Here is a 45,479-nt window from a genome sequence, read left to right as displayed (position 1 = left end):
GCAACAAGCAGGCTTCTATCTATCTCGGCTGAAWGCGCTGGCCTACCAACGCAGTTCGCGCACTTTCCGCACGATTCGGCTTGCGGATCATCCAGCGCGTGCGCAAGGAACTGCATCAAGCAACCTCGATTCGATGCGTACGCCTGAATTTCCTCCCACTCAGCTTCACGCTGGCCGAGCAAATGGGCTATGCGCTGTCTATCCATGCGGTAATCGTGGGTTGTCCGGAGCCAGTGACCATCCACACGAATCAAAGGAGGCTGCGGCTCCACCGCCAGAAGCTTCAGGACTTTCTCGATCTGCGAACGCCGAATGTTGATAAGGCGCTCGATCTGAGCGATCTTCAACCCATTTTCCGACTGCTCCAGTGCGGCGAGAACTCCGCGCACCTCCGCTTCCGCTGGAAATGCAGCTTCCCTGAAATAAGCATTGATCCTCCCGTCTTCTTCGCCGGCCATCAATACGCCATACGCGGATGGAATGGCACGCCCTGCACGCCCTACCTGTTGGTAATAGGCGACTACGTTTCCCGGCGACTGAAAGTGTAGGACGAAGGTGAGATCGGGTTTGTCATACCCCATGCCGAGTGCCGTCGTTGCAACGAGGCACTTGATCTGGTTGTTGAGAAGGCKACGTTCCAGATCCTGGCGATCTTCATCCGAGCGATCGGCATGATAGGCGTGCGCATCCACCCCGTTGGTCTGCAACCAAATGGCGACGCGCTCGGCGTCACGGCGAGTGAGCGCGTAGATAATGCCGCTTCCGGCGAGGCGAGGAACCGTGCCTGCGAGCCACGCTAGCCGCTCCGCCACGTCGTACGGAGGCAAATTCTGGAGGGTGAGGCTCTCCCGGACGAGCTCGCCTCTGAGCGTTACGACATCGCCGCGAAGTTGTGCCGCCACGTCTTCCTGGACCCGACGATTCGCCGTTGCGGTAGTCGCCAGTACGGCGATATTTTCCGGCAGACGGGCAAGGACTTGGCCAATGCGGCGATAATCAGGACGAAAGTCGTGCCCCCAATCGGAGATGCAATGTGCCTCATCGACAACCAGCAACGAGACCCGGCCGGCGATGGGCTGCAACGTGGAGACCACGAATTCGTCGTTTGCGAGTCGCTCAGGTGAGATAAGGAGCAGGTCTACCTCTCCTGCCAACAGCTGAGCTCGTACGTCGTCCCAAGCATCGCGATTGGTCGAGTTGACAGTCAACGCCTTCAGGCCGAGCAGATCTGCGGCCTCTATCTGATTACGCATCAGCGCGAGCAAGGGCGAGACAATGATCGTAACCCCTTGTCCTTGGTTACGTAGCAGTTTGGCTGCAAGAAAGTACACCATGCTCTTGCCCCAGCCCGTGCGTTGCACGCAAAGCACTCGCCGACGCCCGTTAACGATGCTATCGACGGCTTCCCACTGTCCCTCTCTGAACTCCGCGCGACCGTTGCCCATCGCGGTACGGAGAAGCTCTTGAGCTTCGTTTCTGTTGACCATCCTGCGTTCCCTGCGGTTGTCGTTAAGGAAAAACCTACTCGATATTCTGAACCTGCTCGCGCATCTGCTCGATCAGCACCTTCAGTTCGACGGCGGCATTGGTCGTACGCGAATCCACGGACTTCGAACCCAGCGTATTGGCCTCGCGGTTGAACTCCTGCATGAGGAAGTCCAGGCGGCGACCCACCGGCTCCTTCAGCGCCAGCACGCGGCGAGCTTCCGAGATATGGGTGGCCAGGCGATCGAGTTCTTCGTCCACATCGATACGGGTGATCTGAAGCACGAGCTCCTGCTCGAGGCGACCCGGCTCCACCGGCTGGCGCATATCGGCAAGGCGGCCTTCCAGGCGTGCGCGCAACGCGGCCTGGATCTCGGGCAGCCATCCACGTACATCGCCGACAATCTTCTCGATGCCGTTCAGGCGTTCGACCAGCAGCTCGCCCAGCTTGGTGCCTTCGCGGCCACGGGTGTCGTTGAGGGCGACCAGCGCCCGGTCGAGCACCTCGATCAGGGCGACCTGGAGGGCGTCGGCATCCGTTTCCGCCTGGCGCAGCACGCCGGGGAAACGGAGYAGGTCGGTGAAATCGATCGACATGCGCGGGAAGCGCTGCTCGAGGTCCAGCGCCAGCTCGGAGAGCCGCGTCAGCATCTGGGCATTGACCTGGAGGCCGTCGCTGGCCCCGGTTTCGCTGCGCAGGCGCACCGTGAGATCAACCTTGCCGCGCGACAGATGGGCACCGATCCGCTCGCGCAGGGCGCTTTCGAAGCTGCGCAGCTCCTCGGGCAGCCGGGGGCTGATCTCGAGGTAGCGGTGATTCACGGTGCGCAGTTCGCAGGTGAGGGTGCCGGAGGGGCCAGCGCTCTCGGCGGAGGCGTACGCGGTCATGCTGCGGATCATGGATGGCTCGCTTACGCGGCGGGGAAGACCGCAATGGTAAACTGACCCACCGTCCGCGCCCAAATCAGGTTATCCATGACTTTTTCCCGTCCGAGCGGCCGCGCCGCCGACCAGCTGCGCGCCGTCAGCATCGAACGTCACTACACCCGCCATGCGGAAGGGTCCGTTCTGGTGTCCTTCGGAGACACCAAGGTGCTGTGCACCGCCTCGGTCGAAGAGCGCGTCCCACCGTGGCTGCGCGGCAAGGGTGAGGGCTGGGTCACGGCCGAGTACGGCATGCTGCCCCGCGCCACCACCGACCGCACCCAGCGCGAAGCCGCCCGCGGTGGCCAGGGCGGCCGCACCATGGAGATCCAGCGCCTGATCGGCCGCTCCCTCCGTGCCTGCGTGGACCGCGCCGCCCTCGGCGAGCGGGTCATCACGCTCGATTGCGACGTGATCCAGGCCGATGGCGGCACCCGCACGGCAGCCATCACGGGCGCCTACGTGGCGCTCGTGGATGCCGTATCGACGCTGACCAAGCGCAACGCCATCAAGCGCAATCCCATCCTCGGTGCCATCGCGGCGGTCTCCGTCGGCATCTATAACGGCGTGCCGGTACTCGACCTCGACTATGCCGAGGATTCCAACTGCGATACCGACATGAACGTCGTCATGAACGACGGTGGTGGCTTCATCGAAGTGCAGGGCACGGCCGAAGGCCACGCCTTCCGTCGTGACGAGATGGACGCGCTGATGGACCTTGCCGCGAAGGGCATCAACGAACTGGTCATCGCCCAGCGTGCTGCACTGGAGAGCATGCCGTGACTGAGGTTCGCCCCGCCACGGCCGCCGATCTGGACGCCATCGTCGAGATCCATCGCGCCGCTTTCGGGCGCGATGCCGAGGCCGACCTCGTCCGCCGGCTGGTCGCGGCCGGTCGCGCCTCGATTTCACTGGTCGCCGTGGATGAGGAAGACACCGTGGTCGGCCACGTGCTGTTCTCCCCCGTGACGATCGAAGAAGGCGACGACGGCAAGTCGCTCGGCCTGGCGCCGGTCGCGGTGCATCCGGACCATCAGCGCCAGGGCATCGGCCATGACCTGGTGGAAGAAGGGATCGGGGCCTGCTTCGTGCAGGATGCGCGCGCGGTCTTCGTCCTCGGCTCGCCCGCTTATTACACCCAGTTCGGCTTCGCCAAGGCCTCCGCGCACGACCTGCGCGATGCCTACGAAGGCGGCAATGCCTTCCAGGTGCTGCCGCTTACGATCGATGGCCTGACCGGCTATCGCGGACGCGTGGACTACGCGCCTGAATTCGCGACCGAGGGGCTCTGAGCGATGCGCCTCGTACTGGCTTCAGGTAATGCGGGCAAGGTGGTCGAGCTGGAACAACTGCTCGCCGGCAGCGGCGTGCAGCTCGTGCCGCAGACGGCACTGGGCGTCAGCGATGCCGAGGAAACCGGCCTGACCTTCGTCGAGAACGCACTGATCAAGGCACGCCACGCGGCGCGCGTGACAGGCATGCCCGCGCTGGCCGACGACTCGGGCATCTGCGTGGATTTCCTGGGCGGCGCGCCCGGTCTCTATGCCGCTCGCTATGCGGGCAAGCACGGCGACAGCGCAGCGAACAATGCCAAACTGCTGCACGAGCTCGCCGGCGTGCCGACGGAAAAGCGCGGTGCGTATTTCATCGCCGTGCTGGTGGTGCTCCGCCACGCCGACGATCCGGCKCCGCTCATCGCCGAAGGACGCTGGCCCGGCCGCATCCTCGAAGCGCCGCGAGGCGAAGGCGGTTTCGGTTACGACCCGTTGTTCCTTCCCGCCGGTCACGACCTAGGCGCCGCCGAGCTGGATCCCGCCCTTAAAAATCGTCTGAGCCATCGCGGCCAGGCGCTCGAGGTGCTCAAGGCGCGCTTCGCCGAGCTGTCATGATTCTCGTCCCGCCGCCGATGTCGTTATACGTCCACATGCCTTGGTGCGTGCGCAAATGCCCGTACTGCGACTTCAACTCGCATGGTGTCCGCGGTACGCCCGCCTATGCCGAGTATGTGGACGTGTTGCTGGCGGATCTCGATGCCGACCTGCGCGATTTCGGCGAGGCCATCGGCGGGCGTCCGGTCGAGACCGTCTTCTTTGGTGGCGGCACGCCGAGCCTGTTCGCGCCCGAGCTGGTCGGCCGCTTTCTCGACGGCGCCCGGCGACGGCTGGCCTTCGCCACCCACGCGGAAATCACCCTGGAGACGAACCCCGGCACGGTCGAACACGGGCGTTTTGACGGCTATCTCGCCGCCGGCGTGAACCGCATTTCGTTCGGCGTGCAGAGCTTCGACAACGACAAACTGCATCGCCTGGGTCGTATCCATTCCGCCCACGAGGCGGAAGATGCCGTGCGACAGGCCAGGGACGCCGGCATCGACAACATCAATATCGACCTGATGTATGCCTTGCCGGAACAGACGCTCGAGGGCGCACTCGACGACGTGCGCCGGGCCATGGAGCTGGCGCCAACGCATATCTCGCATTACCAGCTCACGCTGGAACCGAACACGGCCTTCGCCGCGAATCCTCCCCCCCTGCCCGACGACGACGCGGCGTGGGCGATCCAGGAGGCGTGTGAAGCGAGCCTGGCCGAGGGCGGTTACGGCCAGTACGAAGTCTCAGCCTATGCCGCGCCCGGTCGCCGATGCGCGCACAACCTGAATTACTGGCGTTTCGGCGACTACCTCGGTATCGGCGCCGGAGCCCACGGCAAGATCACGGACGCCACCGGCGTCCGTCGCCGCTGGAAGACCCGCCTGCCTGCGGCTTACCTCGCCTCCTCCGGCCAACCCGACCGGATCGGGGGCGATAACCTCGTCGGCATGGACGACCTGCCTTTCGAGTACATGCTCAATGCCCTGCGCCTGATCGATGGCGTGCCCGCGGCGGACTTCACCGAGCGGACGGGCCTGTCCGCGGAGGCGATCGCTCCGGCCCGGGCCGCCTCCATCGCACGTGGCTGGYTGGTCGACGATCCGGCCGTGCTGCGGACCACGGCGCTGGGCCAACGCTTCCTCAACAACGTGATCGAAGCGTTCATGACCTGATTGCTGCCGTTTCCGCCCCTAGTCCATCCGCTCTAAGCCGTAAGCCGACCGGCATCCCGCTGGCGCCCATAGGGTTCGGACGCCTAAACTCGGCATCAGGCAGGGGAGAAACCAACTAGATGAGCACAGGAATGCAGCCCCCACACGGCAGAATGGGTCAGGCCCCCATTGCTTTGTCGCCACGCGCGGAGCGCGAGGCGCAGCAGGGTCTGTCGCTGTGCCTGACGTGGCTGGACATGCCCCTGCGTGAATCCCTACGCGATTTCAACCAGCGCCTGTTCGCCACGGCCGAGAACACCCGTAATCACCTCGAGCAGCAGGAATGTTTCGAAAGCCGGAACATCGTCGAGCGTGAGGGGCCGGCATTTCGCCAACGCTTTGCCGCGCACCTGTCCGAGCGCTTCCGTCATCTGGGCGAAAACGTCGACGGTAAATCCGCCACGGGCGAACACCTCGGCCTGGGCATGAACCTGAGCCTGGTGGATCCCGAAGAGCAGGAGCAGACGGATGCGCTGAGCAGCATGGCCGCACGCGGTGAAGCGCGTAGCGCCAGCAGCCTGTTCGAACTGGGTTACCGCATGGCCGTGCTTGCGGGTACCCCGCCGCTGGAAGGTGAGGCGTTGCCGGCTGGTCCGCGTGCGCTCACCGCTGCCCTGGAGGCGGCGGTCGCACCGTTGCCGTTGACCAGTGCGCATCGGTTATTGCTGTTCCACGCCGTCGACACCCATGTGCTCGGCCATAGCGAAGCGTTTTACGGCGCGCTCAACGAGCATTACCGGACGCGCGGCATCCTTCCCGGTTTCCGCGTCTATCCGAACGTTCGCGTCTCCGCGCCACCGGCGGCGGAGCGTCGCGGGCGGCCGGGAGACGCATCGGCGCCGGCGGCCACCACGGGCAGCAGTGTCCAGGGCGGCACGGGCGCGGGCGGCAGCAGTCACGAAGCCGCACCGGTCAGCGCCACCAGTGAAGGTCACATCGGCGTGCTCGAAAGCCTGCGCGACCTGCTGGCGAGCCGCGTGGCCACCCAGGGTCGCGGTGCCGGCTTCGCGCCCGACCGGCTAGTCTCCGAGGACGAGTTGCAGACCGCTCTCTTCGCCTTGCAGGGCCATGTCTCCGAAGTCGCCGACGCCGCACACAGGGAGATCCGCAGCGCCCAGGCGTTGCGCGACGAACTGCTCAGCCAGCTCAATCGTGGCCGGCCCGTCGGCTCGCCGCCCGCCGAACTCACCCTCGAGCAGGGCGATACGGTGGAACTCACGGCCATGTTGTTCCAGAACCTCGGCCAGCAACTCGGCACCGCCAGCCCGGGTCGCGCCGTGCTCGGCGGCCTCCAGTGGCCGATGCTCCGAGCGGCCGTGAACGACCGCGGCTTCTTCGACCGCCCTGAACATCCGGCACGCCAGCTGCTCGATACCGTCAGCGAGGCCGCTCACCACTGGCTCGATCCGGCCGAAGGCGAACCGGACGCGGCACTGATCGATCGGCTCGAACGCCTTGTAGTCGAGGCCAGCCACGCCCAGGTGATCGATCCCGCCTGGCGTTCGGAGATCGAGCAACAGATCACCCAGCTGTCGCGCAAGGCACACGTGGCCGAGCGCCGGCAGATCGAAGCGATGGAAGGTCGCGACCGCCTGGAGCGCGCGCGCCAGCGCGCCGCCGAGATCATGGGCGAGCGACTTGGCAGCGGTGCGGCGCCACGCGGTGTCCTGCGCATCCTGCTGGAACGGACCTGGGCGGACGTGCTCGCCCTGCATATTCTCCGTGGCGGCGAGACGGGCGAAGCCTTCCTGCACTGCCTGGGTGTGACCGACCAGCTCCTTGGACGCCGCCCTATCGCCGACGTGCAGAAGCTACGCGTGGAGGTGGAACGTGGTCTCGAACACCTGGGCATGCATCCTTCCGAAGCCGCCCAGGTGGCTGCCGGCCTGTTCGAAACCCCGGCCACGCAGACCGACGATGCACTCACCCCGACCGATGTCGCCCTGCGCCTGAAACAGCGCCCGAGGCTGGGCGAAGGCACGGCTCACGGCGAGCCGGTGAAGCCGGTCGAACCGACGCCGCTCGATTCCGCCGCGCGGGCCGTGTACGACGGCTTCGTTACGCTGCGCTTCGGCACCTGGTTCGAGTTCGTCCACGAAGACGGCAACCTCAGCCGGCGCAAACTGGCCTGGTTCTCACCCACCACGGGGCGTTGCCTGTTCGTCAACCAACGCGGTAGCCGCACCGACGATATCGACCTCACAAGGCTGGCCCGCCTTATCGCGACGGGCGAGGCTCGCGAATGGCGGGAACAGCGCATGTCCTTCATCGATCGCGCCTGGCAGGCCGTGGCGCGCAGCCTGCGCCGTGACGGGCTGCACGAAGCACGCATGGCAGGCCACGCATGACCCGCGAATTCGAACAACGCCGCGCGCCGCGCAAGCGGGTCACCTCGCCCATGCCCATCGTGGACGGCATGACCGAGCGGGTGATCGGCCAACTCGGCAATCTTTCCGCCACCGGCATGATGGTGCTGGCGACGCAGGCCCCGCGTAGCGGCGCCGTGCACCAGGTGAGCTTCACCCTGCCGGACGCCCAGCACCGCGAGCACCGGGTCGAGATCGGTATCCAGGAGCAGTGGCACGAACCCGCCGCTTCCGCCGGGCAATTCTGGGCTGGCTACCGCATCGTGGCCGCCAGCGACGACGACGTTCGCGCTATCGACGAATGGATCGGTCCGCCGCCGGACTGAACGGGAGGTCGCGACCATGCTTTACGACGCACCGCACAGGGGATCACCATCGCCCACCATGAGCGATGCCACAACTATTTTGGTCGACACCGACCTTGAACGCGACGACGCCGCGGCCGCCGCAACCGGCCTTTACCTGCGGCTGGTCGGCGACGGCACGATCTCGTCGGTCTACGAAGTGGAAAGCGAGCCGCGTTTTCGCGTGCTCGACGAACGCCTGACCGAGGAAACCGGCGTCTATGCCATCGGCCTGCATGCCAGCAGCCACCGCTGGYGGGACGATGAACACGGCGGTTCGCATCTGATCGAGGGCGGCCCGGAAAACGGCATCTTCTGCCGCTACGACGGCAGTTTCACCATCCGCTGCCCGGAATGCCGCCAGCCCCTGGCCCCGGGTGACGAGGGCAGCGAAGCGCTGGAAGAAGCCCTCGCGGTGTGGTGCGACGCACCCAACTCCGCCTACGTAGCCTGCCCCGGTTGCGCCGCCTGGACGCCGCTCACGCTGTGGCGCTCCCCCGCCCATGATTTCGCCGTGGGCCACTTCGCCATCACCCTGTACGGCGCGCATCTGCGCAGCCTGACCGACGGCAGCCACGACCACTTCGCCACCCTGCTGCGCCAGCGCCTGGGCGACGTGGCCGGCGATTTCGCCGTGGTCTACGCCAAGGCGTAGTGCCGCCGGGCCCCGGCACCGCCGCCAGGGGCCGTGGCGCCGCCGCTCGACCCCTGTAGGAGCCGATTCATCGGCGATCCCGCGGCAGCAGGCCAGGTCGCCGCGAGCACCCATCGCCGATGAATCGGCTCCTGCCAAGGCTTGGCTACCGGGTCGTCGAGGCGCACCATTGGCGTTTGCCCCATTCCCCTGCCCCCGGAGATCGACGATGAACGACGCGCTGGCCGCGCTCTACCCGCAGCACCTCGCCACCCTGCGTGAGCGCACCGATACGGCGCTGGCGCGCGGCGGTTTCGACCACCTCATCGTCCCGGCCGGCCGACCGATCACCAAGTTCCTGGACGACCAGGACTACCCCTTCATCGCCAATCCTCATTTCAGGCACTGGCTGCCGCTGGTCGACGCGCCGGGCAGCTGGCTGGTTTACACGCCGGGCGAGAAGCCCAAGCTGATCTTCCTGCAGCCGCGCGACTACTGGCACGTGGTGCCGGAAGCACCGTCGGGCTACTGGGTCGATCATTTCGACATCGTCGTCGTGCGCAAGCCGGCCGATGCGATCGCCGAACTGCCGCAGTCGCTCGCCCGCTCGGCGATCATCGGCGACCAGTACTGCGCGCTGGACGAGGTCTGCGCGAACAATCCTCCCGCGGTGATCGACCACCTGCATTACCACCGCGCGTTCAAGACGCCCTACGAAATCGAACTGATGCGCGAAGCCAGCCGCCGCGGCACGCGGGGTCACCGCGCGGCCGAGCAGGCGTTCCGCAACGGCGAGAGCGAACTCGGCATTCACTTCGCGTACCTGAAGGCCGTCGGCCAGATCGATGCGGAACTGCCGTATGCCAGCATCGTCGGACTCAACGAGCACGGTGCCGTGCTGCATTACACCAACTTCGATCGCAAGGCGCCGGCCGAAAGCCGCTCCTTCCTGATCGACGCGGGCGCGAGTGCCTCCGGCTACGCGAGCGACATCACGCGTACGTATGCCGGCAAGAACTTCGGTGAGTTCCAGGCGCTGATCGATTCGGTCGATGCGGCAGAGCAGTCGTTCGTGTCGAACGTGCGCGCAGGCCAGAGCTACCCCGAACTGCACGTGCATGCCCACCACGTGCTGGCCGGCGTGCTGCGCGAACATGGCTTCATTCGCATGAGCGCGGAAAGTGCCGTCGAGTCCGGCGTCTCCTCCGCGTTCTTCCCGCACGGCCTCGGCCACGGCATCGGCCTGCAGGTGCACGACGTGGCCGGCTTCGCCGCCGGCGAAACCGGTGGCACCATCGCCAAGCCGGAAGGCCATCCCTACCTGCGCCTCACGCGTAACCTCGAGGCCGGCATGGTGGTCACCATCGAGCCGGGCATCTACTTCATCGACATGCTGCTGGCCGAGCTGAAGAACAAGCCGTTCTCCAACGACATCGACTGGGCCAAGGTCGACGCGTTTCGCAAGTACGGCGGCATCCGCATCGAAGATGACGTGGTGTGCACCACTGGCGAGCCGGAAAACCTCACCCGCGATGCGTTTGAGTTGATCTGATTGGATGTGATTCTGTAGGAGCCGATTCATCGGCGAAAGGGTGCTCGCCACACCCTTTCCCGCTCTTGCGGGCACGCCCCACTCCTACAAAGCCAGGGACGACAATGTCTCGCTAGCGCGGCTGGCATCGAAGCCCCGGCGATCTGTCGAGCATGGTCAAGCCGCATAAGCGGCTTGCCAGGACACCGACATGAACCCGCTTCAAGCCCGCCTTTGCATGCGCGCGGTGCAGAAAGGATTGCTCGCTTCGGCGCTTACCGCCGCAGTTTGCTTCTCTGCCCCCGCCGTAGCGCAGGACCCGCCTCTGCCGGCAGCCGAGATGACCGAGCTTCAATGGCAACTGCTCGAAAAGCAGATAGACGATCGTGCGAACGAAATCGCGAACAGCCAAAAGTTCTTCGAGGAAGATCGGCGACCTATTGTCGTGCACGCGAGAATCGATCGACCATCAAACGCGGTCGTGCTAGCCATCGACACCAGCTTCAGCAGGGACGTCGGAGGACTTGAGCTTGAGGACTTCATGTCGCACATCAGAGTCGGAATGGAGGACCTGACGGCGGCCATTCCTGGGTTCAATACGACCAAGTGGCTTATCGGCGGCTACGACATGGACTACTGGTTCAACCAGATAGCCCCTGAGGCGGAACGTCCGGCCCTCCCGACGGGGCATGTTTCTGCTGCGCAGGCCGTACGACCGAAAGTGGTCGTCTCCGCCGGTCACGGCGCTTACTTCCATAAGAACTTCAAATGGATCACGCAGAGGGATTGGGTCAATGGCATCCTCGAGGATGAAATTACCACCGTCTTCGCAAGAGAGCTCTCCTTCTTTACCGAGCGGAATGGCGCAGACCCGATTCGAATCAGGGGAGCAGACGTCGGCCTTGTACACCAGCCAAGCGGCAAACCGTGGAACAGCTTGGCCGCCAGATACGTTCTTGAGAACTGGCAGCCAGGCAATCCCGAGATATGGAACAGTAAACCAGAGAGCACCGACCCGCGTCGAGAAATGCACCAAGACATCAGAAGCCGCCCCTTCTATGCAAATTTGATCGGGGCGGATGCGGTAGCACATATCCATACCAACGCCGACAAACCCGCCGCCACCGGAACACGCATCCTCGTGCACCCTGGACGGCCCGGGGATTTCCGGCTCGCACAACTTTCGCTGTGTGGCATGAGGGAAGCGATTCACTCAGACCCTCAGTTCGCCAACTTCACAGTCCCGCGAGATCCGTCTGTCGTTCAGGATAAGGGCGAGAACTCCTACGCAAAGGTCCCTTCCATGATCGTGGAAGTCGGCTTCCACACAAACTTGGCCGATGCAAAGCTCCTCCAAGACCCGACCTTTCAAAAGCTGTCAATGAGAGGTCTTGCCAAGGGCATGCGGCTCTTCCGTGAAGGAGCGATATGCGCACCCTTCATCGTGAAGCCAGCGGAGCCGATGACGGCCGTGGTGGGCAAGGACTTCCGCATGCCAATCGCGATTTCCGGGAATCCTGTCTACCCGGTACATCTCATTTCAACAAAGCTCGACTGCCCTGAGGGCAAAACGTGTAGCCCGACGATCCGATCCGTCTACAGCAAGAAGGAGGCAGACGCGTACCGATTCAGTCACTTGTGCTGGCGTGGTGACGAATCAAAGCCACCGGTCGAATTCCGCGTCGAAGCTAAAGACTTCGAGGGGCTGCGTACGGAACCTGTGACCTATCAGTTGAGGTGCGTGAAAGGCTGAGCTCGCCACCGGCGGCCTGGATCGCATCAGCGGTTATCCGGTGCGATCCAGCGCATCACCCGGTCAATCAGCCGCCGCTCTTACGGCCCCTCGTGCTTAGGCATCGGATCCCGCTTCAGCGTAGCCTCGTCATCCGAGTGCACCTCGTACCACATCGCGTTGAGGATGCCGAAGGCGGCGGCCAGGCCGAGGCCTAGTATCCAGGCGAAATACCACATGGCTCTATTGCTCCTTCAGTACATGCTGTGCGACTTGCGCACGTGTTCGAGGGTGACCCGGCCGCGCATGACGCGGTAGACCCAGCCGGTGTAGAGCAGGATCAGCGGAATGAAGACGACGGTGACACCGAGCATGATCAGCAGCGTGCCGAGGCTGGACGACGCATCCCATACCGTGAGGCTCGAGGTCGGGTCGGCTGCCGAGGGCATGAGGAAGGGGAACAGTGCGAACCCCGCGGAGAGAATGGTGCCGGCTACTGCAAGGCAACTGCAGAAGAAACCCATGAAGCCGCGCTTTCCGACGAATAGCTGCAAGCCGAGGGCGCCGATGAAGGCAACGACAGGACCTGCCCAGAAGTACGGATGCGTGAGGTAACTGGCGAACCAGGTCCCGCCCACGGCAACCTGCTTGTTCATCGGATTGGACATGGCGTCCGTCACCACCGGCCCGGAGACGGCGTAGCCCGGGATGCCGTAAGCCAGCCAGATGCCTGCGAGCACGAACAGCACGATGTACACCGCGGAAGCCATGCGCGAGACCTTCGCCGCGCGTTCCGCGATCACGTGATCAGCCTTCATCGCCGCCCAGCTCGCACCGTGCGCGAGCAGCATGCTGAGGCTCACCAGCCCGGAAAGCAGCGCGAACGGCCGGAACAACTGGAAGAAACTACCGTCCCATGTCATTCGCAAATCACCGTCGTAATGGAACGGCAAGCCAAGGAACAAKTTGCCGAAGGCCACACCACAAACCAGCATCACGATCACACCCGATGCGATCAGGCAGGTATCCCACACCGCCCTCCAGCGCGGATCGTCCACCTTCTCGCGAAAGTTGAAGCCGACCGGACGAATGATGAAGGCGACAAGCAGGACGAACATCGCCACGTACAGGCCGGAGAACGACGCCGCGTAGAGCAGCGGCCACGCGGCGAACACCGCACCGCCGCCAAGAATGAACCACACCTGGTTACCTTCCCAGGTGGGTTCGATCGTCTCCAGCAGAACGATTCGCTCGTGCTCGTCACGGCCAAGGATGCGCAGCAAGGCGGCCACCCCGAAGTCGAAGCCGTCCATGATCGCAAAGCCGATCAGCAGGATGCCGATGAGGGCCCACCAGATCACCCGCAGTGTTTCGTAATCGAACATGGCGTTCTCCTCAGACCGTCTGCGCGGTGACGGGAATAGCATCCGGTCGCTTCGGCCACATGCCGAGGCCGTCCGGTCCCTTGCGGGCGAACTTGAGCATCAGGTAGCCGTCAACAAACGCCAGCGCCGTGTAGAACAACACGAACCCGCCGAGCGAAATCCAGACCTGCCCCGCCGTCAGCGAAGAAGCACCCAGCGCCGTCGGCAGGACGCCTTCGATCGCCCACGGCTGCCGCCCGTACTCGGCGACAATCCATCCCAGTTCCGCAGCGACCCACGGCAGTGGCAGGCTCCATAGCGCCACCTTCAGGAAGCCGCGGCCATCGAGGCGCCGCTGGGTGGAACGCCAGAACGCATAGGCGAAAAGGAAAATGAAGTACATGCCGCAGGCCACCATGATGCGGAACGACCAGAACAGCACGGGCACATTCGGGATGGTGCTATCGGCCGCCTTCTGGATATCCGCTGGCGTGGCCTTTCGCGGATCGTCCATGAAGCGTTTCAGGAGAAGCGCGTAACCCATGTCCTTGTCATGCGCGGCGAGAATGGCCTTCGCCTGCTCGTCGCCCTTGTTCTCTCGCAACACGAGCATGGCGTCATAGGCCTTGATACCGTCCGCGATGCGGATCTTCGCGTCGTCGACCAGCGCGGCGATACCGGGGATCGGCTGATCGATGGATCGCGTGCCGATCAGACCCATCACCCAGGGCACGCGAATGGCAGCGTGCGTCTCTCGCGCCGTCGTATCCGGTATGCCGAAAAGGGTAAACGAGGCCGGCGCCGGCTCGGTCTCCCACATGGCCTCGATCGCGGCCATCTTCATCTTCTGGTTCTCGGAAACGGTGTAACCGGACTCGTCGCCCAGCACGACGACCGACAAGGAGGCGGCGAGACCGAAGCTGGCGGCCACCGTCATCGAGCGCTTTGCGAAATCCACATTACGGCCGCGCAACAGGTACCACGCACTGATCGACAGCACGAACATGGCACCCATCGTGTAACCCGCGCTCACCGTGTGCACGAACTTGGACTGTGCGACAGGGTTGAAGATCACCTCCTTGAACGAAGTGACTTCCATGCGCATGGTCTGTGGATTGAACGCGGCACCGACCGGGTTCTGCATCCATGCATTGGCGATGAGAATCCACAGCGCGGAGAGGCTAGTCGCCAACGCGAGGAACCAGGTCACCAGCATGTGCTTCAGCGGCGAGATGCGATCCCAGCCGAAGAAGAACAAGCCGACCAGCGTGCCCTCGAGGAAGAAGGCCATCATTCCTTCAATGGCCAGCGGCGCGCCGAAGATGTCACCGACGTAATGCGAGTAGTACGCCCAGTTCGTCCCGAACTGGAACTCCATGGTCACGCCCGTGGCCACGCCCATAGCGAAGTTGATGCCGAACAGCACGCCCCAGAACTGGGTCATGCGTTTCCATACTTCGCGGCGGGTCATCACATACACGCTCTCCATGATGGCGAGCATGAAAGCAAGGCCGAGCGTGAGCGGGACGAAGAGGAAGTGATACAGCGCCGTCAGTGCGAACTGCAGGCGCGACAGGCCGACGACATCGGGGTCGACGATCATGGCTGGGATCCCTGGGTAGAGGCGGAAGCGGGCGCGAGCATCCTTCCGACACCGGCGGGCGAGACGTCCGCGCGGGGTAACGGCCGGATGGCCACGTACCAGATGAGCATGAGCAGGGCGAGCTTGGCGACGACGATCAATGACAGCTCGAGGGCCAGCCTCGGCAGGGGCTTCTTGTCGCGCCAGCGGCGGCGCCCGGGTGCAACCTCCACAACCATCGGTGCGACTCCCTCGATTCCCTGACCATCTGCCGGACATCGTATGCCCGGGACGACGAGCGCGATCCATGGCCGATTGTCGCAACCGGCTGACCGCGTATCCTTCGGTTTCCTCTTCCAGCCTAAGCCTATCCCCGGGATGTCCTTGAATAAAGTGCGCTATGCCTCAGTCGATGTCATACGTGGAATGACGGTTGCGGCGATGCTTCTGGTCAACGATCCGGGCGATTGGGGCCATGTGTGGTGGCCTCTGGAGCACGCCGAGTGGAACGGCTGCACGCCGACCGACCTCGTTTTTCCCCTTTTTCTCTTCATCGTGGGTGTGTCGGTCTCGTTGGCCATCGTGCCACGCATCGAGGCCGGTGCGGAACGTGCACCGATTCGGCATGCGGCGTTGCGCCGCGCTGCGCGCATCGTCGGATTGGGCCTGGTGTTGAACCTCATGGCGTGGGCTGCGATCCCGGAGGCGCATCTGCGGATTCCAGGCGTGCTCCAACGGATCGGCATCTGTTTCGCCGCGGCGGCGTTGCTCGCCGTGCATACGCGGCCGCGCACGCGGGACGCCATCGGCGTCGCGCTCCTGGTGGGGTACGGGGTGTTGCTGTTGGCCGGGGGCTCGCTCGAGCCCTGGATCAACGTCGTGAGCCGCGTCGATACGACCGTGTTCGGACACTTCGTCTACATCACCGACCCCGCCACGGGGCGCGGCCACGATCCCGAAGGCCTGTTGGCTACGCTACCCGCGCTGGCGACCACGCTGCTCGGCATGCGTGCAGGGGCGTGGCTTCGCGCAGGCGATACGCGTCGGCTGATTATCGCCGCCGTCATCTGCGCCGTGACGGGCTGGTTGCTGCAGCCGCTGTGGCCGTTCAACAAGAACCTGTGGACGCCGAGCTACGTGCTGTGGACAGGCGGGTGGTCCTTCGCGTTGCTGGCCCTTTTTCACGTACTGGTCGACCTGCGCGGCTGGAAACTTCCAGGACGCGCTTTCGGTGTCAATGCGATCGCCGCTTATGCGGGTTCCGGGCTGATGGTCTACCTGTTGATCGCGCTCGGGGTCACCGTGCCCCTGTACCAGTGGGCCTTCGCTTCCTGGATGACGCCACTCTTCGGCCCCTATGCGCCTTCGGCCGCCTGGGGCGTGGTCTTCGTCGCCATCTGGTGGCTGGTCGTCCGCTGGATGGACAAGCGAGGCATTTACCTCAAGGTGTGAGGGAACGGCATCCTTGGCCCGCTGCCGCGGGATCGCCGATGAATCGGCTCCCACAACGCGCAGTGCCCATGCCACAGGCGCCGTCGTCTAGCGTTCCAGGGCGTCGGGGGATTTGGGGACCATCGCGGTCAGCACGTCCGGTGCACCCTTGGTCACGGCCACGTCATCCTCGATGCGAATGCCGATGCCACGCCAGCGCTCGTCGACGGCCTTGTCGTTCGGCGGGACATAGATGCCGGGTTCGACGGTGACGACCATGCCTTCCTCGAGCACGCGCGGTTCGCCGTCAATGCGGTAATCACCCACGTCGTGTACGTCGAGACCGAGCCAGTGGCCGGTCTTGCTGGGAAAGTAGGTTTTGTAGCTTCCCTCGGCGATGGCCCGGTCGGCGCCGCCCTTGAGGATGCCGACGGCGCAGAGACCTTCGGCGATAACGCGGACAGCGGCGTCGTGTGCCGCGCCGAACGAGAGCCCCGGGCGCACCGCGTCGATCGCGGCGAGCTGCGCCTCGTGGACGATGTCGTAGAGCGCGCGCTGGGCCGGGGTGAAACGCCCACCGACCGGGAACGTACGCGTGATGTCCGAGGCATAGCAGTCCACCTCGGCGCCGGCATCGATCAGGAGCAGCTCGCCATCCTTGAGCGTGGCCCGATTCGCCTGGTAATGCATGATGCAGGCGTTGGCGCCACCGGCGACGGTCGGCGGGAACGCCGGCACCGCGCCCTGGCTGCGGATGCTGCGAAGGATCTCGCCTTCGATTTCATATTCGGCTGCCCCGGGGCGTGCCAACGCCATGGCGGCGATGTGGGCCGCGCCGGCGACTTCGCCAGCGCGTCGCATCAGGGCGAGTTCGTCGCGCGACTTGAACAGGCGCAGGTCGTGCAGCAAATGCCCCAGCGCGACCAGATCTTTCGGCACGACGCCGCCGCCACGCGCGGTACGCAGCCGGCGGATCCACCCAAGCAGGCGGGCGTCGAAATCCGGCTCCTGGCCGAAGTGGCAGTACACCCGCGCCCTGCCCTCGATCATCCCGGGCAGGATGTCGTCGATGTCGTCGATGGGAAAGGCGTCATCGAGGCGAAGTTCGCGTGCGGCACGATCCGTGCCCATGCGCTCGCCGTCCCAGCGCTCGCGCTCGGCGTCGCGTTCCCGGCAGAACAGCACGGTTTCGCCATGGGCCCGGCCCGGCAACAGGGCAAGCACGGCTTCGGGTTCGCCGAAGCCGGTGAGGTAGTGAAAATCGGAGTCCTGCCGATACGGCCACGGGGCATCGGCGTTGCGCATGCGCTCGGGGGCGGCGGCGAGGATCAGTACCGAATCTTCGCCCGCCATGCGCATCAGCTCCCGGCGGCGCCGGGCGTACTCCGCGGGCGCGATCAATGCAGGGTGTCGCTGGCCGGTCGTGATACGCGACTGAATTCGGCGTGCAACAGCAGGGCACCGGTGCGGACGTACTCTTCGATTTCGGTCAGGTTTTCGTCGTTGACGTCATCGTCCTTGTCGAACTCGAACTCCGTCGTGGCGATACCCGCCATGTCGGTAAGCACTTCACGCGCTTCTTCGCTCATGCTCTTGTTGGTTTCGGGCGAACCGCCCAGGCCGAAACCGCCGAGGAAGCCCTCGGCCCACTCGCTCAGACCCTCCGCACGCTCGTGGATCGGCGCGTCGTCGTCGGGTAACCAGGGCGAAAAGGTCAGGTCGAGGTCGGCAAGCCATTCTTCGGTCTGGTGACGGAGCCGGGTGAGCATGGCCTGCTCTTCCGCCGTAGGTGCCTGGTCGGGCTCGAGTTCGAGCGCCGCCAGCACCGACCCGTGAGGGAAACGGCCACCGGCGCTGATGTAACCCACCAGGGCGCCATGGAATTCGCTCACCGACATGGCCAGCTTGCAGCGCCCGATGAGTTCGGCGATCTCTTCGGGATCGACGGTCTGATTGGCGGACATGGGGGTACTCCTCGATAACTTTGCTACGCAGTCTAATACAGGTGCCATCACCCCCTGCCGACAAGCGCGAACGTCCTGTTATAGTCCGCGCATGACGAACCCGGACGCCTTCAAGACCGAAGTGGAAGCCCTGAGCGCGACGCTCGACCGGCTCGTCGATACCGTTCGCCGCCTTAACGAGGAAAACCGCAGCCTGCGGCATAGCCAGGAACAGCTGGCCAACGAACGGGCGGGACTCATGGCGCGCAACGAACAGGCGCGCGGCCGCGTCGAAGCGATGATCCAGCGCCTCAAGGCGCTCGAGAACACGGGCTGATCTGTCACATGAATGCCACCGCCAGCGAACCGGTATCCCTCCGCCTCCTCGACCGCGAGTTCCATATCGCGTGCGCGCCGGAGGAACGGGCCGGTTTGATCGCCGCCGCCCAGTTTCTCGACGGCAAGATGCGCGAGCTCAAAGCCAATGCCAAGGCCCCCGGTTTCGACCGGATCGCCGTCCTGACGGCCGTCAGCATCGCCCACGAGCTGCTTTCGCTCAGAAAGGAGCACGAGTCGCAGGAACAGGTGCTGACCGACGGATTGGCTTCCCTTCGCAAGAAGCTTGATGGTCTGCTCGACGCACCGGTAAAATAGCGGCAGGCGTTCCCTGCGGTGTTCGCCAGCGCACTTTACATTTGCCTTGTTCCTACATACGACCCCGGGTCGGCTATTCGTGGCTGTTGTGCATGTCCGCCTTCGTGCGGAAAGCCTAAATGCTGCGTGGCTCTCCCACCTGATCCTTTGGATCAAGGTCGTTTGGTGCGCAGCGGCATCGCGGAGAACGCCTCTCCTTAATCAGCCGATCGGCCGCAGGGCCGGTCAGCGCCCCCGTCGCGGCACCGGCTGGGGCGGCTCGACGGCAACCTTCGACCGTGCCGTTCAGCTGAGTCCCCCATGTCAAAGCTTCCCGAGAGACGCGAACTTCGAGCCGACCTCGTCCAGCGCCGACGCCAGCTGAAGCCGGCCGAGCGCGTTGCGGCGGCCCAGGGCCTGCGCCACTCGCTGGAGCAGCTGCCCGAATTCCTCACCGACAAACACGTTGCGGGCTACTGGGCGACCGGTGGCGAGCTCCCGCTCAACATGGCCATTGCGCCGCTCGCCGAGCGCGGCCAGACCTTTTACCTGCCGATCGTGACCAAATCGGGTGGCAAACGCCGCCTGACCTTCGCCCCGTGGACCACGGGTGAGATTGTCGAATCCAACGACATGGGCATTCCCGAGCCGAAGGCCTCCGAGCGCATCGTCGAGGCGAACAAGCTGGACCTCGTGCTGGTACCCCTGCTGGGTTTCGATCGCAAGGGCAATCGCCTCGGCTTCGGTGGCGGCTACTACGACCGCAGCTTCGAGTTCCTGCACGGCCAGCAACGCCCGGCGCAGCCCCTGCTTGTCGGCGTCGGCTACCACTTCCAGGAACTGGATGCGATCACGACCGCCGAGTGGGATATCTCGCTCGACTACATCGCGACCGACAAAGAGCTGATCGACTGCACGGGCAACGCCCTATGAATTACTGGCTCATGAAATCCGAGCCGGATGCTTTTTCCATCGACGACCTGAAGCGTAAAGGCAGCGAACCCTGGGATGGCGTTCGCAACTATCAGGCGCGCAACTTCATGCGCGACGGCATGAAGGTCGGCGACAAAATTTTCTTCTACCACTCGAACACGGATGTCCCCGGCATCGTCGGCATAGCATCGGTCGCTTCACCGGCCTATCCGGACGAGAGCCAGTTCAACAAGAAATCGAAATATTACGACGAGAAAGCCACACGCGAGGAACCGCGGTGGATGCTTATCGACGTGAAGTTCGAGCGCAAGCTCGCACGCACGATTTCGCTCGAAGAACTGAAGAACCGCGACGAACTCGCCGACATGCCGCTGGTGCGCAAAGGCAACCGGCTGTCGGTCATGCCGGTCGCCAAGAGCGACTGGGATTTCATCCTTACGCTGGAAAAGCCATGAGCCAGGACAACGAGAAGCGCCTTGCCGCCGAGACCGCCGTGCATCGTTATGTCGAGAACGGCACGTTCAAGGGCGGCATCATCGGCGTAGGCACCGGCTCCACGGTGAACTTCTTCATCGATGCGCTCGCGCCCTTCCGCGACAAGATCAAGGCCGCAGTATCCAGCTCGGAAGCCTCCAGCGATCGCCTGCGCAAACTTGGCTTCGATGTCCTCGATCTCAATGCCGCTGGCCGCCTCGACCTCTATGTCGACGGGGCCGACGAGTGTGATCCGCAGAGGCGTCTGATCAAGGGCGGTGGTGCGGCACTCACTCGCGAGAAGATCGTGGCTGCCGCGTCCGACAAGTTCGTCTGCATCATCGACTCCACCAAACAGGTGGACGTCCTCGGCAAGTTTCCCCTGCCGGTCGAGGTGATTCCGATGGCGCGCAGCCTGGTGGCCCGCGAGATCGTCGCCCTCGGCGGCCAGCCGGTGTGGCGCGATGGCGTCGTCACCGATAACGGCAACTGGATCCTCGATGTGCACAACTGGCACATCACCCAGCCCGTGGAACTCGAGGCCACGCTGAACCAGATCGTCGGCGTCGTCGCCGTGGGCCTGTTCGCGAAGCGCCCGGCGGATGTCGTCATCGTGGGCAATCGCGAACTCTGAGACGCTCCGGCGCGAGACTGCCCTACCCTCTGTAGGGCCGATTCATCGGCGATCGCAGCCATGTGGGAGCCGCTTCAGCGGCGAAAAGCCAACGGAGCGGTTTAGCCGCAGCGCCCATCGCCGGCATAGCCGGCTCCCACACAAGCCGGTGTACCCTCTCGCCCCATGACGCTCGAAAGCATCCTCCTCATTGTCCTCCTGGTGCTGGCCATTGCCTGCATCGCCCTTCTTCTCGTCGTGCTTTCCCGCGGAAAACACGACGACGGCAACGCCGGCCGCCTCGACGCCCTGCGCGAAGACACCCGCCGGCTCGAAGGCGTGCTGCGCGACGAACAGCGTGCCGGCCGTGGCGAGCTCGGCGAGAGCTTCAACCAGTTCCGCGCGCACGTTCAGGAGCAGATGCAGCTGGCCGCCGAGCGGCAGCACGAGCGCATCGAAGGCTTCGGACGCCGCCTCGACCAGCTGACCGAGCGCACCGATACCGGCCTGCAGTCGCTGCGCCAGGGCCTGGCCGATGACTCACGCAAGACCCGCGAAGAATCCGCGCTCACGCTCAAGCACTTCGGCGAACTGCTCGACCAGCGTTTCACCGCCCTGACCACCGACAACGAGAAACGTCTCGGCGAGATCCGCGCCACCCTGGAGGCCCGCCTGGCGGCCATCCAGCAGGACAACGCGGCCAAGCTCGAACAGATGCGCGCCACCGTGGACGAGAAGCTGCAGTCCACCCTGGAAACCCGCCTGGGGCAGTCCTTCCAGCTCGTTTCCGAGCGCCTTGAAGCCGTCCAGCGTGGCCTCGGCGAGATGCAGGCCCTGGCCGMGGGCGTCGGCGACCTGAAGCGCGTGCTGACGAACGTGAAGACCCGCGGCACCTTCGGCGAAGTCCAGCTCGGCGCCCTGCTCGAACAGATCCTGGTGGCGGAGCAGTACGCCGCCAACGTCGCCACTGTTCCCGGCTCCGCCGACCGCGTGGAATATGCGATCCGCCTGCCCGGCACCGAAGACGGCACGCCGGTCTGGCTGCCCATCGACGCCAAGTACCCGATCGAGGACTACCAGCGCCTGCTCGACTTCCAGGACGCCGCGGATGCCGAAGGGGTTCTCGTCGCCGGCAAAGCGCTCGAACTGCGTGTGCGTGAAGAGGCCAAACGGATCCACACCAAATACGTGGCTCCGCCGCACACCACCGACTTCGCCATCCTGTTCCTGCCCACGGAAGGCCTCTATGCCGAGGTAATCCGTCGACCAGGGCTGTCCGATCAGTTACAGCGCGACTACCGGGTCACCATCGCCGGTCCCACCACGCTCACCGCCCTGCTCAACAGCCTGCAAATGGGCTTTCGTACCCTGGCGATCGAAAAGCGGTCGTCCGAGGTGTGGCAGGTGCTGGGCGCGGTCAAGAACGAGTTCAGCAAGTTCGGCACGGTGCTGGAAAAGACCCGCAAGCAGCTGGATACGGTGCGCAACAGCATCGACAGCGCCGGCACCCGGACACGCGCCATCGAGCGCAAGCTTCGCGGCGTCGAGTCGCTGACCGGCGACCAGTCACAAGCCTTACTGGAGCTGCCGGCCGATCTCGACGACACCGAGGCCGACGCCACGCCCGATCAGTCCGAGGACTGATGGCCGCGAGCACCCATCGCCGATGAATCGGCTCCTACATTCCTTATAATGAGCGTTTGCAGCCCAAGGAATCCCTCCCGATGAGCGACGACGCCAAGTCCCGTCCGGTCACCCGTGAACAGGCCGAAGAAGCGGTACGCACGCTCCTGATCTGGGCGGGTGAGGATCCCAAGCGCGAGGGCCTGCTGGATACGCCCAAGCGCGTGGTCAAGGCCTACTCGGACTGGTTCAAGGGTTACGACGAAGACCCCGCCGAATACCTGCGCCGCACCTTCAAGGAAGTCGAAGGCTACGACGAGATGATCGTCCTTCGCGATATCGAGTTCGAAAGCCACTGCGAACACCACATGGCCCCGATCATCGGTCGCGCCCACGTCGGCTACGTGCCGACCGACCGCGTCGTCGGCATCAGCAAGCTCGCCCGCGTCGTCGACGGCTTCGCCCGCCGCTTCCAGGTGCAGGAAAAGCTCACCGCGCAGATCGCCCACTGCATCGAAGACACCCTGCGCCCCCGCGGCGTCGGTGTGGTCATCGATGCCAGCCATGAGTGCATGACCACCCGTGGCGTGCACAAGCGTGGCGTCTCCATGGTGACCAGCCAGATGCTTGGCAGCTTCCGCGAAGATCCCCGCACACGAGGCGAGTTTCTTCGCTTCGTCGGCGTCGACCGTCGCTGACGTTGAGCGGACCGACCGACACCACCCTCCACGACGAACGCCTGCAGGATCTCTTCCGCGACGGCTTCGTCGCCGAGGACCTTCCTGCCGTCTTCCCGCTGTTGCGCGGGCGAGGCCTGCTGCGTGCGTTTTCCGCCCTGTTCCACGGCAGCGAGGCCCAGGTGCTGCTGCGCCTGCTGGTGTTGCGCACACTCGGCGCACGCTCGCATGCCTCGGAGTGGACGCCGCAGGAGATTCGCGACCATCTCGCCTTTGTCGACGCGGTGAAACTGGAAACGGTGGTCCAGCGACTGAAGGATCACGAGCTTCTCGTCTATGACGGTGAAACACAGCGCTATCGCGTCGGCCCCCTCGGTCGCAAGGCACTGGCGGCGCTCGCCGTCATGCTGGAGTTCGAGAACGACGATGACGACGGCCTCGGTTACCTCACGGCGCAGCTCGCCGCGGGTCAGGCCATCGGCCGTGTGTCGGTGGACGAGCTCGGTCACCTGTTGTCGCGCCTGAGCGAACTGAAGGAGGACTTCGATCGCGCCGTCCTCTCGGGTTCCGAACACCGGATCCGCCGCGCCGCCGAACGCCTGGATTCAGTCTGGACGTGGGTCGAGAAAGGCACCGAAGTCGTTGCCGGCATCACCGAGAAGGAAGAGCTGGAACCGGCGGCGCATCGGCTCGCCCAGGCCGTCGGTCGAGCGCAGAGTGCCCTGCTGCGCCAGGCCGGTATCTTCCAGCGCGAACTCAACAAGATCGACCAGCACCGCGTGCACCTCGGACGTACGGGCCTGTCCTCGTCCGACCTCGTCGGCTGGCTGCGCGCACTGGATGTCGACGCACTCGCCGCCTTCGAGGACGGTCAGCTGCTGATGCCCTTGCCGGCGTCCTTCATCCACGACCAGATCGCCCTGGACGTGGCGGAATTCGAACTGCTCGAGCGCGAACGCCTCGCCGCCGAAAGCACGGCACTCCCTGGCGCCGAACAACCACCGGACACCGCCGATCTGCCGATGGACGAGGAAGACCTGCGTTTCCTCGAAGACTGGCATGCCGAGCTCGCTGCCATCGTGAGCCCGCGCGAACTCGCCGATACGCTGATCGGCGACGACTATGCCTTGTCCGCGTATCGCCTTTCCTTGCTCGGCCTGCTCGGCGACCCCGAATCGGCGGCACTCGAAGGCGGCACGGCCGATCTTGCGCGCCTGCCCCTCGCGCTCGAGATCGAACCGATCCTGATCGAAACCGACCTGCCACAGATCGCGCTGGTGAGCGCAGGACGCCTGCGTCCGCGAACCGTCGCGAAGGACACCACCGATGCATGATGAAACCGCCACCCTGGTTACCCGGCTGCTCGCCCAGCGCTGGTTACCGCGCGACGACGTGCAGGCTCGCAAAGCCCTGCTTGACGAAGCCTTTCGCGAGGAACTCGACCGCCGGCTTGAGTCGGTCGGGCTCGAACTCCGCGAACATCCCTATGCCGCCTACATCGGCCTTGCCGTGACAAGGAAGAGCGAGCGCGCCGTCTTCGGTGGCAGCGACAGCTGGATATCCAACACCTTGCAGCTGGACCGCGACGGTGTCGCGCTGCTCGTCGTCATCTGGGCGTTGATCGTGTTGCCGAAGCGGCAGCGCCAGGTCGAGCGCCAGGATGTCGAAGCCGCCGCATCGCAGAGCCAGATGTTCGCCGAGCAGAAGCCTATTCCGCGAGACCCTACGGTGTCGCCGGTGATCGCCGAGCGCACCCTGCTCGCCGACTTCGGCGAGAAGCTCGGCGGCAAGACACGCGTCGGTTTCAACCTGGGTACGCTCAATCGACTCGGCTTCATCATCCGCCGCAAGGGTGAGGTCGCCGAAGGTCCGCTTCTCGACCTCGCCTTCGATTACGAGCGCACCGCACGGCGGATCCTCGATGGCGCTCTCGGCGACCTGCTGGCGGAAGCCGCATCGCGCCCGCCGTCCGCTCCGGTGCACGACCTGGACGACGACGAAGAGCCCATGGACGAAATCGAGGAAAACGCCGATGTTTGATTTCCGCAGCCTCGAGGTCGTCCACTGGGATTACTGGCAGCGCTTTGTCCTCCCGCTGGACACGAACATCGTCACCGTCGTCGGGCCGAATGGCTCCGGCAAGACGACCCTGCTCGATGCGTTGCGCACCCTGCTCACCATCGACTGCGCGGGCAATCGCGACTACAAGAGCTATCTGCGCCACAACGGCAAGCCCTTCGCCTGGCTGCGCGCCCGTGTCGGCAACACGCCGGGGCCGAGCGGCGAGCGCCCCTTCTTTCCGCTGATGGACCGTGAGGTCACGCTCGCCTGCCGCATTCAGAAGAAAGGTGGCGAGTGGACGCGACACTATGCCGTGGTCGGCGGCGATGTCAGCGTGGAGGAAATCGAGGCCCGCAACGACTTCCTGGGACTGCGCGAGTATCGCGTGCGTCTCGAAGGCGCCGGCTTGTCACAGGCCATCCGTCGCGTGCTCACCCTCGAACAGGGTGCGACGGACAAGCTCTGCCAGATGCCACCGAAAGCACTGTTGGACCTGGTCTTCGATGTCTTCGGCGACAAGGCCGTGCTCGACGACTACCAGCGTGCGCGCAACGAGCAGAACGAGGCCGACCGCGAACAGCACGGCCTCGAGCACCAGCTTTCCCTCATCGGCGTAAGCCTGCAGGAAGCCGAGGCCCGCGCGCGTTCGTTCCAGGAATGGAATGCACTCAAGAGCGAGCGCGTCGACCTGGTTGCCGACATCCTGCCGAGAACCGAGCTCGCCGAGCTTGGGGCCGGCATCCGTGGCGCGCGACCCCCGCTGACCGGCGTCAAGCGTCGTGTCGGCGAACTCGAAGCGCGCGATGCCGAACTCACGCGCCAGCTCGGCGAGTTCGATGCGGGTGGAGAGACCCTTCGCGGCGAGCAGCACGAGGCCGATCTCGCCCGGCAACAGACCCAGAAGAGCCTCGATGCCGCTCGCGCCGAGCTCGCCCAGAACGATCTTCTGATCAAGCAGGAGCTACGCCTGCGTGAGATGGTCGCCGCGCAAGGCGGCGCCGATCACGAGCGCCTGGCCGATGTGGCACGCGATGCCCGCGCACGTGTCAATGCGCTTCAAGGCGAAGAGACCACGCTTCGCCAGCAGCTGACCACGCTCACCAGCCAACTCTCGGCATGGCGTAGCGGCCGCCGCTACACGCCCGATTTCGAGGCCGACTTCCGCCGCGCACTCGAAGGCGCGGGCATCCGTCACAGCATGCTCAGCGAGATTGTCGAGATCGTCGAACCGCGCTGGCAGCCGGCCGTGGAAGCGGTGCTGGCGGGCTATCGCCATGTGGTCCTGCTCGACGATCCGCGCGACCGCGAGAAGGCCTGGAAGCTCGGTGAGCAGCATCGCTACAAGCACTTCGTCGTGGCCGATCGGGCACCCGCGGAGAAGGCCACGCGGGGCTCCCTTCTCGAGGTCGTCGAGTTCTCCGCCGCGGCGCCGGATTGGCTCCTGCGCAACCTCGATCGTATCCGTCGCGTAGAGGATATCGCCGACGGTTCGGCGTTCGGGCGCGAGCAGGACTGGATCACCCCGCAGGGTTACTTCCGCGAACGTCGCGGCGGCCGACACCTCGGCGTCGACGATATGTACTTCGGTGCCGGCGCGCGTGACCGACAGTTGCGCGATGGCGAGGCGAAGCTGCGCGAGATCGAAAGCCGCCTTCGCGACATCGCGAGCGAACGCAAGGAAACCCTGGCCCGCGCGACCGATGCCGAAGGCGTGCTTCGCGGTGCCAGTGCAAGCAGCCAGCTCGCCGACCGCGCCGACGAATTCAGCGAAGCGCATGAGCAGCAGATGCGCCTGCGAGAAGACGTTCAGCGCACGGCGGACAGCCATGTGGCTGCCGAGAACCACTACGAGGCCGTGCGCGACAGACGACTGAAAACGTCCAACGCACGTGACAACGCCGCCCGCGAACAGCGGGTCGTGCAGAACCAGCTTGCCGATGCCGTGCGCCAACACCATCAGCTGCGCAACGACCAGATCGATCGCCTCAAGGCCTTCCGTGCCAAACGCGCGCATGTCGGCCTCGCCCACCGCAGTCGCGCCGCCATGGCCGCGTTGCGCGAACGCTACGAATCGCCTTCTTCCGTGCGCCGCGAGATCGAACGCATCGAGCGTCGTCTCGAGGAAGGCCATTGGGAGCAGGATGCCAGTGTCGTCGCGCTGCGCGAGAAGCTGTGGACTGACCACGACGGTCTCAAGCTCGATCTCGAGAAGCGCCGCATCCACCTTGAGCGCGCCTCGCGTATCACGCACGAAGCACGTGGCGCGTACATCCAGGTCCTGCGCAACACGGTCCGGCGCTACGCAAAGAACCTCAAGGTACTCGCCGAACTGGCGGGCATCGGCGTGGACGTCGAGCTCCCGGAGTTGAGCAACGACGACCTCACGCTCGCGTCGGCGGCGTTGCATGTGCGCTTCGAGTTCGACAAGAAGGGCTGGATCGGCATGGACGACGGCGAAGCATCCGGCGGCCAGCAGGTGATGAAATCGCTGCTGTTGCTGGTGGCGCTGATGCGCGATGAAGATCGTCCCGGCGGCTTCGTCTTCATCGACGAACCCTTCGCGCATCTGGATATCTTCAACATCGACAAGGTGGGTGCATTCCTGAAATCCACGCGAGCCCAGTACATCCTGACCACGCCGGCCACGCATAACGTCAATGTGTTCCAGCCATCGGATCTGACGCTGGTGACGAGCAAGCGGCGGCCGGGGGCGACATGGGCGCAGCCGTTGGCCGTGTTGCGCAGGCGGCCTGCTGCGGCCGCCTGAATCCGGAAGCGACGGTCTCAGTACAGTCCCGTTTCGCCCGGCACGGGGTTGTCCTCGCCCGTGCCATCGAGTGCATCGCCGCTCGCGTTGGTGGGGCGGTAACGCGTGGGGTCGTGCTCGTCGTACTCGTCCTGCGTAAGTGCCTTCCGGCGGGCGAGCAACCATGCCGTGGCGAGCGCACTCACGCCAAGACCGACACCGATGGCGATGCCCAGTCTCATACGGTTCCTTCCGGCCCGGCCACTAATGGCCCGCGCTTTGGTCGTCGTCAACGCTTGGCTGGCCAGCGTGCCGGCACGTCCGGCGTAGTCACGCGCGTAACCCCGCGCCAGATCGTAAGCATCGCGGGGTGTGTAGTCTTGCGAGAGTTGCCGGGCTTGCGCGAGGAGCGCCTCGCTGATGGTCTTGCGGCGCAAAAAGGTCATGGGGGTCTCCTCTTCAATTCAGGCGACTACCGTGACGACCACGATGTGATGGCAATGCAGCGATCCCGTTCGGAGCGATTAACGGGACCGCCGCCGAGGCCGGGCGATCACCCGAGGCTTTCGAGCCATTCGGTGTCGGACCCTTCTTCCACGCCCTCGAACAGGAAGGTCGACAGGTAGCGCTCACCCGTGTCGGGAAGCATGGCGAGGATGACGCTGTCCTTTGCGGCGCTTTCGGCGAAGGCCAGGGCCGCAGCCACTGTCGCGCCCGCCGAGACGCCAACGAACAGGCCTTCCTCTTTCGCCAGCCGGCGCGCGGTGTCGCGGGCCACGACCTCGTCTACCGGGATATTGGTGTCGAAGACCTTCCGGTTGAGGACCTCGGGCACGAAGTCCGGCGTCCAGCCCTGGATCTTGTGTGGCGACCAGGGTTTGTCGGCAAGCAGCGGCGCGGCCGTTGGTTCGGAGACGACGATTTTCGTGTCGGGACGGGCCAGCTTGAGCATCTCGCCGACGCCGGTGAGCGTGCCGCCGGTGCCCCAGCCCGTGACGAAGGCATCGAGGCGACGGCCGGCGAAGTCCTGCAGGATCTCGGCCGCGGTGGTGCTGCGGTGGTATGCCGGATTGGCCGGGTTGGCGAACTGCCTCGGCAGGAACCAGCCGTGCTTCGCGGCAAGTTCCTCGGCCCGGCGGACCATCCCGCTACCCCGTTCTGCAGCGGGGGTCAGGATCACCCGGGCGCCATAGGCGCGCATCAGCTTGCGACGCTCGACGGAGAAGCTGTCCGCCATGGTTGCGACGAACTTGTAGCCCTTCGCCGCACAGACCATGGCCAGGGCGACGCCGGTGTTTCCCGAGGTAGCCTCGACGACCGTGTCGCCGGGTTTCAGCAGGCCTTTCTGTTCGGCATCGAGGATGACCGCGATGGCCAGGCGATCTTTGACCGAGCCACCCGGATTGAACGACTCGACCTTGGCGTAGAGCGTGACGTGCGAAGGCGCCAGGCGATGAAGGCGGACGATCGGCGTGCGGCCGATCGTGTCGAGAATGCTGTCGTAGATCATCGGCGTTCCCTTGGCTGGAGGGTAAGAAGCCAAAGGTACTCCCACGACGCATGGGGCGACAAACGCGGGGCGATCGCGCAGACTCCCGCCCCATGAATCGACGTCCATACGCCTTCGTGGCTTTCACGCTCTTCGCCAGCGCGGTATCCGCCCAGGACTATCCGCGCACTCCCGCTGAATACCTCCAGCGGATGGATGCGAACGGTGACGGCCGGGTCGACGAGGCGGAGTACGTTCGCTACATGAGCCAGGGCTTCCTGCGCATGGATGTGAACGGAGACGGCGTGATCGACGCGAACGACGGGCCCATGCGGCCCGGCGCCCGGCCGATCCATCTCGACGCGTTCCAGCGCAACCTGATCCACCAGTTCCACAAACTGGACCGGAACAAGGACGGCTATCTCAATGCGAAGGAACTCTCGCAGCCGCCGATGTGAAGGCGACGGCGGCGACCTACCTCAGGCTTTCAGCTTGCGACCGAGGAAGTCACGGATGTAACCGGCGATCTCGTTCGCATGGGTCTCCAGTGCGAAGTGCCCCGTGTCGAGGAAGTGCACCTCGGCCTCCGGCAGGTCACGCTTATAGGCCTCGGCGCCGGGCGGAATGAAAAACGGATCGTGCTTGCCCCACACGGCCAGTAGCGGCGGCTGGTGCGCGCGAAAATACGCCTGGAAATCCGGGTAGAGCGCGACGTTGCTGCGGTAGTCGAGGATCAGGTCGAGCTGGATCTCGTCGGCGCCGGGGCGGCCCATATAGGCGATATCCAGCGTGTAGCCATCCGGCGACAACCGGCTCAGATCGGTGCCCGTGCCGTACTGGATGTCGCGAATGGTTTCCGGCGCAAGCGCGTCGCGGGTGGCCTCCCGGTTTGCCGGCGTGGGCTCGCGCCAGTAACGCTGCCACGACTCCCAGCCCGCGCTGAAGCCGTCGAGGTACGCATTGCCGTTCTGCGTGATGATCGCGGTGACCCGCTCCGGGTGGGCGAGTGCCAGGCGCAGGCCGGTTGGCGCGCCGTAGTCGAAGATATAGAGCGCGTAGCTGGTCAGGCCGATCGCATCGACGAAGCCACCGACGACCTGCGCCAGGTTGTCGAACGTGTAGTCGAAGTCGCCCCGCTTCGGGGCCTTCGTCTGGCCGTAGCCCGGAAGGTCAGGGGCGATCACGCGGTAGCGGTCGGCCAGCAGCGGAATCAGGTCGCGGAACATGTGGCCGGAGGTCGGAAACCCGTGCAGGAGCAGGATCACCGGAGCGTCGGCCGGGCCGGCCTCCCGGTAGAAGACATCGACGTTGCCGACGGCCTGGCTGCGGTAGCGGACGGTCGGAAGGACGGGAGCGGGAGCATTCATGGCGGGTCTCCGGGGGGAATGAACTTCGAGGGCCGATCTGTTAAAATAGATCCGACCGGTCGGTAGCTTATGCGGAGGATTCGATGAAAGCAAGCCTGGGTTCGATCGTGCGTGAGGCACGGGAGCTGTTTCGACATCACGGCTACGACGGCGCTTCCATGCAGGACCTCGCCACGAAGGTCGGCCTGAAGAAGGCCAGCCTGTACACGCGCTTCCCGACCAAGGAAGCCCTGGTACCCGAAGTACTCACCCTGACCAATGACGAACTGTTCGTTGACCTGCCGGAAGCCGATCCTCTCGCCGCCTATGGCGTGGTGCTGGAACGGATCGCCCGTGGCTTGTCGGCGGAGACCCGCTGCGTCGGCTTGCATCTGGCCTATGGCGCATCGGGACCCGATACCCCGGACGCGGCGAACGCGGTGCGTGGGTTCTTCACCGGACAGCGCGACAGGCTGGCGGCATTGCTGGCACCGTCGGTGGGTGAGGCGCGTGCGCGCGAGCTGGCGGGGGATGCGATCGCGCGGCTGGAGGGGGCGACCGTGTGGACGGTGGTGGAGGGGGACGTCGAGCCGATGGCGCGGGCGTTGCGATTATCGTTGAGCGAGGCGGCGAGCAGCCATCGCCGATAAATCGGCGCCTGCCCGGCCGGCCACCGGTGAGCCGGGGTGGTGTTCGTAAGAGTGTGCGGTCCTGTACGCTCTGCCGGGGCTTGGGGAGAGCGAATGAGCACGACGGAACTGTTCTTGATCGCGATGACGATCATCCTTGGCGTGCCTTATCTGATCTGGCGCGTGTTTCGAACCGACTACTGGGCACCGCTGGTGGTGGTGCAGATCCTCACCGGCATTCTGCTCGGGCCCGGGGTGCTCGGAAAAATCTTTCCCGGCTACTACGCGACCGTGTTCGCGCCGCCGGTGATCGCGGCGCTCAACGGCATCGCCTGGTGGGCGGTGATGATCTTCGTCTGGATCGCCGGAATCGAGCTGGACCTGCGCGAGGTATGGAAGCAACGCCGAGAATGCGGCACGACGGCCGCGTTCGCCCTGGGTGCGCCACTGCTCACCGGCTGCCTTGCCGCCATCGGCATGCTGGCGTGGCGGGCAGGCTGGATGGGCGAGTCGGCGAGCACGTGGCAATTTGTCCTCGGCATCGGCATGGCCTGCGCGGTGACTGCCTTGCCCATTCTCATCCTGCTGATGGAGAAGATGGACATCCTGCGCGAGCCGCTTGGCCAGCGCGTACTGCGCTATGCGAGCCTCGACGACCTCGCTATCTGGGCCGTTCTCGCGATCATCCTGCTGGACTGGCAGCGCGTCGGTCACCAGCTCGCCTTCCTGGCCATCTTCGCCGTGGCGGCGTGGCTCTTCCGTCGCCTCATGGAACGCGTGACGGAGATGGACCGCTACTTCATCGGCCTCGTCTGGCTCGCTGCCTGTGGCTATGGCGCCGACTGGTGCGGCCTGCATTTCATGGTCGGTGCGTTCCTCGCCGGAGCCGTCATGGAGCGCGAGTGGTTCAGTCTCGAACGCCTCGACGGGCTTCGGCACAACGTATTACTCGTCGTCATGCCCGTCTATTTTCTTTCCACCGGCCTGCGCACGAACTGGCAGATCGGCGGCACCGCGGTTTTCGTCGCCGCGGCGTTGTTGCTGGTGGCTTCCGTGGTGGGCAAACTCGCGGGGGTGGGTGTGGCAGGAAAACTGCTCGGCTGGAAGCGCGGCGACGCATGGACCGTCGGGTGGCTGCTGCAGACGAAGGCATTGATCATGATTATCTTCGTCAACGTGCTGCTCGACCGCCACATCATCACCAGCGAAACCTTCACCGCCCTGCTGCTCATGGCGGTGGCGAGCACCATGCTGACCGTGCCCATCGTGGCTCCCCGGCTCAAGCGCGAGGATTTTCGGTCCGCAGCGGTTGAGCGAAACACCGGGCCGAACGCCGAATTGCCGAGCTAACCCCCGTGATTTCTCGTAGTATGGCGCACGTATTCGGCAGTTAACGCGACCGTTGGGGCGTGCGTTTGGACAACCAGGTCTGGGAAAGCAAGTATCACGAGGCCGTCGATCGGTTGAGCCGTGAAGAAGCACAGTGGCGGACCGCCGAGTCCCTGCTGCGCCAGCTCGTCGGTTGTCTCGGTCGCGCGGCGCACGGCGCCCATGACCAGGTCGATCCCCACATCGAACGTCTGTCCGGTGCCCTGCAGGGCCCGATGGACGCGATGACCCTCGAACCCCTTGTCAACGGCCTGACCGAGGCGATGAACAACCTGGGTGCCCGCCCGCGCGGCACGCTCGCTGAACGTTCGATCGCGATCACCCGCCCGACGCGCACGGAGCATGGTTCGTCGGTGCAGTCCGCGCTGAGTCGCCTGGTCGATCGCATCATCGTGCTGCCACGCCTGGCTGACCGTGCCAACGAACTGCGCCACGACGTGGCTGATGCGGGCGACCTGGTCGCCCTCGCCACCTGTGGCGATCGCCTTGCCGATCTCATCAACGAACAGCGCCTCGGCCTCCAGCGCGAGATCGATGCCCTGCAAGGCGTGCTTCGCCACGTCACCAGCCGGCTCGACGAACTCAGCCAGTACATGTCGCGTGAACTGGCTGACCAGTCCACCGGCGAAGCCAATGGCCAGGCGCTGGATGCGTCGGTCGCCCACGAGATGCGCCTGCTCAGCGAGGCCGCACTCGAATACGACGACGTGCACGACCTGCGCGAGCGGGTGAACAGCTGTCTGGAAACCATTGCGCAGTGCTTCAGCGAGTTCCGCGACCGCGAAGGGTCGCGTCTCACCGCGTACCGCGACCGCGCCGAACGCATGCGCCAGCGTATCGAGCAACTGGAAACCGAACGCAACACCTTGCAGCGGTCGCTGGAACGCGAGCACGAACTGGCGCAGACCGACACCATGATCGGCATGCCCAACCGCCTCGCTTACGAGAAGCGCATCGAGGCCGCTTTCGAAAGCTGGCAGACCACGACGCGTCCGCTAAGCATCGCGGCCATCGACATCGATCACTTCAAGAGCATCAACGATACCTACGGCCACACCGCCGGCGATGCCGTGCTGCGGATCATCGGCCAGGCGCTGCTCAAGCACGTGCGTCCCTGCGACTTCGTCGCGCGTTACGGTGGCGAGGAGTTCATCGTGCTGTTCGATGGTGCGGACGAGGCCGAATCCATGCAGGTGTGCGAACGCCTGCGCGGCAAGATCCAGCACCTCGCTTTCCACGCCAGCCGCCAGCCGGTGCGCGTGACGGCCTCCATCGGCCTGGCCCAGTTCCAGCCGGGCGACACGCCGCAGACCGTGTTCGATCGCGCCGACCTCGCTTTGTATACGGCGAAGAACGGTGGCCGTAACCGCTGCGTCTCGGGTTAAACCCGCTCAGACCGCCGCGTCGAAGAGTCGGCCGACCGCCGCCGACGAAGCCATCGCCAACGCACCCCAGAAGACGATACGCGCGACGCTGCGCGACAGGTTCGCGCCGCCGAGCCGCGCGGAGATGGCACCGAGAATCGCGAGTGCGAGAAGTGATACGCCGACCGTGATCAGTGCCACTCGCTCCCGCGGTGACGACACCGCCGCAAGGATCGGCAGGACGGCACCCGCCGCAAAACTCACCGCCGAGGCTGCTGCCGCCTGAAGTGGCTTCGCCGCCGTCGTTATGGAAAGCCCGAGCTCGTCGCGCGCATGGGCTTCCAGGGCGTTGTGTCGCATCAGCTGCTCGGCCACTTCATGGGCCAGCGTTCGGTCTAGGCCACGCCGCACGTAAATCTCGGTGAGCTCCTTGTGTTCGCCGGTGGGATCCTCGAGCAGTTCGCGCGACTCCAGGTCCAGTTCCGCCTGCTCGCTGTCTGCCTGCGAACGCACGGAGACGTATTCACCCGCCGCCATCGACATCGCGCCGGCAACGAGTCCGGCAACGCCAGCGAGCAACACGCTGGCCGACGTCGCCTGTGCCGACGCCACGCCGACGAGCAGGCTCGCCGTCGACAGGATGCCGTCGTTCGCGCCCAGTACCGCCGCGCGTAGCCAGCCAATGCGATCCAGCCGGTGGTGTTCGCGATGTTTAGGCCTGAGCATCGGGCGCTTTCTCCTGGTCACGCATGACACGCGTTTCAATGAATGAGGCAAGCCAGCCGACGGCGATCGCGCATAGCGTTCCGAGCACCACTTCGCCGACACGATAGAACGCGATTTCCCACGACGGTCCCTGGCTGGGCACGAGCAGGACGATGGTCGCGGTGATGCCGCCCAGGCGTGCCGCAGGACCCGCGCCGGCGGTCCAACAGGCCAGCGTCACCAGGCCCACGGCCAGTGCATAGGAGAGTATCTCGCCGGGGCCGCCGATCCACAGGCCGAGCAGGCCCGCGGCCGCACCGATGGCGGTGCCGAGGCAGCGGTCACGCGCGGCGCCACGGGTGTCGCCGAAGTTGGGTTGGGTCACTGCAATCGCGGTGATCGCCGCCCAGAAGGCCTGCTCCGTGTGCAATGCGTGGCCGATGGCGTACGCCAGCAGAGATGCCGCCAGCACCTTCACCGCCATCATCAGGCCCTGGCTCACGCGACGGTGCAGGGGCATGTCGCGGGCGAGGCGGTCCAGCGCGGCCTGGGCCCGACCCAGCCGGATCAGCCTGAGCAGGGACCTGCGGGGGCCTTCATTCGGTTCGGGAGGACTCATGGCGACATCGTACCCGTAGACCCCGTCGACGCGCCGCCAACGAACCCGCAAACTACGCCGCCGCGGCCAACCGGCCGCTACCCACGACAAGAGTCCCTCCATGTCCATTTCCATGTACCAGACCTGCGTGCCCGTCCTCGTGCGCGCACTGAACAACCTCTCCGCCATTCTCGGCAAGGGTGCTGCCCACGCCGCCGAGCGCAACATCGCACCGGACGTGCTGCTGCACACGCGCATCACCCCTGACATGTTCCCGCTGATCCGCCAGGTGCAGATCGCCACGGACATGGCCAAGGGTGCAGGCGCCCGCCTCGCCGGCGTCGAGCCGCCGAAGATGGAAGACAACGAGACCACCTTCGAGGAACTGCAGACGCGCATCGCCACGGTGATCGCGCAGCTTCAGGCGTACACCCCGGCGCAGATCGATGGCAGCGAAGATCGCGTGGTGGTTCTGAAGTCGCGTAGCGGCGAACAGACGTTCCGCGGCCAGGATTACCTGCTGGGCTTCGTCCTGCCGAACGTGTACTTCCACAGCACCACGGCATACGCCATCCTGCGCGGCGTCGGCGTCGTGCTGGGCAAGAGCGACTTCATCGGCAAGCCGTAAAGCGTCCGCTCCTGCTCCTTGTAGGAGCCGATTCATCGGCGATTGGGTGCTAGCGGCACCCTTCCCCGCAACTGCGGGATCGCCGATGAATCGGCTCCTGCATTTTGTTTATGCCTTCAGCTTCCAGCCGGTGCGGAAGATCCACCAGACCACGCCGAGGCAGACCAGCAGGAAGCCTACCGTCGCACCGGCGCTCACCAGCACGTTCACGTCGGCCTGTCCGTAGAAGCTCCATCGGAAGCCGTTGACCAGGTACACCACCGGGTTGAACAGCGTGATCTTCTGCCACACGGGCGGCAGCATGTTGATCGAATAGAAGCTGCCACCGAGGAAGGTGAGCGGCGTGATCACCATCAACGGCACCACCTGCAGTTTCTGGAAGTCGTCCGCCCAGAGGCCGATGATGAAACCGAACAGGCTGAAGGTCACCGCGGTAAGGATCAGGAAGGCGAGCATCCAGAACGGGTGTTGGATTTCGTAGGCGACGAAGAAACGCGCCGTCAGCAGGATAAGCAGGCCGAGGATCACCGACTTGGTCGCCGCCGCACCCACGTAACCGATCACCACTTCCACATACGACACGGGCGCCGACAACAGCTCGTAGATCGTACCGGCCCACTTCGGCATGTAGATGCCGAACGATGCATTGGAAATGCTCTCGTTGAGCAACGACAGCATGATCAGGCCGGGAATGATGAAGGCGCCATAGCTCACCCCGCCGATCGCGCCCATGCGCGATCCGATCGCCGCGCCGAAGACCACGAAGTACAGCGACGTCGACAGCACGGGCGACGCGATGCTTTGCATCAGCGTGCGGAAGGTGCGAGCCATTTCGAAGCGATAGATGGCACGGATCGCATGGATGTTCATACGCCGCCCCTCACCAGGCTAACGAAAATATCCTCAAGCGAACTCTCGCTCGAGTGCAGGTCCTTGAAGTCGATGCCGAGCTCGCCCAGCTTGCGCAACAGCATGGCGATACCGGTGTCGTTGCCCTGCGTATCGAAGGTATAGGTGAGGCACTGGCCGTCGCCTGACAGTTCCAGCGGCCATTCGCGCAGGCCTTCCGGTACGGATTCGAGCGGGCTCTGCAAGGACAGCGTGAGCTGCTTCTTGCCCAGCTTCTGCATCAGCGTGTGCTTCTCTTCCACCAGCACGATCTCGCCGCGATTGATGACGCCGATGCGGTCGGCCATCTGCTCGGCTTCTTCGATGTAGTGCGTCGTGAGGATGATGGTGACGCCCGACTCGCGCAGGCGACGAACCATCTCCCACATGTCGTGACGCAGTTCCACATCGACACCCGCCGTCGGTTCGTCGAGGAACAGGACACGCGGTTCGTGCGCGAGCGCCTTGGCGATCAGGACGCGTCGTTTCATGCCGCCGGAGAGCGCCATGATTTTCGAATCCTTCTTTTCCCACAGCGACAGGTCGCGCAGGATGCGTTCCAGATGCACCGGGTTCGGCGCCTTGCCGAACAGGCCGCGACTGAACTTCACCGTGGCCCAGACCGTCTCGAAGGCGTCGGTGGACAACTCCTGCGGCACCAGGCCGATCAGGCCACGCGCCGCGCGGTAGTCGCGCACGATGTCGTGGCCATCGACATGCACACTGCCTTCGCTGCCATTGGCGATGCCGCAGATAATGCTGATGAGCGTGGTTTTACCGGCMCCGTTAGGGCCGAGCAGGGCGAAGATCTCGCCACGGCGGATCTCGAGGTCCACCTTGTTGAGCGCCCGAAGGCCGCTCTTGTAGTACTTGGATAACCCGCGCACCGAGACAATGGCATCGGGTGAGGAAGTCGTGGCTTGGACTGGCGACATGGGGACCCGCGGATCGATGGGTAAGGCGGCCGATGGTAGACCGATTGGGCGAAGACTGCCTGCCTTGTCGGATGCCCTTGCCACCCCCAGATCGAAGCGGATTGCCCAACCCAGAGGCCCTGCCCGCCATGACCATTTCCGCTTACGACGCGTCAGTACCTGTCTTCATCCGTGGTTTCCGCGTGCTGGCCGAGCTGCTGGACAAGGCCGAGGCCCATCCTGATGGTGCCCGGTTCATCGACGCCCGTCTTGCCCCGGACATGCTGACCCTTGCCGGCCAGGTGCAGCGCGCCAGCGACACGGCCAAGTTCGCCATCGCCCGTATCGGCGAGGTGCAGCCGCCTTCCTTCGACGACAACGAGACCACCTTCGCCGATCTGCGCAAACGTATCGACAGCACGGTGGCCTGGATCGAATCGGTGGACCGTGCCGTCATCGAGGCCGGCGAAACACGCCCCCTGACGCGCAAGTTCAAGGGCACCGAACACAGCTTTACCGCCGCGTCGTACCTGCTGACCTTCGCCATCCCCAATTTCTTTTTCCACGTGACGACCGCGTACGACATCCTCCGCCATAACGGCGTGGCTATCGGCAAACTGGATTACCTCGGTTTCAACGCGTGACCGATGGCAAGGCCCGCTGTGCCTGGGGCGAGTCCGACGAGCTCATGCGCGCCTACCACGACACCGAGTGGGGCGTGCCTGAGCGCGACGGACGCAAGCTATGGGAGAAGCTGATCCTCGACGGCTTCCAGGCCGGCCTGTCGTGGCGCACCATCCTCGCTCGCCGGGACGGGTTCCGACGGGCCTTCGAGGGCTTCGATCCGGAGCGCGTGGCCGCCTATGGGGCCGACGATGTCGCCCGCTTGCTCGGCGACGCCGGGATCATCCGCTCACGCAGCAAGATCGGCGCTGCGATCAACAACGCGAAGGCCTACCTCGCCATGCGCGATGCGGGCGAGGATTTTTCCCGGTTCTGCTGGGATGCCGTGGGTGGCGCGCCGATCGCCTGGGAAGGCCCGGTGCCGCCGAACAGCCCTCTCTCGGCGGACATCTCGAAGGCCCTGCGCCAGCGCGGTTTCACCTTCGTCGGGCCGACCATCGTGTTCGCCTGGCTGGAGGCCACCGGCCTGATCAACTCGCATGCCCCGTATTGTTTCCGGCGCAAGGAAGTCGCCCGCAAGACCTTGCGCGACAAGGGTTAACGGGTTTTTTCGGCGGGGCGGCGTAGCGTGGACTCAGCGCCCCCGGGGCGCGTTTCGTCAGGTCTACCCATCTCAGGTCTACCCACCGATAGCGAGGGTTCCCATGGCTTCGAGCTCCGCCCAACTGTTTATTCCGTACAGCGAATCGACACAGGGACCGTGGATCGTACGCCGTGCCTCCATGCCCCTCGGCCGTTACGCCTCGCAGCCCATGGCGATCGCCGCCGCAGAGGCGCTGGCCCCCGGACTGTCCGACAGCCTGGGTCGGCCGGTCGAAATCCATGTCCAGCAGGCCGATGGCACATGGGAAGAACATACCTACGTGGTCGCCGGCCTTGTCGCTGGTACCCCGGCGCCCCCTGTCGGCATCAACCGACACGCCTGAGCGTCGTGAGGTGAGACGGGTATGAGGTAACCTTGGTCGGTTATGCTCACCGACGACACCAAAGCCGCGATCCGCGCGGCGTATACGCGGCTGAAGGACGGCCTTGCGGGGTTCCGCGGGCGTGCCTCGCAGCTGAAGATGATCGCCGAGGTGGCCAAGGCACTGGCGGAGCCCGGCGGCGCGGCCGTGATCGAGGCGCCGACCGGTACCGGTAAGTCCATGGCCTACCTCATCGCCGGCCTGGAAGTCGCTCGCGCCCAGAAGAAGAAGCTGGTGATCGCCACCGCCACGGTGGCCTTGCAGGAACAGCTGGTCCAGCGCGACATTCCCCAGTACCTGACCCTTTGCGGTGTCGAGGCGAAGATCGCCCTGGCCAAGGGCCGCGCCCGTTACCTGTGCCCGCGCAATCTGCGCATGGCCGGTGCGGAGCCGACGGCCCAGGGGGGCTTCGAGTTCGACGCCGACGTCGCGCTTTGGGCACGTCCGCCGGCCGAGCGCGATACCAAGGCCGTGGCGAAACTCAGCCAGGCCTTCGAATCGCGCGAGTGGAATGGCGATATCGACACCAGCCCCGAGCCGCTGTCGGACCTGGTGCGCGGCATGGTGACCACGAGCGCGGGCGGCTGCACGGGTCGCAAGTGCGGTGCTTTCGCTGTCTGCCCGTTCTTCGTCGCACGGCGGCTCATCGGTGAGGCCGATATCGTGGTCGCCAACCAGGACCTCGTGCTTGCCGACCTGACGATGCCGCGCGACGAAGACACCTTCGGCGGCGTGATCCTGCCCAAGCCGGAAGAGACCCTCTACATTTTCGACGAGGCACACCACGTGCCCGCCAAGGCGATCGACCGGGGCGCCGCCGATGTGCACCTGGCCACGGCCGTGCGTCGCATCGGCCGCCTGCAGAACCAGATCCACGCCGCGTATTCGCTGACCGACAAGGAAAGCATCGGCAACCTCTCGCTCGAAGCGGGCGACGAGAAGCTGGTGACGATGTCCGGCGCGCTCGAGGAAATCGAGCGCGAGATCCGCATGTCGTGGACGCCATCGTCCAGCGAAACCGAACMCGTGTTCCGTGCCTCGCTCGGCCAACTTCCGGAGAACTGGAAGATGCACGCCGAGCATCTGCACCTGGTGACCAAGGACATCCAGCGCTGGCTGCGCACAGTCCGCCGTACCGTGGTGGAAATGGAGGCCGGTGGTCCGACCCAGGAAGCGCTGTCGCGCGAACTCGGCGTGGCGCTGGAGCGCCTCGATCGCCAGGTACGCACCTGGTATGCGTGGTCCACCGACGATCGCGAGAACGCGCCCCCGCTTGCTCGCTGGGTCACGATGACGCCCGAGCAGCAGCTCGTCTGCCATGCTTCCGCGGTGTCGGCCGGTGGCCTGCTGCGCACCGTGCTCTGGGACAACGCCTCGGCCGTGGTGATGACCTCGGCCACGCTGAGCGCGGGTGGCAACTTCCGCGGCTTCGCCGATTCGGTCGGCCTGCCCAACGACGCCCTCACGCTCAGCCTGCCCTCGCCCTTCGACCTGGAAAGGCAGGCCACGCTCACCGTGCCCGCACTCACCGCCATGCCGGACGATCGCGAAGGCCATGCGCGCGAAGTGTCAGGCTGGCTGGCGAAGAACCTCGACTGGGACGCTGGCAACCTCGTGCTGTTCACCTCTCGTGCCAAGCTCGATCGCGTGCTGCAGATCCTGCCGATCGAGTTCGTGCGCAAGGTACGCGCGCAGGGCTCGCTGTCGAAGGCGCAACTCATCGCCGAGCACCGTGAAGACATCGAAGCCGGCAAGGGCAGCACCCTGTTCGGCCTCGCCTCGTTCGGCGAAGGTCTCGACCTGCCGGGCAAGCTCTGCGAGACCGTGGTCGTGACGCAGTTGCCCTTCGCCGTACCCACCGACCCGGTGGGCGCGACGTATGCGGAGTGGCTGGAGTCGCGCGGGCGCAATCCCTTCATCGAAGTGAGCGTGCCGGATGCCACGCGCATCCTCACCCAGTATTGCGGCCGCCTGATCCGTACCGAGACCGATACCGGGCGTATCGTGCTGCTGGATCGCCGCGTCATTACCAAACGCTACGGCACGGGCATGCTTCGCGCCCTGCCGCCGTTCGCCCGCAACATCGAGCGCGTCGCATGACCATCATTCCCTTTGCCGCGCTGAAGGCCGTGCCGTGGAAGAACGGCCTGGGTATCACGCGTGAGATCGCGGTTGAACCAGGCGGCGCGACGATGGATGACTTCGTCTGGCGCGTGAGCATTGCGGACGTCGACACGGCATCGCCGTTCTCGCGTTTTCCGGGTATCGATCGGACCATCGTGCTGCTCGAGGGCGATGGCTTCACGATGAGGTTGGATGACGATCGCGAGCATGCGCTGACGACGCCTTGCCTGCCGTTTGCCTTCGCGGGTGAGGCCGCTGTCGAAGTCGTGCTGGCCGGCGGCGCGACGCGGGATTTCAATCTGATGGTGCGTCGTGGTGCGATGCGGGGCGTCATCGAGGTGATGCGCGGGCCCAAGACGTTGATGCTCGATAACGACGCCGCCCTGGTCTATCTGACTCGCGGCGAAGCGCATATCGATGGCAACGCGACGCGGCCCGTGCATGCCGGCGACAGCGTGCGTGGCGTCGGCGAGATCACGCTAGCAGCAGACGCCACGGCCCTGCTCGTCCGGGTCAGGGCTGCGGCGGACTGAGCGGATCGTCGTCGGTCGGGTTGCTATCGATCGTTGGCCGCTTCCACAACTCTACCGAGGCCAGCTGGAAGCGGGCCGGCGGCACCCCCTCCTCCCACTTCTCGATGCCCGGGAAGTACTCGCGCATCACCGCGACCAAGGCCGCGAAGCCGCTATCCAGCTCGGATACCGCCAGCACGGGCTCACCGTCGATATGGAAGAACACAAACACCGTGTCGGCCGTCGTATTGTCCCGGTTGCCAGCCTCGATGCGCCGGATCCGCTCCATCGCCACCTCGCGCGTACGGAACGGGCCCAAGTGAACCACGACAACGCCTGACTCCTGGTCGAAATGGACCTTCGGCCGCCAGGTGAGGTTCTCACGCAGGCGGGTCCATAGGGGTCGGGGCGTTGATTTGGGGCCCATCGCGGCGGTGTCTCTGGTCGGCTCCACCTCGTTATCGGCCGGGAACTCGTAGGATTTAGTTGTAGTTCACCGCCGCAGGGCATCGTAGGGAATCCGCTCCACAGGAATGCACCGCCATGCGCGATCTTTTCGTCGCCCTTTCTCTGGCCATGGTCACGTCCACCGCCGTCGCCACCGTTCCCCTTGCGCCCGTGCCCGACCTCGATCTGGCCCGCTACGCCGGCACCTGGCACGAGATCGCCCGCCTGCCCATGTGGTTCCAGCGCAAATGCGAGCGCGACGTCACCGCCCACTACGAGCCGAATCCGGACGGCACGGTCGCCGTACACAACGCCTGCGTCACGGCCGAGGGGAAGACCATCGCCAGCGATGGCGTGGCTCGCCGCCCGGACAATTTCGCCCGAGGCAAGCTGCAGGTGCGCTTCGCCCCGGCCTGGCTGTCGTGGGTGCCGATGGTCTGGGCCGATTATTGGGTGCTCGCCCTGGATGACGACTACCGATGGGCCCTCGTGGGCCAGCCGGGGCGGAAGTATCTTTGGATCCTGTCGCGCGAACCCACGATGGATCGGGCGACCTTCGAGTCATTGAAGAAACAGGCCACAGCGATGGGCTACGACCTCACGCCACTCATCGTGTCCGGCAAGATCGACTAAGGCCGCTGCCTGCTAGGATGCCGGTCCCCGAATCAGTGGCCCTGCCGATGCCCCTCTCCACACCCTGTCCCTGTGGGTCCGGCGCCAGCCTCGCGGCCTGTTGCGGCCGCTGGCATGCCGGTGAAGCGGCACCGACGGCCGAAGCGCTGATGCGGTCGCGTTATAGCGCCTACGTGCTCGGCCTCGAGGACTACCTGCTGGCGACGTGGCACGAAAGCACACGACCTGTCGAACTCGGTCTGGCGACGCAATCGCCCAAACCGACGTGGCTGGGTCTCAGCGTGAAGCGCCACGAAAACCCGACGCCGGACACGGCGATCGTGGCGTTCGTGGCGCGGCTACGTATGGGCGGTGGCAGTGCGGAGCGCATGCGCGAGACCAGCCGTTTCGTGCGCGAAGGCGGGCGCTGGTTCTACGTCGACGGCACCCTCGACTGATCTTTCTTAAGCCGATCATTCCGCGACGGATGCAAAGACCGGTGCGCGGCAAGATGTTCCTCATTGAGCTCCGCGCCTGACGTAGTCCAGTGCGACGGGGAAGCTGCTGAAACATGCGCGGTGAACTGCCAAAGGCCCCATCGTCCGCCTCGACGACGACGGATACGTCGCGGAAAATGCCGAACAGGAAGTAAGCCACCATGGCTCGAKGGATCGACCGCGACCTCACCAGCGTATTCATCAACTGCCCATTCACCGCGGACTTCCGGCCGCTGCATGAGGCGATGATCTTCACCGTGCTGGCCTGCTACTTTCGCCCGCGGTCCGCGCTTGAAGCCAACCACAGTGGCGATGCGTCTGGACAAGTACGTGGCTGCACGAGAGCCGTTCTACGGTACGGTTGGCTGACGCTTCTTCCGGCGTTTCGCGTACCACCGCCCGAAGGACGGCATGAGGCAGGCGATGACGAACGCCGCGATAGCACTGAACATTCCTTGATCCTGTGCGCCGATCCCAGGTCGGCTATCGCGGCAATCTAGGTGTCACGTCCATTATTGTCAATCGCCGTCCCTGGCGATCGGTGCGCGCGTTCAGATAATCGAGCGGGTCACGCCGCCGTCGACGCGGATCGCCGCGCCTGTCGTGCCTGACGCCTGCTCCGAGGCCAGGTACACCGACACGTTGGCCACTTCCTCAACGCTCAGAAGGCGCTTGATCAGCGACGTGGGGCGGTGGGTCTGGATGAAGTCACGCTCGACCTCTTCCAGCGACTTGCCCTGGTCCTTGGCAATCTTGCCGAAGAATTCGCTGACGCCCTCGGACAGGGTCGGACCGGGAAGGATCGCGTTAACCGTCACGCCGGTGCCCGACATCACCTCGGCCAGGCCGCGCGAGACACCCAGTTGCGCCGTCTTGGTCACGCCGTAGTGGACCATTTCGGCCGGCACCTGCACGGCGGACTCGCTGGAGATGAACTGCACGCGGCCCCAGCCGCGCTCGGCCATGCCCTTGGCGTAGTGACGCGAGAGGCGCACGCCCGAGTTCACGTTCACTTCGAAAAAGCGCGTCCACTCCGCGTCGTCGATGTCGAAGAAGCCCTTGGGTTCGAAGATGCCGAGGTTGTTGACCAGGATATCGGTCTCCGGCACGGCTTTGATCAGCGTGGCGGCGCCCTCGGCCGTGCCCAGATCGGCAGCGACACCCTTGAGCTTCGCGTTGGGTACGTCCTTGCGGATGGTGGCGAGGGCTTCGTCCACGCGGGCCTGGGTACGACCGGTGACGACCACTTCGGCGCCGGCGGCCGCGAGACCCGTGGCAATGGCCAGACCGATACCGGCGGTGGAACCGCTGACGATGGCGCTGCGCTTGCTGAGATCGATGTTCATGGGAAAGCTCCGAAAGAGGGGGAATGGATGTCTGACCCACTCATCGTCGGGGCTGGCAGGGTGTGGATCAATCGCCCTTCAGGCAAAAGACTCTCGCTTCTACGCCAACAACCGCGTCGGTCAGGCGCGGGCGACGTCGTAGCGGGTCTCGCCCTGCGGTACGC

Annotated in this window: 49 protein-coding genes and 1 other RNA gene; 33 read left to right on the top strand and 17 right to left on the bottom strand. The window is 65.0% G+C overall.

Annotated elements, in window-relative coordinates; translation table 11 throughout:
- Together AC1DT2_RS00650 and AC1DT2_RS00645 are read right to left on the bottom strand one after the other, a co-directional pair.
- On the bottom strand, positions 1-1,487 hold a 1,487-nt coding region (locus tag AC1DT2_RS00650), incomplete at its 3' end, for a RecQ family ATP-dependent DNA helicase (RefSeq protein WP_477293447.1).
- Positions 1,488-1,521: 34 nt separating this feature from the next.
- The gene (locus tag AC1DT2_RS00645) at positions 1,522-2,385 is read right to left on the bottom strand and encodes a YicC/YloC family endoribonuclease (protein ID WP_477293445.1); all 864 of its coding nucleotides are present in this window, start codon (positions 2,383-2,385) and stop codon (positions 1,522-1,524) included.
- 75 nt (positions 2,386-2,460) lie between these two features.
- Here AC1DT2_RS00645 and rph point away from each other — a divergent pair, with 75 nt between their 5' ends.
- From rph to AC1DT2_RS00600, 9 genes are all read left to right on the top strand, one after another.
- The gene (gene rph, locus AC1DT2_RS00640) at positions 2,461-3,192 is read left to right on the top strand and encodes a ribonuclease PH (RefSeq protein ID WP_477293443.1); all 732 of its coding nucleotides are present in this window, start codon (positions 2,461-2,463) and stop codon (positions 3,190-3,192) included.
- Positions 3,189-3,701, top strand: coding sequence for a GNAT family N-acetyltransferase (locus AC1DT2_RS00635; protein WP_477293441.1), 513 nt, complete (start codon positions 3,189-3,191; stop codon positions 3,699-3,701). Before rph ends, AC1DT2_RS00635 begins: the two co-directional genes overlap by 4 nt.
- Positions 3,702-3,704: 3 nt before the next feature.
- A complete protein-coding gene (gene rdgB, locus AC1DT2_RS00630; protein WP_213949368.1) occupies positions 3,705-4,298 on the top strand; it encodes an RdgB/HAM1 family non-canonical purine NTP pyrophosphatase in 594 nt (197 codons plus the stop codon).
- Positions 4,295-5,452: a radical SAM family heme chaperone HemW gene (gene hemW / locus AC1DT2_RS00625; protein ID WP_477293439.1), complete on the top strand. Its 1,158-nt coding sequence runs from the start codon at positions 4,295-4,297 to the stop codon at positions 5,450-5,452. Before rdgB ends, hemW begins: the two co-directional genes overlap by 4 nt.
- Positions 5,453-5,604: 152 nt before the next feature.
- On the top strand, positions 5,605-7,839 hold the full coding sequence (locus tag AC1DT2_RS00620; protein ID WP_477293436.1) for a DUF1631 family protein: 2,235 nt from the start codon (positions 5,605-5,607) through the stop codon (positions 7,837-7,839).
- Positions 7,836-8,183: a PilZ domain-containing protein gene (locus AC1DT2_RS00615; RefSeq protein WP_477293434.1), complete on the top strand. Its 348-nt coding sequence runs from the start codon at positions 7,836-7,838 to the stop codon at positions 8,181-8,183. The genes AC1DT2_RS00620 and AC1DT2_RS00615 overlap by 4 nt, the downstream gene beginning before the upstream one ends.
- A 58-nt stretch (positions 8,184-8,241) precedes the next feature.
- A complete protein-coding gene (locus AC1DT2_RS00610; protein WP_477293432.1) occupies positions 8,242-8,856 on the top strand; it encodes a hypothetical protein in 615 nt (204 codons plus the stop codon).
- Between the two features lie 208 nt (positions 8,857-9,064).
- Complete coding sequence (gene pepQ, locus AC1DT2_RS00605; protein WP_477293430.1) at positions 9,065-10,387, top strand: Xaa-Pro dipeptidase; 1,323 nt, start codon at positions 9,065-9,067, stop codon at positions 10,385-10,387.
- Positions 10,388-10,577: 190 nt separating this feature from the next.
- The gene (locus AC1DT2_RS00600; RefSeq protein ID WP_477293428.1) at positions 10,578-12,119 is read left to right on the top strand and encodes an N-acetylmuramoyl-L-alanine amidase family protein; all 1,542 of its coding nucleotides are present in this window, start codon (positions 10,578-10,580) and stop codon (positions 12,117-12,119) included.
- Between the two features lie 80 nt (positions 12,120-12,199).
- Here AC1DT2_RS00600 and cydX read toward each other — a convergent pair whose 3' ends face one another.
- From cydX to cydP, 4 genes are read right to left on the bottom strand one after another with little or no spacing between them, the layout of a single operon-like run.
- Positions 12,200-12,337, bottom strand: a complete 138-nt coding sequence (cydX, locus tag AC1DT2_RS00595; RefSeq protein WP_063573149.1) for a cytochrome bd-I oxidase subunit CydX — start codon at positions 12,335-12,337, stop codon at positions 12,200-12,202.
- 15 nt (positions 12,338-12,352) lie between these two features.
- Entirely contained in the window at positions 12,353-13,483 is a 1,131-nt protein-coding gene (gene cydB, locus AC1DT2_RS00590) for a cytochrome d ubiquinol oxidase subunit II (protein WP_477293426.1), read from the bottom strand.
- A 10-nt stretch (positions 13,484-13,493) separates the two neighbouring features.
- On the bottom strand, positions 13,494-15,062 hold the full coding sequence (locus AC1DT2_RS00585; RefSeq protein WP_477293449.1) for a cytochrome ubiquinol oxidase subunit I: 1,569 nt from the start codon (positions 15,060-15,062) through the stop codon (positions 13,494-13,496).
- On the bottom strand, positions 15,062-15,283 hold the full coding sequence (gene cydP / locus AC1DT2_RS00580; protein ID WP_063573152.1) for a cytochrome oxidase putative small subunit CydP: 222 nt from the start codon (positions 15,281-15,283) through the stop codon (positions 15,062-15,064). Before cydP ends, AC1DT2_RS00585 begins: the two co-directional genes overlap by 1 nt.
- 139 nt (positions 15,284-15,422) lie before the next feature.
- Between cydP and AC1DT2_RS00575 the strand changes: the two genes are divergently transcribed.
- Positions 15,423-16,496, top strand: coding sequence for an acyltransferase family protein (locus AC1DT2_RS00575; RefSeq protein WP_477293423.1), 1,074 nt, complete (start codon positions 15,423-15,425; stop codon positions 16,494-16,496).
- 87 nt (positions 16,497-16,583) lie between these two features.
- On the opposite strand, the gene AC1DT2_RS00570 is transcribed toward AC1DT2_RS00575, so the two are convergent.
- On the bottom strand, positions 16,584-17,876 hold the full coding sequence (locus AC1DT2_RS00570; RefSeq protein WP_477293421.1) for an aminopeptidase P N-terminal domain-containing protein: 1,293 nt from the start codon (positions 17,874-17,876) through the stop codon (positions 16,584-16,586).
- Positions 17,873-18,439: a UPF0149 family protein gene (locus AC1DT2_RS00565; RefSeq protein WP_063574088.1), complete on the bottom strand. Its 567-nt coding sequence runs from the start codon at positions 18,437-18,439 to the stop codon at positions 17,873-17,875. The genes AC1DT2_RS00570 and AC1DT2_RS00565 overlap by 4 nt, the downstream gene beginning before the upstream one ends.
- Before the next feature lie 91 nt (positions 18,440-18,530).
- Between AC1DT2_RS00565 and AC1DT2_RS00560 the strand changes: the two genes are divergently transcribed.
- From AC1DT2_RS00560 to AC1DT2_RS00510, 11 genes are all read left to right on the top strand, one after another.
- A complete protein-coding gene (locus AC1DT2_RS00560) occupies positions 18,531-18,755 on the top strand; it encodes a TIGR02449 family protein (protein ID WP_063574137.1) in 225 nt (74 codons plus the stop codon).
- Between the two features lie 8 nt (positions 18,756-18,763).
- Positions 18,764-19,072, top strand: coding sequence for a cell division protein ZapA (locus AC1DT2_RS00555; protein WP_046967972.1), 309 nt, complete (start codon positions 18,764-18,766; stop codon positions 19,070-19,072).
- A gap of 7 nt (positions 19,073-19,079) precedes the next feature.
- Positions 19,080-19,263, top strand: a non-coding RNA gene (gene ssrS / locus AC1DT2_RS00550) — 6S RNA.
- A 109-nt stretch (positions 19,264-19,372) separates the two neighbouring features.
- Entirely contained in the window at positions 19,373-19,984 is a 612-nt protein-coding gene (locus AC1DT2_RS00545) for a 5-formyltetrahydrofolate cyclo-ligase (protein ID WP_477293418.1), read from the top strand.
- A complete protein-coding gene (locus tag AC1DT2_RS00540) occupies positions 19,981-20,439 on the top strand; it encodes an EVE domain-containing protein (protein WP_213949356.1) in 459 nt (152 codons plus the stop codon). The genes AC1DT2_RS00545 and AC1DT2_RS00540 overlap by 4 nt, the downstream gene beginning before the upstream one ends.
- Positions 20,436-21,092, top strand: coding sequence for a ribose-5-phosphate isomerase RpiA (gene rpiA, locus AC1DT2_RS00535; protein ID WP_213949355.1), 657 nt, complete (start codon positions 20,436-20,438; stop codon positions 21,090-21,092). Before AC1DT2_RS00540 ends, rpiA begins: the two co-directional genes overlap by 4 nt.
- 165 nt (positions 21,093-21,257) lie before the next feature.
- Positions 21,258-22,715, top strand: coding sequence for a DNA recombination protein RmuC (locus tag AC1DT2_RS00530; protein ID WP_477293415.1), 1,458 nt, complete (start codon positions 21,258-21,260; stop codon positions 22,713-22,715).
- Between the two features lie 80 nt (positions 22,716-22,795).
- Positions 22,796-23,392 (top strand): GTP cyclohydrolase I FolE, encoded by a 597-nt coding sequence (gene folE / locus AC1DT2_RS00525; RefSeq protein ID WP_063572933.1) that lies wholly within the window; start codon positions 22,796-22,798, stop codon positions 23,390-23,392.
- Between the two features lie 2 nt (positions 23,393-23,394).
- The gene (locus tag AC1DT2_RS00520) at positions 23,395-24,705 is read left to right on the top strand and encodes a hypothetical protein (protein ID WP_477293413.1); all 1,311 of its coding nucleotides are present in this window, start codon (positions 23,395-23,397) and stop codon (positions 24,703-24,705) included.
- Positions 24,698-25,411: a hypothetical protein gene (locus tag AC1DT2_RS00515; RefSeq protein ID WP_477293411.1), complete on the top strand. Its 714-nt coding sequence runs from the start codon at positions 24,698-24,700 to the stop codon at positions 25,409-25,411. The genes AC1DT2_RS00520 and AC1DT2_RS00515 overlap by 8 nt, the downstream gene beginning before the upstream one ends.
- A complete protein-coding gene (locus tag AC1DT2_RS00510) occupies positions 25,404-28,199 on the top strand; it encodes an AAA family ATPase (protein ID WP_477293409.1) in 2,796 nt (931 codons plus the stop codon). Before AC1DT2_RS00515 ends, AC1DT2_RS00510 begins: the two co-directional genes overlap by 8 nt.
- 17 nt (positions 28,200-28,216) lie before the next feature.
- Here the strand turns inward: AC1DT2_RS00510 and AC1DT2_RS00505 are convergent, their stop codons facing one another.
- Both AC1DT2_RS00505 and cysK read right to left on the bottom strand, forming a co-directional pair.
- Positions 28,217-28,624: a hypothetical protein gene (locus tag AC1DT2_RS00505; protein ID WP_477293407.1), complete on the bottom strand. Its 408-nt coding sequence runs from the start codon at positions 28,622-28,624 to the stop codon at positions 28,217-28,219.
- Between the two features lie 107 nt (positions 28,625-28,731).
- Entirely contained in the window at positions 28,732-29,688 is a 957-nt protein-coding gene (gene cysK, locus AC1DT2_RS00500; RefSeq protein WP_477293405.1) for a cysteine synthase A, read from the bottom strand.
- A 92-nt stretch (positions 29,689-29,780) separates the two neighbouring features.
- On the opposite strand from cysK, the gene AC1DT2_RS00495 reads away from it, so the two are divergent.
- A complete protein-coding gene (locus AC1DT2_RS00495; protein ID WP_477293403.1) occupies positions 29,781-30,125 on the top strand; it encodes an EF-hand domain-containing protein in 345 nt (114 codons plus the stop codon).
- 21 nt (positions 30,126-30,146) lie between these two features.
- Here the strand turns inward: AC1DT2_RS00495 and AC1DT2_RS00490 are convergent, their stop codons facing one another.
- Positions 30,147-31,034 (bottom strand): alpha/beta fold hydrolase, encoded by an 888-nt coding sequence (locus AC1DT2_RS00490; protein WP_063574062.1) that lies wholly within the window; start codon positions 31,032-31,034, stop codon positions 30,147-30,149.
- A gap of 83 nt (positions 31,035-31,117) precedes the next feature.
- On the opposite strand from AC1DT2_RS00490, the gene AC1DT2_RS00485 reads away from it, so the two are divergent.
- The 3 genes from AC1DT2_RS00485 (at position 31,118) to AC1DT2_RS00475 (ending at position 34,416) form a co-directional block, all read left to right on the top strand.
- Positions 31,118-31,663 (top strand): TetR/AcrR family transcriptional regulator, encoded by a 546-nt coding sequence (locus tag AC1DT2_RS00485; protein ID WP_477293401.1) that lies wholly within the window; start codon positions 31,118-31,120, stop codon positions 31,661-31,663.
- A 93-nt stretch (positions 31,664-31,756) separates the two neighbouring features.
- Positions 31,757-32,992 (top strand): cation:proton antiporter, encoded by a 1,236-nt coding sequence (locus tag AC1DT2_RS00480; RefSeq protein ID WP_477293399.1) that lies wholly within the window; start codon positions 31,757-31,759, stop codon positions 32,990-32,992.
- Between the two features lie 59 nt (positions 32,993-33,051).
- Complete coding sequence (locus AC1DT2_RS00475; protein ID WP_213949346.1) at positions 33,052-34,416, top strand: GGDEF domain-containing protein; 1,365 nt, start codon at positions 33,052-33,054, stop codon at positions 34,414-34,416.
- 6 nt (positions 34,417-34,422) lie between these two features.
- Here the strand turns inward: AC1DT2_RS00475 and AC1DT2_RS00470 are convergent, their stop codons facing one another.
- Together AC1DT2_RS00470 and AC1DT2_RS00465 are read right to left on the bottom strand one after the other, a co-directional pair.
- On the bottom strand, positions 34,423-35,121 hold the full coding sequence (locus AC1DT2_RS00470; protein WP_477293396.1) for a VIT1/CCC1 transporter family protein: 699 nt from the start codon (positions 35,119-35,121) through the stop codon (positions 34,423-34,425).
- On the bottom strand, positions 35,108-35,719 hold the full coding sequence (locus AC1DT2_RS00465; protein WP_477293394.1) for an FUSC family protein: 612 nt from the start codon (positions 35,717-35,719) through the stop codon (positions 35,108-35,110). Before AC1DT2_RS00465 ends, AC1DT2_RS00470 begins: the two co-directional genes overlap by 14 nt.
- 100 nt (positions 35,720-35,819) lie before the next feature.
- Between AC1DT2_RS00465 and AC1DT2_RS00460 the strand changes: the two genes are divergently transcribed.
- Positions 35,820-36,326: a DUF1993 domain-containing protein gene (locus AC1DT2_RS00460; protein ID WP_477293392.1), complete on the top strand. Its 507-nt coding sequence runs from the start codon at positions 35,820-35,822 to the stop codon at positions 36,324-36,326.
- A 108-nt stretch (positions 36,327-36,434) separates the two neighbouring features.
- On the opposite strand, the gene AC1DT2_RS00455 is transcribed toward AC1DT2_RS00460, so the two are convergent.
- Together AC1DT2_RS00455 and AC1DT2_RS00450 are read right to left on the bottom strand one after the other, a co-directional pair.
- Entirely contained in the window at positions 36,435-37,196 is a 762-nt protein-coding gene (locus AC1DT2_RS00455; RefSeq protein ID WP_063572864.1) for an ABC transporter permease, read from the bottom strand.
- Positions 37,193-38,149 (bottom strand): ABC transporter ATP-binding protein, encoded by a 957-nt coding sequence (locus AC1DT2_RS00450; RefSeq protein WP_063572863.1) that lies wholly within the window; start codon positions 38,147-38,149, stop codon positions 37,193-37,195. The genes AC1DT2_RS00455 and AC1DT2_RS00450 overlap by 4 nt, the downstream gene beginning before the upstream one ends.
- A gap of 128 nt (positions 38,150-38,277) precedes the next feature.
- On the opposite strand from AC1DT2_RS00450, the gene AC1DT2_RS00445 reads away from it, so the two are divergent.
- The 5 genes from AC1DT2_RS00445 to AC1DT2_RS00425 all read left to right on the top strand — a co-directional run bounded on the left by AC1DT2_RS00445 (position 38,278) and on the right by AC1DT2_RS00425 (position 42,434).
- Entirely contained in the window at positions 38,278-38,772 is a 495-nt protein-coding gene (locus AC1DT2_RS00445; protein ID WP_477293390.1) for a DUF1993 domain-containing protein, read from the top strand.
- Positions 38,769-39,353 carry a DNA-3-methyladenine glycosylase I gene (locus tag AC1DT2_RS00440; RefSeq protein WP_477293388.1) on the top strand — a complete coding sequence of 195 codons (585 nt, stop codon included), beginning with the start codon at positions 38,769-38,771 and terminating at the stop codon, positions 39,351-39,353. The genes AC1DT2_RS00445 and AC1DT2_RS00440 overlap by 4 nt, the downstream gene beginning before the upstream one ends.
- Positions 39,354-39,456: 103 nt before the next feature.
- Positions 39,457-39,738: a DUF2188 domain-containing protein gene (locus tag AC1DT2_RS00435; RefSeq protein WP_477293386.1), complete on the top strand. Its 282-nt coding sequence runs from the start codon at positions 39,457-39,459 to the stop codon at positions 39,736-39,738.
- A gap of 42 nt (positions 39,739-39,780) precedes the next feature.
- Positions 39,781-41,877: an ATP-dependent DNA helicase DinG gene (dinG, locus tag AC1DT2_RS00430; RefSeq protein ID WP_477293384.1), complete on the top strand. Its 2,097-nt coding sequence runs from the start codon at positions 39,781-39,783 to the stop codon at positions 41,875-41,877.
- A complete protein-coding gene (locus AC1DT2_RS00425; RefSeq protein WP_477293382.1) occupies positions 41,874-42,434 on the top strand; it encodes a HutD/Ves family protein in 561 nt (186 codons plus the stop codon). Before dinG ends, AC1DT2_RS00425 begins: the two co-directional genes overlap by 4 nt.
- Here AC1DT2_RS00425 and AC1DT2_RS00420 read toward each other — a convergent pair.
- Positions 42,415-42,741 carry a hypothetical protein gene (locus tag AC1DT2_RS00420; RefSeq protein WP_477293380.1) on the bottom strand — a complete coding sequence of 109 codons (327 nt, stop codon included), beginning with the start codon at positions 42,739-42,741 and terminating at the stop codon, positions 42,415-42,417. The genes AC1DT2_RS00425 and AC1DT2_RS00420 overlap by 20 nt on opposite strands.
- 215 nt (positions 42,742-42,956) lie before the next feature.
- Here AC1DT2_RS00420 and AC1DT2_RS00415 point away from each other — a divergent pair, with 215 nt between their 5' ends.
- Together AC1DT2_RS00415 and AC1DT2_RS00410 are read left to right on the top strand one after the other, a co-directional pair.
- Positions 42,957-43,493: a lipocalin family protein gene (locus tag AC1DT2_RS00415; protein ID WP_477293378.1), complete on the top strand. Its 537-nt coding sequence runs from the start codon at positions 42,957-42,959 to the stop codon at positions 43,491-43,493.
- A gap of 47 nt (positions 43,494-43,540) precedes the next feature.
- Positions 43,541-43,930, top strand: a complete 390-nt coding sequence (locus tag AC1DT2_RS00410) for a YchJ family protein (protein WP_063574118.1) — start codon at positions 43,541-43,543, stop codon at positions 43,928-43,930.
- A 590-nt stretch (positions 43,931-44,520) separates the two neighbouring features.
- Here the strand turns inward: AC1DT2_RS00410 and AC1DT2_RS00405 are convergent.
- On the bottom strand, positions 44,521-45,315 hold the full coding sequence (locus AC1DT2_RS00405; RefSeq protein ID WP_107915744.1) for an SDR family NAD(P)-dependent oxidoreductase: 795 nt from the start codon (positions 45,313-45,315) through the stop codon (positions 44,521-44,523).
- Positions 45,316-45,479: the final 164 nt, after the last annotated feature.

Source organism: Luteibacter sp. P4_E6 (assembly GCF_056401535.1).
This window is presented reverse-complemented; position numbering and strand designations above follow the sequence as displayed.

What these genes read in the sequence shown, in the direction of transcription:
- rph (WP_477293443.1), top strand. Translation starts at nt 2,461, where the DNA reads ATGACTTTTTCCCGTCCGAGCGGCCGCGCCGCCGACCAGCTGCGCGCC.
- AC1DT2_RS00620 (WP_477293436.1), top strand. Translation starts at nt 5,605, where the DNA reads ATGGGTCAGGCCCCCATTGCTTTGTCGCCACGCGCGGAGCGCGAGGCG.
- AC1DT2_RS00615 (WP_477293434.1), top strand. Translation starts at nt 7,836, where the DNA reads ATGACCCGCGAATTCGAACAACGCCGCGCGCCGCGCAAGCGGGTCACC.
- pepQ (WP_477293430.1), top strand. Translation starts at nt 9,065, where the DNA reads ATGAACGACGCGCTGGCCGCGCTCTACCCGCAGCACCTCGCCACCCTG.
- AC1DT2_RS00600 (WP_477293428.1), top strand. Translation starts at nt 10,578, where the DNA reads ATGAACCCGCTTCAAGCCCGCCTTTGCATGCGCGCGGTGCAGAAAGGA.
- cydX (WP_063573149.1), bottom strand. Translation starts at nt 12,337, where the DNA reads ATGTGGTATTTCGCCTGGATACTAGGCCTCGGCCTGGCCGCCGCCTTC.
- cydP (WP_063573152.1), bottom strand. Translation starts at nt 15,283, where the DNA reads ATGGTTGTGGAGGTTGCACCCGGGCGCCGCCGCTGGCGCGACAAGAAG.
- AC1DT2_RS00575 (WP_477293423.1), top strand. Translation starts at nt 15,423, where the DNA reads ATGTCCTTGAATAAAGTGCGCTATGCCTCAGTCGATGTCATACGTGGA.
- AC1DT2_RS00565 (WP_063574088.1), bottom strand. Translation starts at nt 18,439, where the DNA reads ATGTCCGCCAATCAGACCGTCGATCCCGAAGAGATCGCCGAACTCATC.
- AC1DT2_RS00560 (WP_063574137.1), top strand. Translation starts at nt 18,531, where the DNA reads ATGACGAACCCGGACGCCTTCAAGACCGAAGTGGAAGCCCTGAGCGCG.
- AC1DT2_RS00555 (WP_046967972.1), top strand. Translation starts at nt 18,764, where the DNA reads ATGAATGCCACCGCCAGCGAACCGGTATCCCTCCGCCTCCTCGACCGC.
- AC1DT2_RS00545 (WP_477293418.1), top strand. Translation starts at nt 19,373, where the DNA reads ATGTCAAAGCTTCCCGAGAGACGCGAACTTCGAGCCGACCTCGTCCAG.
- AC1DT2_RS00540 (WP_213949356.1), top strand. Translation starts at nt 19,981, where the DNA reads ATGAATTACTGGCTCATGAAATCCGAGCCGGATGCTTTTTCCATCGAC.
- rpiA (WP_213949355.1), top strand. Translation starts at nt 20,436, where the DNA reads ATGAGCCAGGACAACGAGAAGCGCCTTGCCGCCGAGACCGCCGTGCAT.
- folE (WP_063572933.1), top strand. Translation starts at nt 22,796, where the DNA reads ATGAGCGACGACGCCAAGTCCCGTCCGGTCACCCGTGAACAGGCCGAA.
- AC1DT2_RS00515 (WP_477293411.1), top strand. Translation starts at nt 24,698, where the DNA reads ATGCATGATGAAACCGCCACCCTGGTTACCCGGCTGCTCGCCCAGCGC.
- AC1DT2_RS00510 (WP_477293409.1), top strand. Translation starts at nt 25,404, where the DNA reads ATGTTTGATTTCCGCAGCCTCGAGGTCGTCCACTGGGATTACTGGCAG.
- AC1DT2_RS00505 (WP_477293407.1), bottom strand. Translation starts at nt 28,624, where the DNA reads ATGACCTTTTTGCGCCGCAAGACCATCAGCGAGGCGCTCCTCGCGCAA.
- cysK (WP_477293405.1), bottom strand. Translation starts at nt 29,688, where the DNA reads ATGATCTACGACAGCATTCTCGACACGATCGGCCGCACGCCGATCGTC.
- AC1DT2_RS00495 (WP_477293403.1), top strand. Translation starts at nt 29,781, where the DNA reads ATGAATCGACGTCCATACGCCTTCGTGGCTTTCACGCTCTTCGCCAGC.
- AC1DT2_RS00490 (WP_063574062.1), bottom strand. Translation starts at nt 31,034, where the DNA reads ATGAATGCTCCCGCTCCCGTCCTTCCGACCGTCCGCTACCGCAGCCAG.
- AC1DT2_RS00485 (WP_477293401.1), top strand. Translation starts at nt 31,118, where the DNA reads ATGAAAGCAAGCCTGGGTTCGATCGTGCGTGAGGCACGGGAGCTGTTT.
- AC1DT2_RS00480 (WP_477293399.1), top strand. Translation starts at nt 31,757, where the DNA reads ATGAGCACGACGGAACTGTTCTTGATCGCGATGACGATCATCCTTGGC.
- AC1DT2_RS00470 (WP_477293396.1), bottom strand. Translation starts at nt 35,121, where the DNA reads ATGCTCAGGCCTAAACATCGCGAACACCACCGGCTGGATCGCATTGGC.
- AC1DT2_RS00465 (WP_477293394.1), bottom strand. Translation starts at nt 35,719, where the DNA reads ATGAGTCCTCCCGAACCGAATGAAGGCCCCCGCAGGTCCCTGCTCAGG.
- AC1DT2_RS00460 (WP_477293392.1), top strand. Translation starts at nt 35,820, where the DNA reads ATGTCCATTTCCATGTACCAGACCTGCGTGCCCGTCCTCGTGCGCGCA.
- AC1DT2_RS00455 (WP_063572864.1), bottom strand. Translation starts at nt 37,196, where the DNA reads ATGAACATCCATGCGATCCGTGCCATCTATCGCTTCGAAATGGCTCGC.
- AC1DT2_RS00445 (WP_477293390.1), top strand. Translation starts at nt 38,278, where the DNA reads ATGACCATTTCCGCTTACGACGCGTCAGTACCTGTCTTCATCCGTGGT.
- AC1DT2_RS00435 (WP_477293386.1), top strand. Translation starts at nt 39,457, where the DNA reads ATGGCTTCGAGCTCCGCCCAACTGTTTATTCCGTACAGCGAATCGACA.
- AC1DT2_RS00425 (WP_477293382.1), top strand. Translation starts at nt 41,874, where the DNA reads ATGACCATCATTCCCTTTGCCGCGCTGAAGGCCGTGCCGTGGAAGAAC.
- AC1DT2_RS00415 (WP_477293378.1), top strand. Translation starts at nt 42,957, where the DNA reads ATGCGCGATCTTTTCGTCGCCCTTTCTCTGGCCATGGTCACGTCCACC.
- AC1DT2_RS00410 (WP_063574118.1), top strand. Translation starts at nt 43,541, where the DNA reads ATGCCCCTCTCCACACCCTGTCCCTGTGGGTCCGGCGCCAGCCTCGCG.
- AC1DT2_RS00405 (WP_107915744.1), bottom strand. Translation starts at nt 45,315, where the DNA reads ATGAACATCGATCTCAGCAAGCGCAGCGCCATCGTCAGCGGTTCCACC.